This window comes from Klebsiella sp. GG_Kp175, from assembly GCF_040062325.1.
Classification (GTDB): Bacteria; Pseudomonadota; Gammaproteobacteria; order Enterobacterales; family Enterobacteriaceae; genus Klebsiella; species Klebsiella quasipneumoniae.
The window spans coordinates 1-57141 of the sequence record NZ_JBEAFX010000015.1 but is presented as its reverse complement, the minus strand read 5'-3'; the positions used below and the strand labels follow the sequence as shown (position 1 = coordinate 57141).

The 57141-nt window shown below is 60.5% G+C and carries 53 protein-coding genes and 1 pseudogene (1 of these 54 only partly in view); 34 read left to right on the top strand and 20 right to left on the bottom strand.

The features are described 5' to 3' along the window. On the top strand, positions 1 to 174 hold the 3' portion of the coding sequence (locus ABLU73_RS20105; protein ID WP_002889292.1) for a DUF3461 family protein. 213 nt of this gene lie to the left of the window's left edge; only the last 174 of its 387 coding nucleotides appear in the window; its start codon lies beyond the left edge, outside the window; the stop codon is at positions 172 to 174. Between the two features lie 120 nt (positions 175 to 294). Here ABLU73_RS20105 and cdaR read toward each other — a convergent pair whose 3' ends face one another. The 3 genes from cdaR to dgt form a co-directional block, all read right to left on the bottom strand. After that, a complete protein-coding gene (gene cdaR, locus ABLU73_RS20100) occupies positions 295 to 1452 on the bottom strand; it encodes a DNA-binding transcriptional regulator CdaR (RefSeq protein WP_348850406.1) in 1158 nt (385 codons plus the stop codon). 167 nt (positions 1453 to 1619) lie between these two features. After that, complete coding sequence (degP, locus tag ABLU73_RS20095) at positions 1620 to 3053, bottom strand: serine endoprotease DegP (RefSeq protein WP_004145870.1); 1434 nt, start codon at positions 3051 to 3053, stop codon at positions 1620 to 1622. 134 nt (positions 3054 to 3187) lie between these two features. After that, entirely contained in the window at positions 3188 to 4702 is a 1515-nt protein-coding gene (gene dgt, locus ABLU73_RS20090; RefSeq protein ID WP_004204441.1) for a dGTPase, read from the bottom strand. 83 nt (positions 4703 to 4785) lie between these two features. On the opposite strand from dgt, the gene mtnN reads away from it, so the two are divergent. The 3 genes from mtnN to ABLU73_RS20075 are packed head-to-tail and all read left to right on the top strand — an operon-like array spanning position 4786 to position 6940. After that, positions 4786 to 5484, top strand: a complete 699-nt coding sequence (mtnN, locus tag ABLU73_RS20085) for a 5'-methylthioadenosine/S-adenosylhomocysteine nucleosidase (RefSeq protein WP_211773601.1) — start codon at positions 4786 to 4788, stop codon at positions 5482 to 5484. Beyond that, on the top strand, positions 5477 to 6277 hold the full coding sequence (gene btuF / locus ABLU73_RS20080) for a vitamin B12 ABC transporter substrate-binding protein BtuF (protein ID WP_130943009.1): 801 nt from the start codon (positions 5477 to 5479) through the stop codon (positions 6275 to 6277). Before mtnN ends, btuF begins: the two co-directional genes overlap by 8 nt. 36 nt (positions 6278 to 6313) lie before the next feature. Then, on the top strand, positions 6314 to 6940 hold the full coding sequence (locus ABLU73_RS20075) for a TRIC cation channel family protein (protein ID WP_004204437.1): 627 nt from the start codon (positions 6314 to 6316) through the stop codon (positions 6938 to 6940). A gap of 58 nt (positions 6941 to 6998) precedes the next feature. Here ABLU73_RS20075 and erpA read toward each other — a convergent pair whose 3' ends face one another. After that, the gene (gene erpA, locus ABLU73_RS20070; protein WP_002889275.1) at positions 6999 to 7343 is read right to left on the bottom strand and encodes an iron-sulfur cluster insertion protein ErpA; all 345 of its coding nucleotides are present in this window, start codon (positions 7341 to 7343) and stop codon (positions 6999 to 7001) included. Positions 7344 to 7424: 81 nt separating this feature from the next. Further along, positions 7425 to 8843: a H(+)/Cl(-) exchange transporter ClcA gene (gene clcA, locus ABLU73_RS20065; protein WP_077268680.1), complete on the bottom strand. Its 1419-nt coding sequence runs from the start codon at positions 8841 to 8843 to the stop codon at positions 7425 to 7427. Between the two features lie 180 nt (positions 8844 to 9023). Between clcA and hemL the strand changes: the two genes are divergently transcribed. Then, a complete protein-coding gene (gene hemL / locus ABLU73_RS20060) occupies positions 9024 to 10304 on the top strand; it encodes a glutamate-1-semialdehyde 2,1-aminomutase (protein WP_004204435.1) in 1281 nt (426 codons plus the stop codon). Positions 10305 to 10440: 136 nt separating this feature from the next. Here hemL and fhuB read toward each other — a convergent pair whose 3' ends face one another. The 5 genes from fhuB to mrcB all read right to left on the bottom strand — a co-directional run bounded on the left by fhuB (position 10441) and on the right by mrcB (position 19150). Next, a complete protein-coding gene (gene fhuB, locus ABLU73_RS20055; RefSeq protein WP_049003563.1) occupies positions 10441 to 12423 on the bottom strand; it encodes a Fe(3+)-hydroxamate ABC transporter permease FhuB in 1983 nt (660 codons plus the stop codon). Further along, positions 12420 to 13310 (bottom strand): Fe(3+)-hydroxamate ABC transporter substrate-binding protein FhuD, encoded by an 891-nt coding sequence (fhuD, locus tag ABLU73_RS20050; RefSeq protein ID WP_200927564.1) that lies wholly within the window; start codon positions 13308 to 13310, stop codon positions 12420 to 12422. The genes fhuB and fhuD overlap by 4 nt, the downstream gene beginning before the upstream one ends. After that, a complete protein-coding gene (fhuC, locus tag ABLU73_RS20045; protein WP_057213484.1) occupies positions 13310 to 14107 on the bottom strand; it encodes a Fe3+-hydroxamate ABC transporter ATP-binding protein FhuC in 798 nt (265 codons plus the stop codon). The genes fhuD and fhuC overlap by 1 nt, the downstream gene beginning before the upstream one ends. A gap of 45 nt (positions 14108 to 14152) precedes the next feature. Continuing rightward, positions 14153 to 16360 (bottom strand): ferrichrome porin FhuA, encoded by a 2208-nt coding sequence (fhuA, locus tag ABLU73_RS20040; protein ID WP_032455575.1) that lies wholly within the window; start codon positions 16358 to 16360, stop codon positions 14153 to 14155. 234 nt (positions 16361 to 16594) lie between these two features. After that, positions 16595 to 19150 carry a bifunctional glycosyl transferase/transpeptidase gene (gene mrcB, locus ABLU73_RS20035; protein ID WP_200927565.1) on the bottom strand — a complete coding sequence of 852 codons (2556 nt, stop codon included), beginning with the start codon at positions 19148 to 19150 and terminating at the stop codon, positions 16595 to 16597. 587 nt (positions 19151 to 19737) lie between these two features. Here mrcB and gspS point away from each other — a divergent pair. Next, entirely contained in the window at positions 19738 to 20112 is a 375-nt protein-coding gene (gene gspS / locus ABLU73_RS20030) for a type II secretion system pilot lipoprotein GspS (RefSeq protein WP_200927566.1), read from the top strand. Between the two features lie 39 nt (positions 20113 to 20151). Here the strand turns inward: gspS and gspB are convergent, their stop codons facing one another. Continuing rightward, positions 20152 to 20709 carry a type II secretion system assembly factor GspB gene (gspB, locus tag ABLU73_RS20025; RefSeq protein WP_264923611.1) on the bottom strand — a complete coding sequence of 186 codons (558 nt, stop codon included), beginning with the start codon at positions 20707 to 20709 and terminating at the stop codon, positions 20152 to 20154. Positions 20710 to 20769: 60 nt separating this feature from the next. Next, positions 20770 to 24060 (bottom strand): pullulanase-type alpha-1,6-glucosidase, encoded by a 3291-nt coding sequence (gene pulA, locus ABLU73_RS20020; RefSeq protein ID WP_049093663.1) that lies wholly within the window; start codon positions 24058 to 24060, stop codon positions 20770 to 20772. A 184-nt stretch (positions 24061 to 24244) separates the two neighbouring features. Here pulA and ABLU73_RS20015 point away from each other — a divergent pair, with 184 nt between their 5' ends. From ABLU73_RS20015 to ABLU73_RS19950, 14 genes are read left to right on the top strand one after another with little or no spacing between them, the layout of a single operon-like run. Continuing rightward, a complete protein-coding gene (locus ABLU73_RS20015) occupies positions 24245 to 24382 on the top strand; it encodes a hypothetical protein (RefSeq protein ID WP_032426032.1) in 138 nt (45 codons plus the stop codon). Beyond that, positions 24367 to 25209 (top strand): type II secretion system protein GspC, encoded by an 843-nt coding sequence (gspC, locus tag ABLU73_RS20010; protein WP_264923612.1) that lies wholly within the window; start codon positions 24367 to 24369, stop codon positions 25207 to 25209. Before ABLU73_RS20015 ends, gspC begins: the two co-directional genes overlap by 16 nt. Before the next feature lie 9 nt (positions 25210 to 25218). Then, positions 25219 to 27192, top strand: a complete 1974-nt coding sequence (pulD, locus tag ABLU73_RS20005; protein ID WP_264923645.1) for a GspD family T2SS secretin variant PulD — start codon at positions 25219 to 25221, stop codon at positions 27190 to 27192. Then, complete coding sequence (gene gspE / locus ABLU73_RS20000; protein ID WP_264923613.1) at positions 27189 to 28682, top strand: type II secretion system ATPase GspE; 1494 nt, start codon at positions 27189 to 27191, stop codon at positions 28680 to 28682. The genes pulD and gspE overlap by 4 nt, the downstream gene beginning before the upstream one ends. Before the next feature lies 1 nt (position 28683). Further along, on the top strand, positions 28684 to 29898 hold the full coding sequence (gene gspF, locus ABLU73_RS19995) for a type II secretion system inner membrane protein GspF (protein WP_053810750.1): 1215 nt from the start codon (positions 28684 to 28686) through the stop codon (positions 29896 to 29898). Positions 29899 to 29918: 20 nt separating this feature from the next. Next, positions 29919 to 30341 carry a type II secretion system major pseudopilin GspG gene (gene gspG / locus ABLU73_RS19990; RefSeq protein ID WP_004204417.1) on the top strand — a complete coding sequence of 141 codons (423 nt, stop codon included), beginning with the start codon at positions 29919 to 29921 and terminating at the stop codon, positions 30339 to 30341. After that, positions 30341 to 30856 (top strand): type II secretion system minor pseudopilin GspH, encoded by a 516-nt coding sequence (gene gspH, locus ABLU73_RS19985; RefSeq protein WP_004204416.1) that lies wholly within the window; start codon positions 30341 to 30343, stop codon positions 30854 to 30856. The genes gspG and gspH overlap by 1 nt, the downstream gene beginning before the upstream one ends. Further along, positions 30853 to 31218, top strand: a complete 366-nt coding sequence (gene gspI, locus ABLU73_RS19980; protein ID WP_004204415.1) for a type II secretion system minor pseudopilin GspI — start codon at positions 30853 to 30855, stop codon at positions 31216 to 31218. The genes gspH and gspI overlap by 4 nt, the downstream gene beginning before the upstream one ends. Further along, the gene (gene gspJ / locus ABLU73_RS19975) at positions 31215 to 31811 is read left to right on the top strand and encodes a type II secretion system minor pseudopilin GspJ (RefSeq protein WP_114506277.1); all 597 of its coding nucleotides are present in this window, start codon (positions 31215 to 31217) and stop codon (positions 31809 to 31811) included. Before gspI ends, gspJ begins: the two co-directional genes overlap by 4 nt. Next, positions 31808 to 32788 carry a type II secretion system minor pseudopilin GspK gene (gene gspK, locus ABLU73_RS19970; protein ID WP_077259420.1) on the top strand — a complete coding sequence of 327 codons (981 nt, stop codon included), beginning with the start codon at positions 31808 to 31810 and terminating at the stop codon, positions 32786 to 32788. The genes gspJ and gspK overlap by 4 nt, the downstream gene beginning before the upstream one ends. After that, positions 32781 to 33977, top strand: a complete 1197-nt coding sequence (gene gspL, locus ABLU73_RS19965) for a type II secretion system protein GspL (RefSeq protein WP_264923614.1) — start codon at positions 32781 to 32783, stop codon at positions 33975 to 33977. The genes gspK and gspL overlap by 8 nt, the downstream gene beginning before the upstream one ends. Next, positions 33970 to 34455 (top strand): type II secretion system protein M, encoded by a 486-nt coding sequence (locus ABLU73_RS19960; RefSeq protein WP_004204409.1) that lies wholly within the window; start codon positions 33970 to 33972, stop codon positions 34453 to 34455. Before gspL ends, ABLU73_RS19960 begins: the two co-directional genes overlap by 8 nt. Next, positions 34445 to 35173 carry a type II secretion system protein N gene (locus ABLU73_RS19955; protein WP_048323012.1) on the top strand — a complete coding sequence of 243 codons (729 nt, stop codon included), beginning with the start codon at positions 34445 to 34447 and terminating at the stop codon, positions 35171 to 35173. The genes ABLU73_RS19960 and ABLU73_RS19955 overlap by 11 nt, the downstream gene beginning before the upstream one ends. A 14-nt stretch (positions 35174 to 35187) precedes the next feature. Next, on the top strand, positions 35188 to 35988 hold the full coding sequence (locus ABLU73_RS19950; protein ID WP_023319753.1) for an A24 family peptidase: 801 nt from the start codon (positions 35188 to 35190) through the stop codon (positions 35986 to 35988). Between the two features lie 47 nt (positions 35989 to 36035). On the opposite strand, the gene hrpB is transcribed toward ABLU73_RS19950, so the two are convergent. Then, positions 36036 to 38465, bottom strand: a complete 2430-nt coding sequence (hrpB, locus tag ABLU73_RS19945; RefSeq protein ID WP_348850399.1) for an ATP-dependent helicase HrpB — start codon at positions 38463 to 38465, stop codon at positions 36036 to 36038. 72 nt (positions 38466 to 38537) lie between these two features. Here hrpB and thpR point away from each other — a divergent pair, with 72 nt between their 5' ends. From thpR to panD, 9 genes are all read left to right on the top strand, one after another. Then, on the top strand, positions 38538 to 39074 hold the full coding sequence (thpR, locus tag ABLU73_RS19940) for an RNA 2',3'-cyclic phosphodiesterase (protein WP_004204405.1): 537 nt from the start codon (positions 38538 to 38540) through the stop codon (positions 39072 to 39074). After that, positions 39074 to 39790, top strand: coding sequence for a DNA/RNA nuclease SfsA (gene sfsA, locus ABLU73_RS19935; protein ID WP_004204404.1), 717 nt, complete (start codon positions 39074 to 39076; stop codon positions 39788 to 39790). Before thpR ends, sfsA begins: the two co-directional genes overlap by 1 nt. A gap of 162 nt (positions 39791 to 39952) precedes the next feature. After that, positions 39953 to 40408 (top strand): RNA polymerase-binding protein DksA, encoded by a 456-nt coding sequence (dksA, locus tag ABLU73_RS19930; RefSeq protein WP_002888845.1) that lies wholly within the window; start codon positions 39953 to 39955, stop codon positions 40406 to 40408. A gap of 59 nt (positions 40409 to 40467) precedes the next feature. Then, a complete protein-coding gene (gluQRS, locus tag ABLU73_RS19925; RefSeq protein WP_043521996.1) occupies positions 40468 to 41349 on the top strand; it encodes a tRNA glutamyl-Q(34) synthetase GluQRS in 882 nt (293 codons plus the stop codon). A 62-nt stretch (positions 41350 to 41411) separates the two neighbouring features. After that, on the top strand, positions 41412 to 42806 hold the full coding sequence (gene pcnB / locus ABLU73_RS19920; RefSeq protein WP_071592560.1) for a polynucleotide adenylyltransferase PcnB: 1395 nt from the start codon (positions 41412 to 41414) through the stop codon (positions 42804 to 42806). After that, positions 42803 to 43282, top strand: coding sequence for a 2-amino-4-hydroxy-6-hydroxymethyldihydropteridine diphosphokinase (folK, locus tag ABLU73_RS19915; RefSeq protein ID WP_023319748.1), 480 nt, complete (start codon positions 42803 to 42805; stop codon positions 43280 to 43282). Before pcnB ends, folK begins: the two co-directional genes overlap by 4 nt. Positions 43283 to 43401: 119 nt before the next feature. Further along, a complete protein-coding gene (gene panB / locus ABLU73_RS19910; RefSeq protein ID WP_004204400.1) occupies positions 43402 to 44193 on the top strand; it encodes a 3-methyl-2-oxobutanoate hydroxymethyltransferase in 792 nt (263 codons plus the stop codon). A gap of 11 nt (positions 44194 to 44204) precedes the next feature. Next, positions 44205 to 45059 (top strand): pantoate--beta-alanine ligase, encoded by an 855-nt coding sequence (panC, locus tag ABLU73_RS19905; RefSeq protein ID WP_004204399.1) that lies wholly within the window; start codon positions 44205 to 44207, stop codon positions 45057 to 45059. A gap of 93 nt (positions 45060 to 45152) precedes the next feature. Further along, entirely contained in the window at positions 45153 to 45533 is a 381-nt protein-coding gene (panD, locus tag ABLU73_RS19900) for an aspartate 1-decarboxylase (protein ID WP_004204397.1), read from the top strand. 36 nt (positions 45534 to 45569) lie between these two features. On the opposite strand, the gene ABLU73_RS19895 is transcribed toward panD, so the two are convergent. The 4 genes from ABLU73_RS19895 to ABLU73_RS19880 form a co-directional block, all read right to left on the bottom strand. Beyond that, entirely contained in the window at positions 45570 to 46823 is a 1254-nt protein-coding gene (locus ABLU73_RS19895; RefSeq protein WP_017901163.1) for a polysaccharide deacetylase family protein, read from the bottom strand. Between the two features lie 58 nt (positions 46824 to 46881). Beyond that, the gene (locus tag ABLU73_RS19890; protein ID WP_004204391.1) at positions 46882 to 47322 is read right to left on the bottom strand and encodes a PTS sugar transporter subunit IIA; all 441 of its coding nucleotides are present in this window, start codon (positions 47320 to 47322) and stop codon (positions 46882 to 46884) included. A gap of 122 nt (positions 47323 to 47444) precedes the next feature. Then, positions 47445 to 48215 (bottom strand): ABC transporter permease, encoded by a 771-nt coding sequence (locus ABLU73_RS19885; protein WP_004204389.1) that lies wholly within the window; start codon positions 48213 to 48215, stop codon positions 47445 to 47447. Continuing rightward, positions 48212 to 49138: an ABC transporter ATP-binding protein gene (locus ABLU73_RS19880; RefSeq protein WP_004204387.1), complete on the bottom strand. Its 927-nt coding sequence runs from the start codon at positions 49136 to 49138 to the stop codon at positions 48212 to 48214. Before ABLU73_RS19880 ends, ABLU73_RS19885 begins: the two co-directional genes overlap by 4 nt. A 178-nt stretch (positions 49139 to 49316) precedes the next feature. Between ABLU73_RS19880 and can the strand changes: the two genes are divergently transcribed. Further along, positions 49317 to 49979: a carbonate dehydratase gene (gene can, locus ABLU73_RS19875; RefSeq protein WP_004204385.1), complete on the top strand. Its 663-nt coding sequence runs from the start codon at positions 49317 to 49319 to the stop codon at positions 49977 to 49979. Positions 49980 to 50034: 55 nt separating this feature from the next. Here can and hpt read toward each other — a convergent pair whose 3' ends face one another. Then, the gene (hpt, locus tag ABLU73_RS19870; protein WP_004204384.1) at positions 50035 to 50571 is read right to left on the bottom strand and encodes a hypoxanthine phosphoribosyltransferase; all 537 of its coding nucleotides are present in this window, start codon (positions 50569 to 50571) and stop codon (positions 50035 to 50037) included. A gap of 4 nt (positions 50572 to 50575) precedes the next feature. Further along, positions 50576 to 50695, bottom strand: a complete 120-nt coding sequence (locus ABLU73_RS19865) for a hypothetical protein (protein ID WP_032426021.1) — start codon at positions 50693 to 50695, stop codon at positions 50576 to 50578. Between the two features lie 79 nt (positions 50696 to 50774). On the opposite strand from ABLU73_RS19865, the gene ABLU73_RS19860 reads away from it, so the two are divergent. After that, the gene (locus ABLU73_RS19860) at positions 50775 to 53165 is read left to right on the top strand and encodes a glucose/quinate/shikimate family membrane-bound PQQ-dependent dehydrogenase (RefSeq protein WP_023319745.1); all 2391 of its coding nucleotides are present in this window, start codon (positions 50775 to 50777) and stop codon (positions 53163 to 53165) included. A 75-nt stretch (positions 53166 to 53240) separates the two neighbouring features. Here ABLU73_RS19860 and cueO read toward each other — a convergent pair whose 3' ends face one another. Beyond that, entirely contained in the window at positions 53241 to 54842 is a 1602-nt protein-coding gene (cueO, locus tag ABLU73_RS19855; protein WP_064189484.1) for a multicopper oxidase CueO, read from the bottom strand. 145 nt (positions 54843 to 54987) lie between these two features. Here cueO and ABLU73_RS19850 point away from each other — a divergent pair, with 145 nt between their 5' ends. From ABLU73_RS19850 to ABLU73_RS19840, 3 genes and pseudogenes are all read left to right on the top strand, one after another. Further along, a complete protein-coding gene (locus ABLU73_RS19850) occupies positions 54988 to 55335 on the top strand; it encodes a YacC family pilotin-like protein (RefSeq protein ID WP_004204381.1) in 348 nt (115 codons plus the stop codon). 245 nt (positions 55336 to 55580) lie between these two features. Continuing rightward, positions 55581 to 55991, top strand: coding sequence for a hypothetical protein (locus tag ABLU73_RS19845; protein WP_023292003.1), 411 nt, complete (start codon positions 55581 to 55583; stop codon positions 55989 to 55991). 674 nt (positions 55992 to 56665) lie between these two features. After that, positions 56666 to 56887 (top strand): annotated as a pseudogene (locus tag ABLU73_RS19840) (peptidylprolyl isomerase); the annotation flags it as partial. Between the last annotated feature and the right edge of the window lie 254 nt (positions 56888 to 57141).

Here is a 57141-nt window from a genome sequence, read left to right as displayed (position 1 = left end):
ATCAGCCCGAACCTGCGCTACGTTATCGATGAGCTGGATCAGATCTGCCAGCGCGATCGCACTGAAATCGATCTCAAGCGTAAAATCCTCGACGATTTACGCCATCTGGAAAGTGTGGTCACCAATAAGATCAGCGAAATCGAAGCCGATCTGGAAAAGCTCACCCGTAAGTAAGCGCATCCCCGGCGGCGCGTCGCCTGACCGGGCTGGCGGTATCAAGCCGCTAAGGACAGCATGCATCGTCCAAGGCCGGGTATGGCAAGTCGCTACCCGGCATTTTTTTACCTCCACGCCTTAGCGTTGTTCATCCAGCTGCAGCGCAATATACAGCAGCAGCCGGTCGTCAAAGCTGCCAAGATCCAGCCCCGTCAGCTCCGAGATACGATTCAACCGGTACTCCAGGGTATTGCGATGAATAAACAGCGCCTTTGACGTCGCCAGGGGCTGCACGTTATGGCGAAACCACGCCTGCAGCGTTCGCCGCAGCAGCCCGTTGTTGTCCATCGCCTTGAGACGCGCCAGCGGACGGGCCAGCTCATTGGCCTGCCAGCCGCCGCGCAGGCTGTCAAGCAGCACCGGCAGCATCAGATCCTGATAGAAGTAGCAGCGGCTCTCCGGCATCCGCTGCTTGCCCACCATCATCGTCATGCGTGCGGTACGGTAAGAGCGGGCGATACTCCCGGGACCGGTGAAGAAGTTGCCCAGCGCCACGCGGAAGCGGAGCTGCCCATTCTCTTTCATCCTGGCGATAAGCTGCTCGACGCGGCGGACGTGATCGTCTGCGTCCCAGCGGCCAAAGCTGTTCAGCGCCGGTTTCAACACCACCATTTCCGTGAGCGAGACAATGGCCACCAGATTATTGCGATCGGGGGTGGTCAGCGCGTTCTGCAACTGCTGTAGCTCCGCCATCGCGCTGTCCACGCCGAGCTGGCCGCTGTCCACCTCAATCATCGCCACCACGCGCGGCTGATTCAGATCAATTCCTAAACGCTGCGCCCATTCGTTCAGCGCCGGGGTATGCTCTTCCGCCTGAATCAGGTTCATCACCAGCTCTTCGCGCAGACGGCTGTCCTGCGCCAGGAGATGCATCAGTCGCGACTGCTCCAGCATCATCTCAGCCGTCATGCACACCAGCTCGCCATATTTTCGCAGCGACTCCGGCTCGCCGGTCAGGCCGATCACCCCGACAATCTCCCCCTCCAGGCGCAGCGGCAGGTTAATGCCCTGGCGCACCCCGTGGAGATGGCGAGCCACCGCATCGTCGATATCCACCACCCGCCCCTGGGAAAGCACCAGCAGCGCGCCTTCGTGCAATTCACCAATCCTTTCCCGATCGCCGCTGCCGATAATCCGCCCGCGGGCATCCATCACGTTGATGTTGGTATCGATGATGCGCATCGTCCGCGCCACAATATCCTGCGCCATTTTGGTATCAAGATGCCAGCCAGCCATGTAATCCTCCCCTTTGCAGGGCACCAGCATAAAAGAGTCGTTGCTCTGCTGCATTGTGCATATGCCCGAAGCCCGGGTGAGATATGTGGAGTTGTGGAAGCGGTCACAGAACGAAAAAAAGCCCCTGCCCTCGGCGAGGGAAGGGGCTGGAGAGCGAGCGCTGACTGTTACTGCAACAGCAGATAGATAGAGGCGTCGCCGCGCTGAATGTTCAGCGCCAGCACGGACGGTTTGGCGTCGAAGATTTTCCGCAGATCGGCGATGTTTTTCACCGGCTGCTGGTTCGCTCCGACGATGACGTCGCCTTTCTTGAGGCCAATCTGCGCCGCCGGGGTACCGGCTTTCACATTATTGACCACCACACCTTTGTCCTGACCCTTGTTGCTCATTTCCGCCCCTTCAATCCCGTTGAAGATGGTGCTGGAGTCAACCTGGGTCTGGTTGCTCTGCTGCAGTTCGACGGTCACGGTAACCGGTTTGCCGTCGCGCAGCAGACCAAGCTCAACTTTGCTGCCGATAGGCATGGTGCCGACCTGGGCACGCAGCGCGGCGAAGCTGCTGATCGCCTTCCCGTTGAGAGAGGTGATCACGTCGCCGGCTTTAATGCCCGCTTTCGCGGCCGCCGACCCCGGCATCACCTGGCTGACAAAGGCGCCGCGCTGAGCGTCGACTTTCATCGCTTTCGCCAGCTCAGAGTTCAGTTCGGTCCCCATGATGCCGAGCTCGCCGCGTTTCACCTGGCCATATTTCACCATCTGCTCGGTCAGGTTTTTCACCATGTTGCTTGGGATAGCAAAACCGATACCGATGTTGCCGCCGTCCGGCGCCAGAATGGCGGTGTTGATGCCGATCAGCTCGCCGTTGAGGTTCACCAGGGCGCCGCCGGAGTTCCCGCGGTTAATCGCCGCATCGGTCTGGATAAAGTTTTCGTAGTTTTCCACGTTCAGGCCGCTACGACCCAGCGCGGAAACAATCCCGGAGGTCACGGTTTCGCCCAGACCGAACGGGTTACCGATAGCCACGGTGTAGTCGCCAACGCGCAGCGCGTCAGAGTCGGCGAGCTTAATCGCCGTCAGGTTTTTCGGATCCTGAATCTGAATCAGCGCGATATCAGAGCGCGGATCTTTGCCAACCACTTTGGCATCAAACTTACGGCCATCGCTCAGTTGAACCTTAATTGTGGTGGCGTTGTCCACGACGTGGTTGTTGGTCACCACATACCCCTTGGCCGCATCAATGATCACGCCGGAGCCCAGCGCCATAAATTTCTGCTGCTGGCCGCCGTCAGGCTGACCGCCCTGTCCGCCGCCCTGGCAAAACGGCGAACTCTGGAAAGGAGAACCGTCCTGGCAGAACGGCGAGTTATCGCCAAAGAACTGCTGGAAGTTACGTGGCATCCGTGGGGTATTAACGGTGGTGCTACCTTCAACGTTAATGCTCACCACCGACGGCATCACCTTCTCCAGCATCGGGGCCAGGCTTGGCATCTGCTGTGCATTAGTGGCCGAAGATGCCGTTTCTGCCGCGCTCGCAGAGAGCGGGGACAACGCCAGACCTAAACTCAGAGCCAGTGCACTCATTGCTAACGTGGTTTTTTTCATCAGTTTCAATCTCAATATCAGAAAACGAAAGTTGCTGTGTACGTGACTATCAGAGTCATTTTATAGCGCTAAGTTCCGGAATTAAGTTTCTGGAAAAAGTAAAAATTTATTGTCCATCTTTACAAAACTCCAGCTTATTCCACCGCCATTAGCCGCCGATATTCATCCCACGCATACAAATCCGTCATCCCGCTGATATAATCCTGAATCAGACGGCAGCGATAATAGTATTCCATCAGCGCAAATTCAGGCGCCGTGCGCGCCAGCTTATTTACCGCTTCCACATAGGCCAGCCGGTGGCGGGTTGATAGTTTCTGATACAGCCGGGAGGCAATGGGTAAACGCCGTACCCGCTCCTGCGCCACTAATTCGCTGAAATCCTCGAGCGATAATTTCAGCAGCGGCTGATAGATATCCAGCAGGCCACTGATCACCCGGTAGCCCTGCAATTCCAGCTGCTCGACATCCGGATGGCTAAACACCTGTTTCATCGCCACATTTTTATAAAGCTCCAGCAGCTGACTGCAATCGCTGTCGTCCTCGAGCAGCGCATGATTAAAGTCGCCCGTAAAGATGGCCGGCAGGTTGTCAATAAATCGGCGCGCCGCGTAGGGCACCAGCTTATTCAGCGTGTTCACCCGCAAATACATAAAAAACTGATCTTCCGCGCTCTGTTTCAGGGAATTGGCTCGTGATTTCTCCCAGGCATTTTCCACTACCTGTGAGAATAACGATCCTTTTTCATGGCAGCCCCAGGCGTCGTAAAGATGCTGATAAAGCTGCTCAGCGCTGAAAATACGTTTTTCCACCGCGTCCTCAAGATCCGCGACGCAATATGAGATGTCATCCGCGGCTTCCATAATCCAGGTTAATGGGAACCGATTGTAAGGCGCCAGATCCAGTTCTTTACGCAGGCGCGCCACATACTCCTCTTCGGCTAAATAGTAGCCAGGCTTTTTCATTAAATAGCTGTGGCTGGCTGGCGTCGCCTCAGACCACCACGCCGGCCGAGTATATTTCAGAATACAGCCGACCTGCGCCCAGGTCAGATTCATGCGCATCAGCGTATGGACCAGACGAATGCCCTGGGCGTTGCCCTCAAAGCTGCAGAGATCCTGGCGCACTTTGCGGCGCAGCGCGTTAAGCGACGTTTCCCCTTCATGCAAGCGTAATGCCTGCACTTCACAGCGATCGTCGGTCAGCGGCTGCCCGAGCGCATCGCCGGGCGCCAGACGCTGGCGGAACCAGTCGTTAATCGCCGCCTCGCCAAAATGGCCAAACGGGGGATTGCCGATATCGTGCATCAGGCAGGCCATCTCCACCACGCTCTCGAATGGCCCGGTCAGCTCTTCCAGGCCATACTCTTCCAGCAGCCTCAGCTCTTTCAGCCGGCTCAGCACCTCTTTGGCGATATAGCGTCCCACCTGCTGCACCTCCAGCGAGTGGGTCAGGCGGGTACGCACCGCCGCGTTGCGCTCCAGCGGGAAGACCTGAGTTTTTTGCTGTAAGCGACGGATTGCCGGCGAGTTGACGATCCGTCCCCGATCGCTTTCGAAGATCCGCAGGATGTCGCGCTCCGTCTCGACACGCGGCGGCGAACGGAAGCGTCGACGCCAGTTTATCTTGTTGCGAAAATCAATCTTTGCCATAGCCTCTCCCGCGCGAGCAATACGCTTCCCCTTAAGCGCATGATAGACTATGCAACTAAACCTGACACATCGCGAGTAAATCTATGAAAATTGGCATTATTGGCGCTATGGAAGAGGAAGTTACCCTTCTGCGCGACAAAATCGAAAACCGCCAGACTATCACTATTGGCGGGAGCGAAATCTATACCGGCCAACTTCACGGCGTTGACGTCGCGCTGCTGAAGTCTGGTATCGGGAAAGTGGCCGCGGCGATGGGCGCGACCCTGCTGCTGGAGCGCTGCCAGCCTGACGTGATCATTAATACCGGCTCTGCCGGCGGCCTGGCGCCGACGCTGAAGGTCGGCGATATCGTCGTCTCCGATGAAGCGCGCTACCACGACGCCGACGTCACCGCCTTCGGCTATGAGTACGGCCAGTTGCCTGGCTGTCCGGCCGGCTTTAAAGCGGACGAAAAACTGGTGGCCGCGGCGGAGAGCTGCATTAACGCGTTAGATCTCAATGCCGTTCGCGGCCTGATCGTCAGCGGTGATGCCTTCATTAACGGCTCTGTCGGTCTGGCGAAGATCCGCCATAATTTCCCGCAGGCGATCGCTGTGGAAATGGAAGCGACCGCCATCGCTCACGTCTGCCATAACTTTAAGATTCCTTTCGTGGTGGTTCGCGCCATCTCCGATGTGGCCGACCAGCAGTCTCACCTCAGCTTTGAGGAGTTCCTTGCGGTCGCCGCCAGACAGTCCACCCTGATGGTGGAGAATCTGGTACAGAACCTGGCACGTGGCTAAGTCGCTCTCCTTCGCGCTTGCCGCGCTGCTGTTACTCGCCCCGGCGTGGCTGCTGGCCGCGCCGCGGGTGATCACCCTCTCCCCCGCCAATACCGAACTGGCCTTTGCCGCCGGGATCACGCCGGTCGGCGTCAGCAGCTATTCCGATTATCCGCCGCAGGCCAAAACGATTGAGCAGGTTGCCAGCTGGCAGGGAATGAACCTGGAGCGCATCGTAGCGCTCAAGCCAGACCTGGTGCTGGCCTGGCGCGGGGGCAATGCCGAACGTCAGGTTAACCAGCTGCAGTCGCTGGGGCTCCACGTCCTCTGGGTGCAGACTTCGACCATCGAAGAGATCATCGCCACCCTGCGTCAGCTGGCGCAGTGGAGTCCACAGCCGGAAAAAGCACAGCAGGCAGCGCAGGCGATGCAGCAGGAATACGATGCGCTGAAAGCGCGCTATGCCAGCGCGCCGAAGAAACGCGTCTTCCTGCAGTTCGGTTCCGCACCGCTATTCACCAGCGGCCCCGGCTCAATTCAGGATCAGGTGCTGAGGCTGTGCGGCGGCGAGAATATCTTTGCCGCCAGCCGCGTTCCCTGGCCGCAGGTGAGCCGCGAACAGGTGCTGGCCCGTCAGCCGCAGGCGATTGTGGTGACCGGCGACGCCAGCCGCATCGCCGAAGCGCAGCGCTTTTGGCAACATCAGCTCACCATTTCGTTGATTGCGTTACACAGCGACTGGTTTGAACGCGCAAGCCCACGTATTATCCTCGCCGCCAAACAACTTTGTGCGGCGCTCGACCAGGTAAAATAACCATCCGGCATACCGGATGTTCAGTGGGAATCAACGATGCTTGTCTATTGGCTGGATATTATTGGCACAGCTGTCTTCGCGATCTCCGGCGTTCTGCTGGCGGGGAAATTGCGTATGGACCCATTCGGCGTGCTGGTGTTAGGCGTGGTGACGGCCGTGGGCGGCGGTACCATCCGCGATATGGCGCTGGCGAATGGCCCGGTATTCTGGGTCAAAGATCCCACCGATCTGGTGGTGGCGATGGTCACCAGCATGCTGACCATCCTGCTGGTCCGCCAGCCGCGCCGGCTGCCGAAATGGATCCTGCCCGTTCTTGATGCCGTCGGTCTGGCGGTGTTTGTCGGCATCGGGGTGAATAAAGCGTTTCTCGCCGGCAGCGGCCCGCTGGTCGCGGTGTGCATGGGCGTGGTGACCGGCGTTGGCGGCGGGATAATCCGCGACGTGCTGGCGCGCGAAATTCCTATGATTCTGCGCACCGAGATCTACGCCACCGCCTGTATTGTGGGCGGCATTGTCCACGCCACCGCGCACGACACCTTTCATCTCCCGCTGGAGAATTCGGCGATGATGGGGATGGTGGTGACCCTGGTGATTCGTCTGGCGGCGATCCGCTGGCACCTGAAGCTGCCGACGTTTGCGCTGGACGATAACGGACGGTCATAAAAGCAAAACGGTAACCTGAGGTTACCGTTTTTAACGTTGGCGCCCGGTCGCACTCGCTTTACACGCTGAACGAGGATCCGCAGCCGCAGGTGCTTTTCGCGTTCGGGTTGGTCACGATAAAGCGCGAACCTTCCAGCCCTTCGGTATAGTCGACAGAGCCGCCGACCAGATACTGCAGGCTCATCGGGTCAACCACCAGGCCGACACCCTGTTTCTCAATGGTCATATCCCCTTCGTTCACCTGATCGTCGAAGGTGAAGCCATACTGGAAACCGCTGCAACCGCCGCCGGTAATATACACGCGCAGTTTCAGGTTCGGATTATCTTCATCCGCAATCAGGTGTTTTACTTTATTGGCTGCGGCTTCGGTAAACTCCAGCGGCAACGCTACGTCATCACTCATTTTTTGCTCCCATTGATACTTCCGGCCGGTTAAAGAATAACCGGGCCTTTTGAGCCATTATCTAATACCCTGGTAAATCGTTCAAGTATTCTCCCGGGGCGCCTGCTGCGCTTTTGCCGCCTGCTCGGCCTCCTGCTTCGCCAGAGTACGTTGCAGAATGGTCGAATACAAAGGCTTACCGCCGAGGAATTGCGCCAGTAGTGTTGCGCCAAGGCAGGTAATAATCATTGGCAAAATGAGCTGATAGTTATCGGTCATCTCCAGCACCAGCACAATACCGGTCAGCGGCGCGCGCACCGAGGCGGCGAGCAGCGCGCCCATGCCGGCGATAGCGAAGGTGCCGGCATCGAGATGGTAGGACGGAAACAGCGGAATAGCCGCCATGCCGAACGCCGTGCCCAGCAGCGTGCCGAGCGCCAGCATCGGGGCGAAGATGCCCCCCGGCGCGCCGGAGGAGAAGCAGATCAGCGTGGTCACCACGCGGGCAATAAAGATAAACAGCAGCAAACCGACGGAGAAGTTACCGGCGGCGGCGATGGGGATCAGGTTAAAGCCACCGCCCACCGCGGAGGGCTGCATCAGCCCCAGCAGACCGCAAAGCCCGCCGATGATCCCGCCCATTAACACCCATTTTTTGATGTTGCCGCCGTGAATGTGCTGGAACAGATCCTGGGTGCGCAGCACCAGAAAATTAAACAGCGGGCCGAAGCAGCCAAACAGCATCCCCAGCACCAGGTACAGCCACAGGGTATTCACCGGGGCATTGCTCAGCTTGCCCACCTCTATAATTGCCGCCTCGCCGTTAAAAATGCGAAACACAATGCTCGACATGATCACGCCGGTAAATACCGCTTTAATGGAGATCAGGTTGTAGCGGAACTGCGGGCGCATCTCTTCGATGATAAACAGGATACCAGCCAGCGGCGCGTTAAAAGCCGCTGAGAGACCCGATGCTGCGCCGGTCGCCAGCAGCGTGTGCCGCGCTTCCGGACTGCGCATGCGGAAAATATCCAGCACCATGCGCCCAATGTTGCCGCCAAGCTGCACCATCGGCCCTTCGCGTCCCAGCACCATTCCGGCGCCCAGGGTCCCCATGCCGCCGATGAATTTTACCGGCAGCACGCGCCACCAGCGCACCGGCCGCAGCTCCTCCAGCGCCCCTTCGATCTCAGGGATCCCCGATCCGCCAGCCTCCGGCGCAAAGCGGCGCACGAGGAAATAGCCGACCATCGCCAGCAGCGCCGACAAGATAAACGCCAGCGGCCAGACCAGATACCAGTGGTCCGCTACCTGCGCCAGCGCGCCGATCCGCTGGTTCTGCACCCAGTTCACGCTCTTTTCAAACGCCACGCCCACCAGCCCGGCCAGCGTGCCGACCACCGCCGCCATAAACAGCACCGCCAGCGGCGTTTTATCGCGCTGAATTAAGCGGCGCACCGCATCGCCGCGACGCACCCGCACGAACTGATGTGCTTCAAAAGAGGGAGTTTCTGCTTTCATGCCGTTATCAATTATTGGTAATACAAATGAAGAGAGAGGCATTTTAGCCGCCCCGGCGCGCTGCGTCGTCAAAAAAATGCCCTTGCGGCACATTGTTTCAATTGGGCAAAACTTTCATAACCATCCTGGAATAACTTAGAATAGCCGATAAAACATTTTTCACGAACCAGGACCCTGGCCATGAGCAAATCTGAAAATCTGTACCATACTGCGCGCGAACTGATCCCCGGCGGCGTTAACTCGCCGGTGCGCGCCTTTACCGGCGTCGGCGGCACCCCGCTGTTTATCGAACGCGCGGATGGCGCTTACCTCTATGACGTGGATGGAAAGGCCTATATCGATTATGTCGGCTCCTGGGGTCCGATGGTGCTGGGCCACAACCATCCGGCGATCCGCAACGCGGTGATCGAGGCGGCGTCACGCGGCCTGAGCTTTGGCGCGCCGACCGAAATGGAAGTGAAAATGGCGGCGCTAGTGACCGAGCTGGTACCGACCATGGATATGGTGCGGATGGTGAACTCCGGTACCGAAGCCACCATGAGCGCGATTCGCCTGGCGCGCGGCTTCACCGGCCGCGACAAGATCATCAAGTTCGAAGGTTGCTACCACGGCCATGCCGACTGCCTGCTGGTGAAAGCCGGTTCCGGCGCGCTGACCCTCGGCCAGCCGAACTCGCCGGGCGTGCCGGCTGATTTCGCCAAACACACCCTGACCTGCACCTATAACGACCTCGCCTCGGTGCGCGCGGCGTTCGAGCAATATCCACAGGATATCGCCTGCATCATCGTCGAGCCGGTCGCCGGGAATATGAACTGCATTCCGCCGCAGCCGGAGTTCCTGCCGGGCCTGCGCGCGCTGTGCGACGAATTTGGCGCCCTGCTGATCATCGACGAAGTGATGACCGGCTTCCGCGTGGCGCTGGCGGGCGCGCAGGCTTATTACGGCGTGGAGCCGGATCTGACCTGTCTCGGGAAAATCATCGGCGGCGGGATGCCGGTAGGCGCTTTCGGCGGCCGTCGCGAGGTGATGGACGCTCTGGCCCCCACCGGCCCGGTTTATCAGGCCGGTACCCTCTCCGGTAACCCGATCGCCATGGCCGCCGGCTTCGCCTGCTTAAGCGAAGTGGCGCAGCCGGGCGTACATGAAACCCTCACCGAGCTGACCAACCAGCTGGCGCAAGGTCTGCTTGATGCGGCGCGTGACGCCGGGATCCCGCTGGTGGTCAATAACGTCGGCGGCATGTTCGGCATCTTCTTTACCGATGCCGAAACCGTCACCTGCTATCAGGACGTGGTGAAGTGCGATGTCGAACGCTTCAAGCGCTTCTTCCATCTGATGCTGGAGGAAGGCGTGTACCTGGCGCCGTCAGCGTTTGAGGCTGGCTTTATGTCCGTCGCCCACAGCGAAGAAGATATCGACAATACCATCGACGCCGCGCGTCGGGTATTTGCCAAACTGTAAGGTGCTTGAATGCCTGGTGACGCAGGGATTTTCCCGGATGCGGCGCATTGCGCCTTATCCGGGCTACCAAATCGCACAGCGCTGTAGCCCCGGTAAGCGATAGCGCCACCGGGGATGTTGAGGCCATCCGGGATCGTTAGCGGCTCTGCTTCCTCAGCAAATAGATAAAGTACGGCGCGCCGATAAAGGTCGACAGCAGCCCCGCCGGGATCTGGTACGGGAACATGATCATTCGTCCACACCAGTCGGCGAAGACCAGCAGCAGCCCGCCAGTCAGCCCGGAGATCACCATATGCGGCAGCGTGCGCCGGAAGCCCATCATCCGTGCGATATGCGGCGCCATCAGCCCGACGAAGCTCAGCGGGCCGATGGTCAGCGTCGCCGCCGCCGTCAGGCAGGCCGCCAGCAGCAGCAGAACAATCCGCGATGAGGTCAGCGCCATGCCCACCGCTCGCGCCGCCTCCCCGCCCAGCGGCAGGATGGTCAGCCAGCGGCGACAGAGCGGCGCCAGCGCCAGCAGGAGCAGCATCACCGCGCCGCTGCGGACCACCCTCTCCGGCGTCGCGCTGTAGGTCGACCCTGAGATCCACGTCAGGATCTGCGCCATGCGCGGATCGCCGCTGGCCTGCAGCATCATCAGCAGCATGGTGAAGGCGGTACTGAGCGCCATCCCCGCCAGCAGCATCCGATGCGGCGAAAAGCCGCCGCGCCCGGCGGCCAGCATAATGATCAGCAAGGTGCCGGCCGCGCCAAGGCTCCCGGCCGGCAGCAGCCAGCCAAAGGCGTCGCCAGGGACGAAGAACAGCATCAGCACCACGCCAAAGGCGGCGCCGGAGCTGATGCCCAGCACTTCCGGACTGGCCATCGGGTTGCCGGTCAGGCGCTGGATAATACAGCCGGCGACCGCCAGCATCACCCCGGCGAACAGCGCCGACAGCACTCGCGGCCAGCGCCAGGGCAGCAGTTGCTCCAGCAGATCGCCGTGAGCCCACAGCCAACCGTGGGCATCGCGACCAAAGGCCAGCGCCACGCTCACCGCCAGCAGCAGCAACGCGACGCCCCCGAGAACAAACCCTTGCACGTGATAGCGCTCAGGCTGCACGTTATCGCCGCCGTTCATCACCGGGGCGCTGATGCTGCGAAGCCGCGGCAGCAGCCACAGCAGCAGCGGCGCGCCAATCAGGGCGGTGACCGAGCCGGTGGAGACTTCCCGCCATACCCTGCTCAGCCAGAGGATCACCTGATCTGAAAGCCACAGGAGCAGCGCGCCGATCAGCGCCGCCAGCAGCAGCCGGGCCAGCAGTCGACGGGCGCCGAGCATTTTCGCCAGCAGCGGCGCGAACAGGCCGATAAAGCCGATAATCCCGACCGCGTTGACCAGCAGCGCGCTCATCACGATCGCCAGCGTCAGGGCGCCGAGGCGCGCCAGAGACAACGCCAGCCCAAGGTTGCGCGCCACTCCGTCATCGAGCCCCATCAGAGTCAGCGGACGCAGCAGCAGCAGCGTAAGTACTGCGCCGCCCAGCAGCTGCGGCCACAGGCGCTGCGCCACGCTCCAGTCGGTTTGCGTCAGCGTCCCAGTGCTCCACAGGAACATACTCTGCAGCTGGTCGTGATGGAAAATCACCATCAGCTGGTTAAGCGCCCCGCAGTAGAGGCTGACCACCAGGCCCGCCAGGATCAGCGTTACCGGCGACAGGCGCTTGCCCCAGGAGACGCCAAACACCAGCGCTCCCACCAGACAGGCTCCGGCCAGCGCGGCAAACTGCGACGCCAGCACGCCGGGGATGGCCCACAGCGTAGTGACCGTGATCCCCAGCTGCGCGCCGGTGGCGACGCCAAGGGTGGTTGGCTCCGCCAGCGGATTGCGCAGCACCTGCTGGAACAGTACGCCGACCAGTCCCAGCCCGGCCCCCACCAGCAGTGAAACGGTCACCCGCGGCAGCAGGCTGTAATGAAACAGCATCTGGGCAATCCGATCGCTATCCGGCTGCCACAGCGCCTGCCGCCATTGCGCATAGGGCAAGGCGACGTTGAGATTGACGATGCTCAACGCGAAGGCGGCAACCAGCAGCCCGGCCAGCAGGATAATGGCTAACGGTGAAATACGCCTATTCATGCCGGATTCCCCTGGGCCTCGGCCAGCACGCGGGCAAAATGCATCGCCGACAGCGTCGCGCCATAGAACCACACCGCCGGAACGCGCTGGAAGCGCCCCGCGCGCACGAACGGCATCGCCTGCCACAGCGGGGTCGCCAGCAGTTGGGTCATCTCCCGCTCGTTACCATGATCGAAACAGATCACATCGGCCTCGTTAAATTCCGCCAGCCGGTCGATGCCAACGCTGACGCTGCCCCAGAACGCCGCTTCGCCGCGCCAGGCGTTTTTGATGCCAAAGCGATCGAGCACTTCCTGGAACAGGCAGTTTTCGCCAAAAACCAGTACATGGCGCGGATCGAGCAGGGAGATCATCAACAGCGGACGGTCGCCGCGCCCGGCAAAACGCGGCTTCAGGCTCGCCATCAGCGCCTCAAACTCCGCCAGGTGGTGCTGAGCCTGTTGTGTTTTGCCCAGCAGGTCAGCCATCTCCAGCAGCGAGCGCTGAGCCATCGCCAGCGGACGTTTGCCATCGCTGAAGGTAAATCCGCGGCCGGGGGCGATACGCGCCAGCTTCTCCGGCGACGGGCCGTAGCCTGCCGACCAGACGATAAATGACGGTTTCATCTGCGTCAGCAGTTCAAGATTGGGTTCGGTACGCAAACCGACATCGATCACCGAGTCGGGCAGCGCGGGTTCGTTCACCCACAGGCGATAGTTGGGGATATCGGCCACGCCGTAAGGCGTGACGCCCAGCGCCAGCAGCAGCTCCGCCGGCAGCCACTCCAGGGCGACCACGCGCTGCGGGTCAATGTTCGCCGCCTGCGCGCCGCGCATCTGCCACAGCAGCGGCGAGAGCGCCATCGCGGTCAGCAGGCGGCGTCGGGTTATCTGAGTCGGGGTCATCATCAATAGACAAAGCTTACCGGCGCCGCGCCGGCCGGGTGCGGCAGGATCCCCATCGGGATGCCGTAGATTTGTTCCAGGGTGTCGCTGCGCATCAGTTCCGCCGGCGTCCCCTGGGCGATCATTTCTCCACCGCGCAGGGCCACCAGATAGTCGCAGTAGCGGGCCGCCATATTAATGTCGTGCAGGACGGCGATCACCGTCAGGCCGCGGTGCTGGCTGAGACGATGCACCAGCGCGAGGACATCAACCTGATGGGCGATATCCAGCGCCGAGGTGGGTTCATCGAGCAGCAGACAGCGGCTATCCTGCGCCACCAGCATGGCGATCCACGCCCGCTGGCGTTCGCCGCCGGAGAGGCTGTCCACCAGGCGATGGGCGAGCGGCTTCAGCCCCACCAGCGCAATCGCCTCTTCCACTTTCTCGCGGTCCGCCGCGCCAAAGCGACCCAGCGCGCCGTGCCACGGGTAGCGGCCGATGGCCACCAGCTCACGCACCGTCATACCTTCGGCCGGCGGCAGCTGCTGCGGCAGATAGGCCACTTTGCGGGCAAAGGCTTTGCTGCCCCAGCTCTCCAGCGGCTGCCCGTCCAGCAGCACATCGCCTGCGGAAGGCGGCTGATGACGGCCAAGCATTTTCAGTAACGTCGACTTGCCGGAGCCATTATGACCGATCAGGCCTGTGACTTTTCCAGCCGGGAAGGTGAGCGAGAGCGGATGGAGCAACGTGCGGCCAGGCACACGGAAAGTGACGCGATCCAACGCGAAGGTGGTTTCTGCGTGCGGAGTCTGTTCCTGCATAGCGATAACCTGATAAAGGGCGCGGCGAACCGCGCCCGTAGGTGGTTAGAAACGGAAGGTGGCGGTGGCGACGACCTGACGTCCGGCCCCCCAGTAGCAAGCGTATTCGCTGTAGCAACTGGAGACATATTCGCGGTCGAACAGGTTGTTGACGTTGACGCCAACCGACGATCCCGGCAGGCCAAAGCGCGCCAGATCGTATTTCACCGTCGCATCCATCAGCGCATAACCGGCCACACTAAAGGAATCATTTTTCTTACCGGTGCTGGTGTCATTTTTGTAGTAGCTGACCGTTGAACCGATATAGCGCGCCCCGGCCCCAATCGTCAGACCGCTGAGCGCGGTTTCGTGGAAGGTATAATCCGCCCACAGGGAGGCCATATTACGCGGCACTTCCGCCGGACGTTTGCCGTTGAACACCGTATCGTGAGTGTATTCCGCATCGGTATAGCTGTAGGCTGCGGTCAGGTTGATATTGGCGTTAACTGCCGCTTTCGCCTCCAGCTCAAGGCCGCGGGAGCGGATCTCGCCGGTCTGGATGCTGAACGCCTGGTTAGCCGGATCCGCCGTCAGGTTCTTGTCTTTGGTCAGCTGATAGACCGCCGCGGTGACCACCACCGGCATATCTTTCGGCACATATTTCACGCCGGCTTCATACTGCTTACCGCGCGACGGATCGAACGGCTTGCCGCTGCTGCTGGAGCCCGATACCGGTTCAAACGATTCGCTGTAGCTGAAGTACGGAGAGATACCGTTATCGAACAGGTAGTTGATGCCGCCGCGCCAGCTGAACTGCTGGTCGTGGTTCTCCGCCAGGCTGTTGGTGGCACGGGTTAACGTTGAGGTCGTGGCGTAATCGTAACGCCCGCCCAGGGTCATCACCCATTTATCCCACTCCATCTGATCCTGCGCGTACAGGCCAGTCTGCTCCATCCGGTTGAGCACCGCGTACGGGAAGGTGACCTGAATATTCGGGTTGCCGTACTGGGGATTGTTCATGCTGATGGGATCCGCCGTCCCGTAGTCGGCATCCACATCGTTACGCATCCGCGAGTAGTCCACGCCGGTCAGCAGGGTATGGCTAACCGCGCCGGTGGCGAAATCAGACTGCAGCTGAGTATCGACGGTGAAGGTGTTCAGGTGCTCGTCGGAGCGCACATAGGCGCGATTCATGTAGCCCGGCGCGACATAGCCGTTGCCGTACACCGAACGATAGAGCGTATGCACATCGGCATAGCGCAGGTTCTGCCGCACGGTAAAGGTGTCATCGAACTGATGGGAGAAGCTGTAGCCCACCATCTTCTGGCGGCGGGAGATTTTATTATCCGCCTCGCCTTCGTTGAAATCGGTCGGCAGCTTGTGCGCCTTACCGTTGGCGTCGTAATACGGCACCACGGTGCCTTCGCGCGGCAGCCAGCCGTAGTAGCCCGCATCCGGATCATTCTGGAAGTTGCTCAGGAAGGTGAAGTCGGTTTTATCGTCAGGACGCCAGCTAAAGGAGGGCGCCACCGCGTAGCGGGTCGATTTCGCCATCTGCTGCTGGGCATCCTGGCTGCGGCCCAGACCGGTCAGGCGGTAGGACCAGACGCCGGCATCATCAATGGCGTCGCTGAAGTCAAACCCGGTCTGCCACAGATTGTCGGTGCCCATCTTAAACTGTACTTCTTTCAGCGGCTCGGTGGTCGGGCGTTTGCTGACCATGCTGACGATACCGCCCGGGTTGCTGTTGCCGTACAGCACCGAAGTTGGCCCGCGCATCACTTCCACGCGCTCCAGGAAGTAAGGATCCATGGAGACTTCAGAGTAGTTATTCCCCTGCAGCTTCATGCCGTCCAGATACTGGTTGGTGTTGACGGTCGTCGAGGTGGTGAAGCCGCGAATGGTGACCACGTCATAAGTGGTCGAACTGCCGCGGGTGGAGAAGACGCTTGGCGTATAGGAGAGCGCCTCTTTTACCGTCGTCGGCTGGCGCATCTCCATCTCCTGGCGCGTCACCACCGACACAGACTGCGGCGTTTTTTCAATCGGGGTATCGGTTTTCGTCGCCGTGGCGGAGCGTTTCGCCGCGATGGTCGGCGCCGGTCCCCAGGCGCTTTCCTGGGCGGCCGGGGCGGCAACGACGGTGATGGTTTCTTCTTGCTTCGGTTGTTCTGCTGCCTGTGCGTAGACAGACATGCCGCTAACCGCCGTGGCTACTACAGCTGCGACTTTACGCAGCGAGTGGTTTGGCTGAGCAGTTTTTGGACGCGCCATGGGTATATCTCTGATGAAAGTGAATGATAACGTAAACGAGAATTATTATTATGACGGGCGATATAATAGGCGAAACGTTGAAGGCAAGGCAAGCGATATGCCTGTCGCTGCGGGTTGAAGGCTGAATTAATAACCAGATAGTTATTATGGAGTTAAAGAGCCGTTAACTTTTTTACAGGCATAAAAAAACCCCTTAATACTTTCGTCTTAAGGGGTCTGGTCTTAGGGCTTAAATCAGTTACTGCCGAACATATCCTTGATCCAGCCCGCGACGCCGTCACTCTTCTCCTGCTGCTTCGGCGGCTGCTGTTGCTGCTGCTGTTGCTGCTGAGGCTGCTGCTGCCCGGACTGATTGAACGGGTTGTTCGCTTCCTGCTGCTGCAACTGCTGCTGCTGCATCATCTCGCCCTGGCGGCACAGCGCATCCGGCTGCGTCGTCCACACCGGCAGCGAACGCATCCCGCCGCTGCAGACGAAGTTGCCGTTGCTGTCCACGCCCATGTCGACCACATCTTCCGGCGGCGTCAGCACCAGCGGCGTTGGCGTCTGGTTCGCCAGATAACGCTGATAAATCGACATCGCACCGCTGGCACCGTACAGTTTGGTTGGCTGGTTATTGTCGCGACCCACCCAGGTGATGGTCACCTGGCTACCGTCGATCCCGGCAAACCAGGTATCGACGTTATTGTTGGTGGTCCCGGTTTTCCCCGCCAGATGGAGGCCCGGATACTTCGCCCCCAGCTGACGCCCCGTCCCGCGCTGCACTACCTGCTGCATGGTCCACAGCGTCATATAGGCCGCCTGGGCAGGCACCGCGCGCTCCGCCTGCGGGTAGCTCTGATACAGCACCGTGCCATCTTCCGCAATCACTGACCGCAGGGCGGAGAGTGGTGCACGGTTGCCGCCGCTGGCGATGGTCTGGAAGGCCTGGGCCACTTCAATCGGCGTCAGGTTCAGCGCGCCAAGCAGCATCGCCGGCACGGCGTTGAGCTGATTCTTCGGCGCCCCCAGTTTGGTCCAGGTATCGACCACCGCCGGCAAGCCCAGCGCCATCCCGAGGTTAACCGTCGGCACGTTCATCGAACGAGTCAGGGCATCTACCAGCATCACCTGGCCGCTGAAGCGACGATCGTCGTTCTGCGGCGACCAGGTCTGGCCATTGGACAGGCGAATGGTCACTGGCGCATCGGCGATCCACGTATTCAGGCGATACTGATTCGGCTGGCTCAGCGCGGTCAGATAGGTCGCCGGCTTGGCCAGAGAACCAATCGACCGGCGGGCCTGCATCGCGCGGTTGTAGCCGGCGAACTGCGGCTCCGCGCCGCCGACCATCGCCCGCACTTCACCGGTAAAGCGGTCCACCACCACCATGGCGGTTTCCAGATCTGCCAGCTTGCGCTGTTTCTTCAGTACCGGGATCCCTTCAGTAGCCGCTTTTTCCGCGGCATCCTGCGCCACCGAGTCGAAGGTAGTGAAGATCTTCACGCCGGAGAGATCTTTTACTTTATCGCCCAGCTTCGCCTGCAGCTCCTGACGCACCATCTGCATGAACGCCGGCTGTGGTGAAATGACCCCGCCGCGCGGCTGCACGCCCAGCGGACGCGCGCTCAGCATGTCGTACAGCTCCTGGTCGATGACCTGCTGCTGCTGCAGCAGACGCAGCACCAGATTGCGTCGCTCAAGGGCCAGCTTCGGGTTGCGCCACGGGTTATACACCGAGGCCCCTTTCACCATCCCCACCAGCAGCGCCTGCTGGTCGAGGCTCAGCTCTTCCACCGGACGGCCAAAGTAGTACAGGCTGGCCAGCGGGAAGCCGCGAATTTCGTTATCGCCGCTCTGACCGAGGTACACCTCGTTCATGTACAGCTCAAGGATGCGATCCTTGCTGTAGCGGGCGTCGACGATCAGCGCCATGTACGCTTCGTTGGCTTTACGCCAGTAGGAGCGCTCGCTGGAGAGGAACAGGTTTTTCACCAACTGCTGGGTCAGGGTACTTGCCCCTTGCACCGTCCGGCCTGCCGTCAGGTTCGCCAGCACCGCACGGCCGATGGAATAGAGGCTGATGCCATCGTGCTCGTAGAAGTGGCGGTCTTCGGTCGCCAGCAGTGTATCCACCAGCAGGTCAGGGAAGCCGCTGCGCTTCACGAACAGACGCTGCTCGCCGTTCGGCGACTGCAGCATGGTAATAAGCCGCGGATCGAGGCGGAAGAAACCGAACTGGCGGTTGTTATCCATATTCTCGATGGTTTCCAGATGGTCGCCGTCGAAGGTCAGACGCGCGCGCACCTGCCCTTCTTTACTGTCCGGGAAATCGAACGGACGGCGGATCATCTCGATGCTGTTGGCCTGCACCGTATATTCGCCGGGACGCGTCATCGCGCTAACCTGACGATACTGGGTGGCGTTCAGCAGACGCACCATCTCGTTTTTGCTGATCTGCATGTCCGGCTCAAGGTTCACCATCCGTCCATAGACCGCAGCCGGCAGCTCCCAAACTTTACCGTCGATGCGGCTGCGGATTTTCTGGTCGAGGTAGACGCCATAGGCGGCAATCAGCACCGCGAAGACAATCCCCAGCTTGACCAGCAGCCACAGCCAGCTGCGCTTACGACGAGGCTTGCCACCTTTGCCTTTGGCTTTTCTCGGCACCGGTTTCTCATCCTCATAATCATCGTCATCATACTCGTCGTCGTAGTCCTCTTCCCGGACCCGGCGACGGGTGACTTTCTGTTTTGTCGGACGTGAGGGTCTTCCCTTACGTCCGATAGGCTCGCGGTCATCTCCCGCCATGCTTTTTCTCCGCAACGTTCAGGCGCAAAGGCCTGATTCTCAATACTTCCTCCGTTCAGAGGAAGAAGAAATCTCTCAAATTAACGTTCAGGCTGCTCATCCTCAGGACGACAACCTGCTGGCGGGCAGAACGCGCCGCCCACCTTTCAAAGGGTTGCTTTGCTTCGCTTCACATGATACTAACAATAGAAATTCACCATAAAATCAATGTGTTAAACGCATCACTGGCAGAATAAGTCAGAACATAGCACGTAATGTTCAGGGCATACAGGATAGCACTAAAATGCGACATTCTTAACCAGCATTTTACCTCGTGCTTACGTAACAAGATGGGAAAGAGTATGTTTTTTAATAACATAAAAAATGACGCTCGCCCTGATGCCAAATGCGGCGGCATCGCCTCAGACTGAAAATATATTTCCTGGACGACAGCATTTATTATTGAGAGAAGTAAAGGGGATGAATCGAGTTTCTGCCAATAAAAATGAGAGGCTGTTAACATTTATGTAGAATAATATTTTATGATGACACCAGGGAAATATTTGTTAAACTAGCGGCCAGTGATTCATTATTTTGATTACTCTACTATGCGCATTCCACTTATATTCCCGCTTTGCGTGGTGGCCTTACTCTCTGGCTGCCAACAGAAACCCGCCTCAACGCTCAGTCCGGCCATCAGTAGCCAGGCACAGCTCGAGCAGCTCTCGTCCGTGGCGGCAGGAACGCGCTATCTCAAGAATAAATGTAATCGTAGCGATCTGCCCGCCGATGAAGCTATTTATCGCGCGGCGGTGAATGTCGGCAAAGCGCGCGGCTGGGGAAATATTGATCCGGCAACGTTAAGCCAAAATAGCGACCGGCTTTACCAACAGCTTTTACAGGACAGCACCCCGGAAGCCGCGCAGTGCAGTCAATTTAATCGCCAGCTTGCTCCTTTTATTGCCAGCCTGCGCGGCGACTAAGCAAAATATCTTCAACGCGCATTGAATTGCGCGTGCCCCTTATTCGCCTTTCGGCTCCTCGTCAATTTTCCCGCCGGGCCAGTCCTCCAGCGCCGCGAGGGTAAAGGTCGTGCCGTTGAAGCTAAAGATCGTCACATCCTGCTGGATCTGCTCCACCACCAGATTGGGCAGCGGGGAGTCGCCCTCCGTCCACGCTTTGCCATTTAACACAATGCTGCGCTTTTCCGCTAACGAGGCGTAGACATGCGCGCTATAGCGCAGAGGCGGCAGCGTATCGCTGTCCACCACCGGCGCGGCGGGCGCACTGGGTTTTGTCGCCGGCGGCGGCGTCTTTGGCGCGGCCTCTCCGGCAGCGGTTAACGGCAGAAGCGCCGCATGCGCCACCGGCAAGGGCAGCGTTTGCGGCGGTGCCGGGTGACGCCACTGCTCGCCGCCAAACCAGCCGAGCGCGATAAATAATCCGGCGTACAGCGGGATAATCCAGCCAGGGATCTGCACCATCCGGCCGCGGACCACCGGCGCGTCCGCCAGTGCGGTGGGCGGCTGATGCGCCACCAGCGGGGGGATCCCTCTTTCACTGTCATCACGAACAATCACAACGGTCTCCTGTTCCCTCACGATAACGAGAAGGCGCCCTTACGGGCGCCCCACGTCACCTTATTTACTGCTCACCGGCAGGCCGGCGCCCTGCGATTCGCCCTGCGGCAATTCGAGGACGGCAACCGACCAGGCCGGCAGCGTGACCGAGCCGTCAGCGGCAACCTGCACGCCGCTGGCCAGCGACCGGTCGCCCGCCGCCTGCTGAATAGCGCTCAGCTGGAGCGATGTGCCGGCGAAATCCTGCAGCGTCCGGCTTTCCGGGGCAGCGTTGATCGCTACCACGATGCCGTCGACGCGGCTGTCCAGGCTGGCGCCAGCCTGCATCCCGTCATCGATGGTCATCACCAGCAGACCAGTCTGCTGATCGGCGCCGGTATTGCGGAAGTCCACGCGCTGCATCACCGTCGCGCCGTCGCCGAGGGTAAACAGCGGCGACGATTTACGCAGCGCGGTCAGCTCCTGATAAAACGCGGTCATCTGCTTGAGCTCGGCTTCGCCCGGGGTGGCCACCCAGTCCTTCACGCGGGCGATGATGTCATAGTTGCTGCCATCATCGCTGCTGCGCGGCATACCGACGTTGTAGTTGTTGTCCTGCAGGGAGTAGTCCACGCGGTTAAACCAGTCGCCGGAATCATACGAGTCGCGGGTAAAGGATTTAGAGCGCAGCAGCTCTGAGCCCTGCTGGTCAAAGGCGATCCCCTGGCCGAGCATCACCGTCGCCAGCGACACCGCCTGCATCCGGACGCGGGTATCGAGATCTGCCTCCTGAGCGGCTTTATAGCTGATCATGTCCCACAGCGTCTGGTTATCGTGTTTTGACACATAGTTCACGACTTCCGTCGGATCAGCCGCGTAGCCGCCTGGCGCGCCGTTATAGTCAATCTCGCTGCCTCTCTTCACCGCGCCGTCTTTGTCGATCAGCACGAAGTCCGCAAGGTTACCGGCCATGCCGAGACGGGTCAGATCGGCGAGGTGACGCGCCTGATCGTCGGTCAGGGTGGTCAGCTCATTCGGCAGAACGCCGGCCCCGCTGCCCACGCCCTGGTTCTGGCGCAATGCATCACCGGAGTCGAACGGCCCGCCGCCGCGCACGGCGTCGCGCAGACGATCGGAGAACGTGCCGATCCCGGTGCCTTTGAGATTGATTTGCGAGGCAATTTCAAAGCGATCGCTCTGGTTGGAATCCCAGCCTTCGCCAAAGAAGTAGATATCCGGGTTCAGCGCTTTAATGCGTTCCCAGGCCGAGAGGATCTGCGCTTTCGGGTGGTAGCCCATCAGGTCGAAGCGGAAGCCATCGATCTTATAATCGGTGGTCCATACCGCCAGTGAATCGGCGATAAGCTTGGCGAACATCCGGTGCTCTGGCGCCGAGTCGGAGCAACAGGTAGCCGATTCCACGCTGCCGGTAGTTTCGTTCAGACGCTGATAGTACCAGGGGACGATCTTATCCAGTACCGAAGTGCGGTCGGTCGGGCCGGCGGCGTTGGTGTGGTTGTACACCACGTCCATAATGACGTTCATTCCCAGATCCTGCTTGATCGCCTGAATCATGGTGCGGAACTCTTTAATGCGCGCCGTGCCTTCCGGATCGGTGGCGTAGGATCCTTCCGGTACCGTGTAGTGGAACGGATCGTAGCCCCAGTTATAGGAGTCGGTCTGCGCCACCAGCGTATTCAACGCCTGCACCTGCGGGTTATCCTTGCTGTCGTTCTGCTTCAGCTGAGTCAGCACCTCTTCAACCGTCGAACCGCTGTCGCAATAGCCCGCGAACTCGCTGCTCTTCACCGCGCTGTTGACCTCGCACAGGCGACTGAACGGCTGCTGAATATCGGCGACTTTGTCGCTGAACTCATTGACCGTCGCCAGATCGAAGACCGGCAACAGCTCAATATGGGTCACGCCCGAGGCCGACAGCTGTTTCAGATGCTGGACCATATTGCTCTCCTGGGCGGTGAGCGCCAGATACTTACCGCGCAGCTCCGCAGGAACGGTTTGATCCCAGGCGGAGAGATCGCGAATATGCGATTCGTGGATCGTCATTTTCGCCAGGTCGGCTTTGGTTTTCTGCGCGTGCGGCATCGTCAGCCCGTCCCAGCCTTCCGGCTTCAGCGCGCTGTCGTTCAGATCGACCACCTGGCTGTACTCCGAGTTGGTCGACAAACTGTGGGCGTAGGGATCGGTCACTTCGTACTGCTCGACTTTACGCGACTGCGGGTGGTAGACCGTCATCGCGTAGCGGTAGAACGCGCCTTTCAGGTCGCTCCCGCCCTGCCAGGACCAGGCGCCGGAGGCGCTGTCGCGGGTCATCGGGTGACTGGCTATCACTTTCTTGTCCGCGCTATAGATCACCAGCTCGACCTGCTGCGCCGTGGGCGCCCAGACGCGGAAGGTCACGCCGCTATCGGTTAGCTGGGCGCCATAGCTCAGCGCCTCGGCGGCGGCGGCATAGGTATCGTCCAGTACGCCGGCGGTCTGCACCTGTGTGGCGGAGCTCAGGATCCCGTCGCTTTCGGCGGATATCGCCACCGTCTCGCCCTGCAGCAATTCATCGACGTTGACGTCATCCGGCAGCTTAAAGGCAGGATAACTGGCGAGATGCGGGAAGCGCATGCTCACCTGCTGGCTGACGGTGGTGGGGGTCAGCTTGACATATTTATCGGTAAATTCGCCGTTACTGTCGGCAGCCACCTTACTGCTGTGGCTGTAATAGAGGCGCACAATGGGTTTATTTTCCCCGCCCGGCCACAGCAGAGTGGTCTTATCGACCCAGTGCGCATCGGCCAGCGCCACGCCAAAGGCGGCGCGGAAGGCGTCGGCGCGGGAGTCATAGACCGCGCTGTTGCCGGCGATGACCGATACTGTCCGATCGGTGAAATCGCTGAAAGAGACGCGCAGGTCGCTATCGATAAGCTTATTGGTGCCATCGCGGACGATAACGTTGATACATCCGCTCTCTTTGGTCAACGGGATCACCCAGTAAGGGCCATATTTATCGCTGCCGGTCGGCGTGGTGCTGACATCATTCCAGTCCGCCACCGGCGCGCTCAGCGCATCGCAGGTTTCATTATTCCAAAGATAGAGGTTTTTGCTGGCATAGTCGGCCGGCGTGCTGCTGGTGATGCCGGCGATATCGACGAGATGAATGACAGCCTGGTTGGCAGAGGCCTGTACCGCTTCGCCAGGGACGGCAACGTCCGGTAAACGGACGACGACATCCTGCGGGTCGGGCGTGCCGGGATTACCTGGGTCGCCAGGTGAGCCAGAGGAAGAGGAGGAAGAGCTGTTATCACAGCCACTCAATAATACTAACGATCCAATAAATAGGGCATGACAGGTATATCTGAGCATTCGATAGTCCCTAATATGCTTATTAAATTATAAAAGGTAAGAAAGGATGAATATCTTTACAGCGCGCTAATTAGATATTTTTGCTTTCCCAGGCGCAATCATCCCCCACAAATGAGAGGGGGGCGTAGGAAGCCGGGGGAGTAAATGAATAAAGGGAATGACGACCGCAAACCGCAAACTGATTATGATTCGCCACGCTTATCGCCACTCTCCGGCAATAATTCATTCAAAAGCCAATAATCACCTACCTGTTTCGGTAGGGTATTACGCCAGCGTGCAGAAAAATAAATTAGCAAAGGAATTAAAATGCCAGTTTCTGTGATGGGGTTAACAAATATAAATAAAGGGATAATTAAATTATTACCCCAAATTGTGACGCTCATCATATTAATAACCGCCATTCCGCAGCTGGCGAAATTAACCTGGTGGGTGGTATTCCCTGTGAGTCCTGAGGATATTTCCGCCCTACCGTTAACCATGCCTCCGGCGGCAGATCCGGAATTAAAAAATGTGCGGCCCGCATTTACCCTGTTTGGCCTGGCGGCTAAAAACCCCCCCGCGCCAGCGGTGGCCACCAGCCTCAATCAGGTGCCGGTTTCCAGCCTGAAGCTACGCCTGGCCGGGCTGCTAGCCAGCAGCAACCCGGCCCGATCCATCGCGATTATTGAAAAGGGAAATCAGCAGGTTAGCCTTAGCGTCGGCGATACCACCCCGGGGTACGATGCGCAGATCGCTGCCATCCTGCCAGACCGGATCATCGTCAACTATCAGGGGCGCCAGGAGGCCATTTTATTATTTAACGATACCCGCGCGCCGTCGTCATCGCCCGCCGCCGCGCCCCGTCCGCCCCTGATGAAGCGACTCCGCGAGCAGCCGCAAAATATCCTCACGTATTTAACGATTTCGCCGGTACTCAGCGGCGACAAACTGCAGGGCTATCGACTTAATCCTGGCAAAGACCCCTCGCTGTTTCGCCAGGCCGGCCTACAGGCAAATGATTTGGCGATTGCCTTAAATGGCATCGATTTACGCGATCAGGAACAAGCGCAACAGGCGCTGCAGAATTTGGCCGACATGACCGAAATAACGCTAACCGTTGAGCGGGAAGGCCAACGACACGATATTGCTTTCGCCCTGGGGGATGAATAATTGCCAACCATGAAACGCCTGCGAAAAATGCTACCTGCGCTGCTGATATTAACCCCGCTGCTATTTCCCCCGGCCGCCGCGGAGGAATTTTCCGCCAGTTTTAAAGGCACCGATATCCAGGAATTTATCAATACCGTCAGCAAAAACCTGAATAAAACGGTGATTATCGATCCCAGCGTACGCGGCACTATCACCGTGCGCAGTTACGATATGCTCAATGAAGAGCAATATTATCAATTCTTCCTCAGCGTGCTGGATGTATATGGCTTCGCCGTGATTAATATGAATAACGGCGTGCTGAAGGTGGTCCGCGCTAAAGACGCCAAGACCTCGGCCGTTCCGGTCGCCAGCGAGGCCGCGCCGGGCGAAGGCGATGAGGTCGTCACCCGGGTGGTGCCCCTGACCAACGTCGCCGCCCGCGATCTCGCGCCGCTGCTCCGCCAGCTGAATGATAACGCTGGCGCCGGCAGCGTGGTCCATTATGAACCCTCCAACGTCCTGCTGATGACCGGCCGCGCGGCGGTGATCAAACGCCTGCTGACTATTGTCGAACGCGTCGACAACGCCGGGGATCGCAGCGTGGTGACCGTGCCTCTCTCCTGGGCCTCCGCCGCGGAGGTGGTCAAACTGGTTACCGAACTCAATAAAGACACCAGCAAATCGGCGCTGCCGGGATCGATGGTGGCGAACGTGGTGGCCGATGAGCGTACCAACGCGGTGCTGGTGAGCGGCGAGCCAAACTCGCGCCAACGCATTATCGCCATGATCAAACAGCTCGACCGCCAGCAGGCGGTGCAGGGCAACACCAAAGTGATCTACCTGAAGTACGCCAAAGCCGCCGATCTGGTGGAGGTCCTGACCGGGATCAGCAGCTCGTTGCAGAACGATAAGCAAAGCGCCAAACCGGTGGCCGCGATCGATAAAAATATCATTATCAAAGCCCACGGCCAGACCAACGCCCTGATCGTCACCGCCGCGCCGGACGTGATGAACGATCTGGAGCGAGTGATCGCCCAGCTGGATATCCGCCGCCCGCAGGTGCTGGTGGAGGCGATTATCGCCGAAGTGCAGGATGCCGACGGCCTCAATCTCGGTATCCAGTGGGCCAATAAAAACGCCGGCATGACCCAGTTCACCAACAGCGGTTTGCCGATATCCAGCGTTATCGCCGGCGCCAACCAGTACAACAAAGACGGCACCATCAGCAGCTCGCTGGCCAGCGCCCTCGGCTCGTTTAACGGTATCGCCGCCGGTTTCTATCAGGGGAACTGGGCGATGCTGCTGACCGCCCTCTCCAGCAGTACCAAGAACGATATTCTGGCCACCCCCAGCATCGTCACCCTCGACAATATGCAAGCCACCTTCAACGTCGGCCAGGAAGTCCCGGTGTTAACCGGCTCGCAAACCACCTCCGGCGACAACATCTTTAATACCGTCGAGCGCAAAACCGTGGGCATTAAGCTGAAGGTGAAGCCGCAGATTAACGAAGGCGATGCCGTGCTGCTGGAGATTGAGCAGGAAGTATCGAGCGTCGCCGATTCGGCCTCCAGCACCAGCAGCGATCTCGGAGCGACCTTTAATACCCGGACGGTGAATAACGCCGTGCTGGTCGGCAGCGGCGAAACGGTGGTGGTTGGCGGGCTGCTGGATAAAAGCGTCACCGATACCGCCGACAAAGTGCCGCTGCTCGGCGACATCCCGGTGATCGGCGCGCTGTTCCGCTCCGACAGCAAGAAAGTGTCGAAGCGCAACCTAATGCTGTTTATCCGCCCGACCATTATTCGCGACCGCGATGAGTACCGCCAGGCCTCTTCCGGCCAGTACACCGCCTTCAACGATGCGCAAACCAAACAGCGGGGCAAAGAGAGCAGCGAAGCATCGCTCAGCAACGATCTGTTGCACATCTACCCGCAGCAGGAGACCCAGGCCTTCCGCCAGGTCAGCGCCGCCATTGACGCTTTTAACCTCGGAGGCCGCCTATGACGCCAGCCGCCGAACGCCGTCCGCTGCTGCCCTTCGCCTGGGCCCGCGCGCACCATCTGGTGCTGCTGAGCGACGGCGAACGCTGCGAAGCGCTGTGCCGCGCGGACACCGCCGCCCGGGCGCTGCTGGAAGCGCGCCGCCTGGCGGACGGGCCGATGAGCGTCAGCCGTCTGGCGCCGGACGCGTTCGAGAAAGCGCTGGTGCTCAGCTATCAGCGCGACTCGGCGGAAGCGCACCGGATGATGGCCGACATCGGCAATGAGCTTGACCTCTATACCCTCGCCGAAGAGCTGCCGGATACCGACGATCTGCTCGACAGCGAGGACGATGCACCGATTATCCGTCTGATCAACGCCATGCTCACCGAGGCTATCAAAGAGAAAGCCTCCGATATCCATATCGAAACCTATGAGCGCCATCTGCAGATCCGCTTTCGCGTCGACGGCGTGCTGCGGGAAATTCTCCGCCCGCAGCGGCGGCTGGCCGCGCTGTTAATTTCGCGTATCAAGGTGATGGCGAGCCTGGACATTGCGGAAAAACGGGTTCCCCAGGATGGCCGTATGGCGCTGCGCATCGGCGGGCGGGCGATAGACGTGCGCGTCTCCACCCTGCCCTCCAGCCATGGGGAACGCGTGGTGCTGCGCCTGCTGGATAAAAACAGCGTCAACCTGGATCTGCTGACGCTGGGCATGCCCCCCGCCCTGCTCGACCAGGTCGACGCGCTGATCGCCCGGCCACACGGCATCATTCTGGTCACCGGGCCGACCGGATCCGGGAAAAGCACGACGCTCTACGCCGCTCTCAGCCGCCTCGACGCCCGGGAGCGCAACATCATGACCATTGAAGATCCGGTGGAATATGAGCTGGAGGGCATCGGCCAGACCCAGGTCAACGCCAAAGTCGAGATGACCTTCGCCCGCGGCCTGCGAGCCATCCTGCGCCAGGATCCGGACGTGGTGCTGGTGGGCGAAATCCGCGATGGCGAAACCGCCCAGATCGCCGTTCAGGCCTCGCTGACCGGACACCTGGTGCTGTCGACCCTGCACACCAACAGCGCGCTGGGCGCTATTTCCCGTCTGCAGGATATGGGCGTGGAGCCTTTTTTACTCTCCACGTCGCTGCTGGCGGTGATGTCGCAGCGGCTGGTGCGCCAACTGTGCCCGCACTGCCGTCAGCCCACGCAGGCGGATGCTGACGCCGCCCGGCAGATGGCGGTCCCGACCGGCACGCCGCTGTGGCGGCCAAAAGGCTGCGCCCGGTGTAATTTCACCGGCTATCGCGGACGCACCGGCATTCACGAGCTGCTGCCGATCGACGACCGCGTCCGCGCTGCCATCCACCGCGGCGAAAATGAGATCACCCTGATCCAGCAGCTGGGGCCGGCCTGGCAGACCCTGCGCCATGCCGGGCGCGATAAAGCGCTGGCGGGGATCACCAGCTGGGAGGAGGTGATGCGGGTCACCGAACAGCAAACGGCGGACAGCGTCTGAGATGGCCCTGTTTCGCTATCAGGCGCTGGACGCGCAGGGCAAAACCCGCCGTGGCGTTCAACAGGCCGACTCCGCCCGCCACGCCCGCCAGCTGCTGCGGGACAAAGGCTGGCTGGCGCTGGAAGTGGCCGCCGCCGACCCGGCGAGCCGGCTGTGGCGCGGCGGGCTCCTTACCCGGCGCACCAGCGCCGGTGATTTAGCCCTGCTCACTCGCCAGCTGGCCACCCTGGTCGCCGCCGGCATTCCGCTGGAGAAAGCGCTCGATGCCGTCGCCCAGCAGTGCGAAAAGGCGCCGCTGAGAACGTTAATGGCCGGGGTGCGGAGCAAAGTGCTCGAAGGCCATTCGCTGGCGGAGGCGATGCGCGGCTATCCCGCCTGCTTCGACGGCCTGTTCTGCGCCATGGTGGCGGCTGGCGAAACCTCCGGCCATCTCGACGGCGTGCTGAATCGGCTGGCGGACTATACCGAGCAGCGCCAGCAGCTTCGCGCCCGCCTGCTGCAGGCGATGATCTACCCCATCGTGCTGACGCTGGTCGCCATCAGCGTGATCGCCATTCTGCTCTCCACCGTGGTGCCGAAAGTCGTCGAGCAGTTTGTCCATCTTAAACAGGCCCTGCCCTTCTCTACCCGGCTGCTGATGAGCCTGAGCGACATGGTGCGCAGCGCGGGCCCCTGGCTGGTGCTGCTGTCGTTACTGGCGCTGTTGGGGCTGCGCTATCTGCTGCGCCAGCCTGCCCGGCGGCTCGCCTGGGACCGGGCGCTGCTGCGCCTGCCGGTCATCGGCCGCGTGACGCGCAGCGTCAACAGCGCGCGCTACGCCCGCACCTTAAGCATTCTCAACGCCAGCGCGGTGCCGCTGCTGCTGTCGATGCGCATCAGCGCGGGCGTTCTCAGCAATACCTGGGCGCGCAGCCAGCTGGAGACCGCCAGCGAGTCGGTGCGCGAAGGCGTCAGCCTGCATCGCGCGCTGGAGGCCACGGCGCTGTTTCCGCCGATGATGCGCTACATGATCGCCAGCGGCGAACAGAGCGGTGAGCTGACCGCCATGCTGGAGCGCGCGGCGGAGAACCAGGACCGGGAACTGAGCGCGCAGATCCAGATGTCCCTCAGCCTGTTTGAACCCCTGCTGGTGGTCACCATGGCCGGCATGGTGCTGTTTATCGTGCTGGCCATCCTGCAGCCGATCCTGCAACTGAATACCCTTATGAGTATGTGACTGTATTAATGGAGAAAACTATGCAACGGCAACGCGGCTTCACGTTACTGGAAATTATGGTGGTGATCGTCATTCTCGGTATCCTCGCCAGCCTGGTGGTACCTAACCTGATGGGCAACAAGGAGAAAGCGGACCGCCAGAAGGTGGTCAGCGATCTGGTGGCGCTCGAGGGGGCGCTGGACATGTATAAGCTGGACAACAGCCGCTACCCGAATACCGAACAGGGTCTGCAAGCGCTGGTGACCGCCCCGGCCGTCGAGCCGCATGCCCGCAACTACCCGGAAGGCGGCTATATCCGCCGCCTGCCGCAGGACCCATGGGGAAATGAGTATCAGCTGTTAAGCCCCGGTCAGCATGGCGCCATCGACGTCTTCAGCGTCGGCCCGGACGGGATGCCCGACACCAATGACGACATCGGCAACTGGACCCTCGGGAAGAAATAGTGTCTCAGCGCGGTTTCACCCTCCTGGAAATGATGCTGGTCCTGCTGTTGATCGGCGTCAGCGCCAGCATGGTGCTGCTGGCGTTTCCCTCCGCCCGCACCCAGGAGGCCACGCAGATCCTGGCGCGCTTTCAGGCGCAGCTGGATTTTGTCCGCGAGCGCGGGCAGCAAACCGGCCAGCTCTTCGGGATCGTTATCCACCCTGACCGCTGGCAGTTTATGCGCCTGCAGCCTGCCGACGAAGGCGCCCCGGCGGCGGCTGACGACCGCTGGGGCAACGCGCAGTGGCTGCCGCTGCAGGCCGGGCGCGCCACCACGGCGGAAACCCTCCCGCGGGCCAGGCTGACGCTGCGCTTTCCCAACGGCCAGGCGTGGACGCCGGGCGAGCAGCCCGACGTGATCATCTTTCCCGGCGGCGAAGTCACCCCGTTTCAGCTGCGGATTGACGCCGCGACGGGCATCAACATCGACGCCCAGGGCGACAGTCAGCCGCTGGCGGCGCGGGAGCAGCCATGAAACGCGAGAGCGGAATGACGCTTATCGAAGTGATGGTCGCGCTGGTGATTTTCGCCCTCGCCGGCCTGGCGGTGATGCAATCCACCCTGCAGCAGACGCGGCAGCTCGGGCGTATGGAAGAGAAAATCCTCGCCAGCTGGCTGGCGGATAATCAGCTGGTGCAGCTGCGGCTGGAGAAACGCTGGCCTGCCCTCAGCTGGTCTGAAACCACCGTGGAGGCCGCCGGGACGCGCTGGTTCGTCCGCTGGCAGGGGGTGGAAACCGCGCTGCCGCAGCTGCGGGCGCTGGACGTGGAGGTCCGGCGGCAAAAAAGCGATCCCGCGCCGCTGGCGACTCTGCGCACCTGGGTGACGCCGCCATGATAACGAAAATGCGCGGTTTCACCCTGATTGAAACGCTGCTGGCGCTGGCTATCCTCGCCGTCCTCAGCGCCGCCGCCGTGATGGTGCTGCAGAACGTCATCCGCGCCGATGGCCTCACCCGCGAGAAGAGCCAGCAGATCGCCGCCCTCCAGCGCGCTTTTCGCCAGATAGCCGACGATGTCACGCACATCATTCCCCGTCGCGCCAGAAACAGCGACACGCTTTTCTTTGCCGGACGTTTTCAGTTGCAGAGCGATGACTGGGGGCTGGCCTTCAGCCGCAGCGGCTGGTCGAATCCGCTGGGGATCCTCCCGCGCTCGGAGATCCAGAACGTCAGCTACCGCCTGCGCCAGCAGCAGCTTGAACGGCTGAGCTTCGATCAGCAGGATCCGCTGACCGGCAGCCAGCCGACGGTCCGGGTGCTGCTGCGCGGGGTGACGGCGTTTCGCCTGCGGTTTTATGCCGACGGGCGCTGGCAGGAGACCTGGGACCGCCCTCAGACGCTGCCGCAGGGGCTGGAGATCACCCTGATCCTGGCGAACAGCGGGGAGATAACCCGCCTGTTTTTACTTACCCCGGGGGGCGGCCAGTGAAAAATCGGCAACGCGGCGTCGCGCTCCTGATGGTGCTGTTCATCCTCGCCCTGATGATGATCCTCGCCAGCGCCATGACCGAACGCACCTCGGTCATGTATCAACACACCGCCGTGACCCTCGATAATCTGCAGGCCAGATGGTACGCCCTGGCGGCGGAAAACATGGCCGCCGCGCTGCTGCAACGCGACGCGCTGGACTCGCCCAGTCAAACGAACCTGGCGCAAACCTGGGCGCAGGAGGGACGCCGCTTTACCCTCGACGAGGGCGAAATCCTCGCCACGATCCGCGACGGGCACGCCTGCTTTAACCTCAATGCCATCAACCATCGCGCGGATGAGACCAGCGGCGAAACGCCCTACCCGACCGACGTCTTCGTCCGGCTGCTGGCGCTGCTCGGCGAATCGCCGCTGCGCGCCAGCCAGATCGCCGCCGCCCTCGGCGACTGGACGGACAGCGACGGCCAGCCGCGACTGAACGGGGCGGAGGACGAGGTTTATATGGCACAAACCCCGGGCTATCTCGCCGCCAACCAGCCGATGCAGGATGTCAGCGAGCTGCGCCTGCTGGCCGGTATGGACGCCGCGCTCTATCAGCGCCTGCTCCCCTTCGTCTGCGTCCAGCCGGATGACGCGCTGCAGGTCAATGTCAACACCCTGCGGCCCTCACAGGCCGCCCTGCTGGTGGCCCTCTTTCCCGGCGATCTGACGCTGCAGGAGGCGCAACAGCTGTTGCACAACCGCCCGCGAACCGGATGGAGCAGCGTCGCCGCGTTTCTCGCGCAGCCTACGCTGCAGAAAACCGATACCACGCTCGCCCGCCCCTGGCTGACGGTGCGCAGCACACGCTTTATCGCCGCCTTCACCGTGGTGACCGGCAACCTTCGCTTTCAGCTGCACAGCGTCCTGCAACAGGAGGGGCGCGCCTTTACCGTCGTCCAGCGGCGATACGGACTTTCTATGGTGGTTGATGAATAAGTTTAACGCTTCCCCCCAGGCCATGCTGATCGTGCGCTTCGCCCCCGGGCAGGCGCCGCTGCACTGGCAACTCTTCGCCCCCGGCGATCCGCATCACGAAGCCAGCGGCCGGTGGCCGGCTGACGACGCCAGCCCTTTCCCGGCGCTGGCGGCGCATTACCCGGCCTGGGTGCTGATCCCGGCCAGCGACTGCGCGTTTCACCCCCTCAGCCTGCCGGCGGGCCTGCGTAAACCGCCGCTGCAGGTGGCCCCGTTCCTGTTGGAAGAGCAGCTGGCCGACGATGTGGAAGCCACCCATTTTGCCCTGCTCCACCGCCAGCAGGCCCAGTGCGAGATCGTCGCCGTGCAGCGGCAAAAAATGCGCGACTGGCTGGCGCGCTGCGAGTCGCTCTCCCTACGGCCCCTGGCGTTGACGCCCGATGTGCTGGCCCTGCCCTGGCAACCGCCGGCGTGGAGCGCGGTCCAGGTGGACGAGCAGTGGCTGATCCGCCACCAGCCATGGAGCGGCATGGCGGCGGAAAGTTCCTGGCTGGCGGAGCTGCTGCAGGGCGAGGCGGAAGAGCACGTCATCGACAGCTATTCGCCGCCGCCCGCGGCGCCGGGAGCGTGGCGCGCGCAGCCTGCGCAGACGCTGCTCTCCCTCGCCGCAAATCATCCGGCGGCGCAGAAGCTCAGCCTGCTGCAGGGAGAGTTTGCCATCCGCCGTCGGCAGCCTGCGCAGGGGAGCTGGCGTCCGGCTCGGTATGCCGCGCTGGCCCTGGCGCTGCTGGCGGCGGTGAATAGCGTTCTGGATCATCGCGATCTGGCGCGCCAGGCCGAGGCGGCCCAGCAGGCCAGCCGGGCCTACTATCATCGCTGGTTTCCTACGGAGAAAAAGGTGATTAACCCGCGACTGCAGATGCAGCAGCATCTGCAAACCCTCGCCCGTCAGGCGCAGCATGCCCCCCTCGTCGACCGCCTCAGCGCGTTGCAGAACATCATCAGCGACACGCCGGGGATCCGCCTGCGGGCGCTGAGCTGGGATGCCGCGGCCAACCGTCTGCAGCTGGATATCGCCGCGGCCTCTTCCCGGGCGCTGGAGCAGTTCACCCAGCGGGCGCAGCCGCGGTTTCGCGTCCGGCCAGGCGACATGAGCACGAAACCGGATGGCATTGAAGGACAACTGACGCTGGAGGAAAACGATGGCTAATCTGTTTATCTGGTGGCGGCAGCGCACGCCGTCGGAGCAGCGCCTGCTGCTCGGACTCGCGGGGCTGCTGGTGGTGTGCGCCCTCTGGTACGGGCTGTGGCAGCCCTGGCGAGCCCGCGAGGCGCAGTGGCGGCAAACCCTGGTGAAAGAACAGGCCAGCCTGCGCTGGATGACGCAGCAGGGGCCGCGCCTGCAGCAGCTCAGCCAGCAGCCCGCGCCGGCGGCAAAAGAGGCGCTCACCGCGCTGGTGATGCGCGAGGCGGCGAGCCACGGGCTGGAAGTCGTTCGTCTGCAGCCGCAGGGAAAACGTCTTCAGGTCACCCTTCAGCCCTGCGCCTTTCAGGCGCTGATGGACTGGCTGGACGCCCCGGCGATGCGCGGCGTCAACGCGGTCTCGCTATCCGTAACCGCACAGCCGTCGCGGCCGGGCTGGGTCACGGTCAACCATCTGCTGCTGGAGCGCGACGATGAAAGCTAACGGGTTCGCGGTTGGGCTACTGCTGGCGCTCTATCTGCTGTGGTTGACCGCCACCGCCCCGGCGCGCCTGTTAGTCCCGATGCTGCCGCCCGAGGTACAGGTGGCCAACCTCAGCGGCAGCATCTGGCGCGGCGCGGCGCAGTCGGTCTCCTGGCGCGGCGAACGACTTGAGCGGCTGACGTGGTCGCTTACCCCGGCTGGCTGGCAGATCGCGCTCAGCGATCCCCGCGGCGTGGAGGGTCAGGCCCGGCTGTGGGGCATCCGCGATCTGCGCCTGCAGGAGGGGCGGCTCAGCGCCCCCGCCAGCCTGCTCGGTCGCTGGCTAACGCCGACCATGCCCGTCAGCGCCGAAGGAGAGGTTACTTTCAGCCTGGCCGAAGCGCACTTCAGCGAGGGGCGCTGTCGGCAAATCACCGCCGGACGCGCGCTGTGGCGTCAGGCCAGGCTGCACTCTCCGGTCGGTAGCCTGGAGTTAGCCCAGGTCAGTGGCACCTTAAGCTGTACGGCGACCGGCGCCGTGGCGCTGGCCATCCGCCAGGATTCTCATCAGCTGAGCCTCAGCGGCGAGGGCACCCTGTCGCCCGATGGCCGCTATCTGTTTCACGGTACGCTACAGCCCCGGCAGGGGATACCGCCCCTGCTGGCGCTGCTGGTCACCCGCCCGATGGCCAAAAACGACCCGGGCCCGACGCCGTGGCAGCTGCAGGGAAAATGGTGATTAAAGGAGCAAAAATGACGACATTAGCCGCATTATCGCTGCATTTCCCTCTTATCTGGTATGGCTTTCTGCTGCTGTTCGGCCTGGCGCTGGGCAGCTTTTACAACGTGGTGATCTACCGTCTGCCGCGCATGCTGGCCCAGACCGCGGACGACGAGCCGCTAACCCTCAGCACGCCGGGCTCATCTTGTCCGCAGTGTCGCCAGCCGATAGCCTGGCGGGACAATATCCCGCTGCTCAGCTTCCTCTGGCTAGGCCGTCGCGCCCGCTGCTGTCAGGCGCGCATCTCGTGGAGCTATCCGCTGACCGAGCTGACCACCGGCCTGCTGTTTATCCTCGCCGGGGCGCTGCTCGCACCGGGACTGGCGCTGGCGGGCGGCCTGGTGCTGCTCTCCTTTCTGCTGATACTGGCGCGGATTGATGCCCGGACCCAGCTGCTGCCCGACCGCCTGACCCTGCCCCTGCTGTGGGCCGGACTGCTGTTCAATCTTAACGAGGTGTACATTGCGCTGCCGGACGCGGTCGCCGGGGCGATGGCTGGTTATCTGGCGCTGTGGTCGGTCTATTGGCTGTTCCGCCTGCTGACCGGCAAAGAGGCTCTGGGCTATGGCGATTTTAAGCTGCTGGCGGCGCTGGGCGCCTGGTGCGGCTGGCAGGCTCTGCCGCAGGTGCTGTTGTTCGCCTCGGCCAGCGGGCTGACGTGGACCCTGCTGCAGCGCCTGTGGACCCGGCAGTCGCTGCAGCAGCCGCTGGCCTTCGGCCCCTGGCTGGCGCTGGCGGGAGGGGGCGTTTTTCTCTGGCAGCAGATGGTCTAGCGTGAGTGGTTCGACTGGCCGGGCAGAATGCCGCCCGGCGCCTGGGGCTACGAATATTTTTTGCTGCGCCGGGTCGGGGCGGCGTTGGCCGGATCGTCCGGCCAGACGTGTTTCGGATAGCGTCCCTTCATCTCTTTCTGTACCTCACGGTAGCTCCCCTGCCAGAAGGCGCTGAGATCGCGCGTGATCTGCAGCGGACGCTGAGCGGGCGACAGCAGCTCCAGCACCAGTGGCACTCGCCCCTCGGCGATAACCGGCGTCGTGGCCTCGCCGAACATCTCCTGCATACGCACCGCCAGCGCCGGCGGGTTCTCCGCATGGTAACGGATCGCCAGACGGCTGCCGGTCGGCACGGTATAGTGCGTCGGCAGCTCGCGATCCAGCTTCTGGCGCAGCGGCCACGGCAGCCAGTCCTGGAGCGCCTGCCGCAGATCCAGCGCCTTCAGCGCCCGCAGCGAGTGAACGCCGTTCATCTGCGGCAGCAGCCATGCCTCCAGCGAGGCCAGCAGCGAAGCGTCATCCACCGCGGGCCACGCCTCTTCCGGCAGCCATTGCGCCGCACACTGCAGCCGCAGCCGCAGCTGCTCGGCCTCTGGCGTCCAGTTGAGCACACCGAGGCCTTTCTCACGAATCCCGTTGAGCATCGCCTGATGCAGCTCCGCCTCAGAGGGCTTCGCCAGCGGCTGGGTCTTAATCACCAGCTGGCCCGTCACCGTCCGCCGCCAGGCTTTCAGCGTCCCCTGCGCTTCATCCCACTCCACCGTGTCGGAACGCTGCGCCAGCTCGGGACGGGCGGCGATCAGCTCGCCGATATCCACCGGCAGAGCCAGCAGCATGCGGGCATCCGGTGAGGCGCTGCCCTGCAGCAGCAGCGGAGCGATCAGCCACTCATGGCGGCCCAGCGCGTCGTCGGCGTCCAGCATCGCGCCCATACCGTTCGCCAGCTGATAGCGTCCCTCCTGACCGCGGCGGCGGGCGATGCGGTCGGCGAAGGCCGACGCCAGGAGCACAGCCATTCGTCCCGCGTCGGGCTGGCCGCTGCGGCAGGCCAGACGCTTCATCAGCTGCTGCGCGCGCTGCTGCCAGTTGGCCTGCTGACGGGAAAAGACGGCGCCCAAATCCACCAGCCCGCCGCGCGGCGGCTCCTCAAGGATCGCCGCCAGCCTGGCCGCCGTCGCCACCTCGTCATCGGTCTGCGCAGCGGCCAGCATCGCCGCCAGCCGGGGCTCGTTGCCGAGGGTGGCCATTTTGCGGCCAAACGCCGACAGCCGCTCGCCGTCCAGCGCCGAGAGCGCCTCCAGCAGGCGGCGCGCGGCAGCCAGGTTCACCGCCGGCGGCTGATCCAGCCAGGCCAGCGAGGCCGGATCGTGGCACCCCCACTGCAGCAGCTCCAGCAACAGCGCCGACAGATCGCTGTGCAGGATCTCCGGTTCGCTCTGCGCCGCCGCTCGTTCGGCCTGTTCTTTGCCGAGCAAATGCAGGCAGATCCCCGGGGAGAGACGACCGGCGCGTCCGGCGCGCTGGGTCATCGATGCCTGGCTGATGCGCTGCGTCACCAGCCGGGTCAGGCCGGTGCGCGGGTCAAAGCGGGCAACACGCTCCTGGGCGGTGTCGACCACCAGGCGGATGCCCTCGATGGTTAAACTGGTCTCAGCAATGTTGGTGGCCAGCACCACTTTGCGCTTCCCGGCCGGCGCCGGGAGGATCGCTTTGCGCTGCTCGCTTAGGGGCAAAGCGCCATACAGCGGGCAGAGGATGACATCCTCCGCCACGCGCTCCGTCAGCTGTTCCTGAACGCGCTGGATCTCGCCGACGCCGGGCAGAAACAGCAGCATCGATCCCTGTTCATGCCGCAGGAGCTCCGCCGCCGCTATCGCCACCGCCTCATCAAAACGCTGGTGCGCGGAGAGCGGGCTGAAGCGACGCTCCACCGGATAAGCGCGCCCCTCCGAGACCACCACCGGCGCCTCAGGCAGCAGACGCTGCAGGCGATCGTTATCAAGGGTCGCCGACATGATGAGCAGTTTGAGATCGTCACGTAACCCCTGCTGGACATCAAGCAGCAGGGCCAGCGCCAGATCCGCCTGCAGGCTGCGCTCGTGAAACTCATCGAGGATCACCAGCCCCACGCCCGTCAGCTCGGGATCGCGCTGGATCATGCGCGTCAGGATCCCCTCCGTGACCACCTCCAGGCGGGTCTGTGGCCCGACGCAGGTTTCGGCACGCATGCGGTAACCCACGGTCTCCCCTGGCTTTTCGCCGAGCAGTTCAGCCAGCCGCTGCGCGACATTGCGCGCCGCCAGACGCCTAGGCTCCAGCAGGATAATGCGTCCCGCGATGTTACCCTCAGCGAGGATCTGCAGCGGCAGCCAGGTCGACTTCCCGGCGCCGGTCGGCGCGTTGAGCAAAACCTGCGGCGCATGCTGCAGGGCGGATAACAGTTCTGGGAGGACGGCGGCAACCGGCAATGAGGACACAAAAGGCTCCGGGGGTTAACATTCAGGGGCTCGCATTGTAGCATCCCCCTAATTCATTACCGAGTCTCTATCATGTCTGAGCCGAAAAGGCTGTTTTTTGCGATTGAACTGCCGCCTGCCGTCCGCAAACAGATTGTCCAGTGGCGGGCAACGCACTTCCCTGAGGATGCCGGCAGGCCCGTCGCGGCGGATAACCTTCATCTGACGCTGGCGTTTCTCGGCGAGGTGAGCGCGGAAAAACAGCGGGCGCTGTCTGCCCTCGCCGGCCGCCTCCAGCAGCCGGGCTTTACCCTGACGCTGGACGATGCCGGACAGTGGCTGCGTTCGCGGGTGGTCTGGCTCGGGACCCGTCAGCCACCGCGCGGCCTGCTGCAGCTTGCCAGTATGCTGCGCGCTCAGGCGGCGCGCAGCGGCTGCTATCAGAGTCCGCAGCCGTTTCATCCGCACATTACCCTGTGGCGCGATGCCCGTCAGGCGGTGCCGATCCCGCCGCCCGGCTTTCGCTGGACGTTTCCGGTGAACGAGTTCGTGCTCTATGAATCCAGCTTTAGCCGCGGGCGCACGCGCTACACGGCGCTGGAACATTATCCGTTTGATAAGGAAAATTGATGCAGTTTGATCCGCCGTTGCAACCCGCCATTTTGCTTAAACGTTACAAACGTTTTCTTGCCGACGTGGTGACCCCCGATGGCCGCGAATTGACGCTCCACTGCCCAAATACCGGTGCCATGACCGGCTGCGCCGTCCCGGGCGACACCGTCTGGTATTCCACTTCTGACAATGCGAAGCGCAAATATGCCCATACCTGGGAATTAACTGAAACGCAGCAGGGCGCCGTTATTTGCGTCAACACGCTGCGCGCGAATACGCTGGCGAAAGAAGCAATTTCCGCCGGAATAATCCCTGAACTTTCAGGCTATAACCAGCTGAAAAGCGAAGTGAAATATGGCGCTGAGAATAGCCGTATCGATATTATGTTACAGGCAGATGATCGCCAAAACTGCTATATTGAAGTGAAATCGGTTACGTTGGCGGAGAAAGAATACGGTTATTTTCCTGATGCGGTGACTATGCGCGGACAGAAGCACCTGCGGGAGCTGATGGCCGTCGCGGCAAATGGCGACCGCGCGGTGATTTTATTTGCCGTCCTGCATTCGGCAATTGACCGTTTCTCTCCCGCGCATCATATTGATGCCAGATACGCACAGCTGTTAACAGAAGCCCGCGACAAGGGGGTGGAAATTCTCGCCTGGAAAGCGGAACTTTCTACGACGAGGATGACTCTGAATAAGCCGATCGCCGTGGTGTTAAACCCCGGTAAATAAGTGGCTAAATAGTGTTCGGGTCGCAAGCGCGAATACGCTTTTCTTCACAGGGTTGTCAAGTGTAACGTTTAGATAATTGCTATCCGGAAAAGCATCTGCTATTTATAGCGGCCTGATTTTCCCCCACATGGGGATCGATAGTGCGTGTTAAGGAGAAGCAACATGCAAGAAGGGCAAAACCGTAAAACATCGTCCCTGAGTATTCTCGCCATCGCTGGGGTGGAGCCGTACCAAGAGAAACCGGGCGAAGAGTATATGAACGAAGCCCAGCTGGCGCACTTCAAGCGTATTCTTGAAGCATGGCGTAATCAACTCAGGGATGAAGTGGATCGCACCGTATCGCACATGCAGGATGAAGCTGCTAACTTCCCGGACCCGGTAGACCGTGCCGCCCAGGAAGAAGAGTTCAGCCTGGAGCTGCGTAACCGCGACCGCGAACGTAAACTGATCAAAAAGATCGAGAAAACGCTGAAAAAAGTTGAAGACGAAGACTTCGGCTACTGCGAATCCTGCGGCGTGGAGATCGGCATTCGCCGTCTGGAAGCGCGTCCGACAGCGGATCTGTGCATTGACTGCAAAACCCTGGCGGAAATTCGCGAAAAACAGATGGCGGGCTAATCCCCTGCTGCCTCACTCTCTGGCGGGAGTCTCTCCCGCCTGGTTCTGTTGTCCGTACCATGACTGACTCACGCTATATAGGGCGCTTTGCTCCCTCCCCCTCCGGCGAACTCCACTTCGGCTCTCTGATCGCCGCGCTCGGCAGCTACCTGCAGGCCCGCGCGAACCAGGGTATCTGGCGCGTTCGTATTGAAGATATCGACCCGCCGCGCGAAGTCCCCGGGGCCGCCGACACCATCCTGCGCCAGCTCGACCACTACGGTCTGCACTGGGACGGCGAGGTGATCTGGCAGTCGCAACGGCACGAAGCCTACCGCGAGGCGCTGGCCTGGCTGAGCGAGCAAGGGCTGAGCTACTACTGCACCTGCACCCGCGCGCGTATCCACGCCGTAGGCGGGATCTATGATGGTCACTGCCGCGACCTTGGGCTGGGGGCGGAAAACGCCGCGCTGCGTCTGCGCCAGACCCGTCCGGTTCTGCAGTTCACCGACCGCCTGCGCGGCACGCTGGTCGCCAACGAGCCGCTGGCGCGAGAAGATTTTATTATCCACCGTCGCGATGGACTGTTTGCCTACAACCTGGCGGTGGTGGTCGATGACCACTTTCAGGGGATCACCGAGATCGTCCGCGGCGCCGATCTGATTGAGCCGACGGTGCGGCAGATTTCGCTGTATCAGCATTTTGGCTGGCAGGCACCGGACTACCTCCATCTGCCGCTGGCCCTCAATGCCGACGGCAATAAGCTCTCTAAACAAAACCACGCGCCGGCGCTGCCGGAAGGCGATCCGCGCCCCGAAATCGTCCGGGCGCTCCGCTTTCTGAATCAGGAGATCGCCGGGGAGTGGCAGGCCCTGAGCATCGATGATTTACTCGCCCAGGCCGTCGCCAACTGGCAGCCGGCGAAAATCGAGCATTCTCAAATGGCTCCCGCTGAGCTATGATTAGCCGCTATTTTTACACTGTACAGTTGATCTGAAGTCCGTCTGACACTACGAGGTGCACCATTTTTACCCGAGTCGCTAATTTTTGCCGTAAGGTGCTAAGCCGTGAGGAGCGCGAGGCAGAAGCCGCCGTCGAACCAACGCCTATGACGGTGATCCCGCGTGAGCAGCATGCTATTTCCCGCAAAGATATCAGTGAAAACGCCCTCAAGGTCATGTACCGCCTCAACAAGGCGGGCTACGAGTCCTGGCTGGTCGGCGGCGGCGTCCGCGACCTGCTGCTTGGCAAAAAGCCAAAAGATTTTGACGTCACGACCAACGCCACGCCGGATCAGGTGCGCAAGCTGTTCCGCAACTGCCGTCTGGTCGGGCGCCGTTTCCGCCTCGCGCACGTCATGTTCGGGCCGGAAATTATTGAGGTCGCTACCTTCCGTGGCCATCACGAAGGGCACACTACCGATCGCGTCACCTCCCAGCGGGGCCAGAACGGCATGCTGCTGCGTGATAATATCTTCGGCTCGATCGAAGAGGACGCCCAGCGTCGCGACTTCACCATCAACAGCCTCTATTACAGCGTGGCGGACTTTACCGTTCGCGACTACGTCGGCGGCATGAAGGATCTGCAGGACGGCGTGATCCGCCTGATCGGCAATCCGGAAACCCGCTATCGCGAGGATCCGGTACGCATGCTGCGCGCGGTGCGCTTCGCCGCCAAGCTGGATATGACCATCAGTCCGGAAACGGCCGAACCGCTGCCGCGGCTGGCCGCCCTGCTCCACGACGTGCCGCCGGCGCGCCTGTTCGAAGAAGTGCTCAAGCTGCTGCAGGCCGGGCATGGCTATCAGACCTACCTGCTGCTGCGGGAATACAACCTGTTCCAGCCGCTGTTCCCGACCATCACCCGCTACTTTACCGAGCGCGGCGATAGCCCGATGGAGCGGATCATCAACCAGGTGCTGAAGAACACCGATACCCGCATTCGTAACGACATGCGCGTCAATCCGGCCTTCCTGTTCGCAGTGATGTTCTGGTATCCGCTGCTGGAGACGGCGCAGAAAATCGCCCAGGAGAGCGGACTGGCATACTATGACGCCTTCGCCCTGGCGATGAACGACGTACTGGACGAAGCCTGCCGTACGCTGGCGATCCCTAAGCGCATCACCACCCTGATCCGCGATATCTGGCAGCTGCAGCTGCGCATGTCCCGTCGCCAGGGCAAACGCGCCTGGAAGCTGATGGAGCATCCGAAATTCCGCGCCGCCTACGATCTGCTGGAGCTACGCGCTGGCGCTGAAAACAACGGCGAACTGCAGCGTCTGACCAAATGGTGGGGCGAATTCCAGGTCGCCGCGCCGCCGGCGCAAAAAGATATGCTCAACGACCTCGGGGACGATCCGGCGCCGCGCCGTCGCCACCGCCGTCCGCGCAAGCGCGCGCCACGCCAGGGTAACGCATGACCCTGGCCTATATCGCCCTCGGCAGTAACCTCGCTTCGCCACTGGCGCAGGTGCAGGCGGCTATCCACGCCCTGGGCGAAATACCGCACAGCCGCGTGGTGAACGTCTCTTCGTTCTACCGCACGCCGCCGCTGGGCCCGCAGGATCAGCCAGACTATCTCAACGCCGCCGTCGCGCTGGAAACCACGCTGTCCCCTGAGGCGCTGCTCGATCACACCCAGCGCATTGAGCTGCAGCAGGGTCGGGTGCGCAAAGCCGAACGCTGGGGGCCGCGCACCCTCGATCTCGACATTATGCTGTTTGGCGATGCGGTCATTAACAGCGAGCGCCTGACCGTTCCGCACTACGATATGAGAAACCGCGGCTTTATGCTCTGGCCGCTGTTCGAGATCGCCCCGGACCTCCACTTTCCTGACGGCATGGCGCTGCGCGCCGTGCTGGATGATCTCGGCGCGGCAAAGCCCGCTATCTGGTAATTCCCTCTCCTTTTTTAGCATTTGCGGCGATCGTCGTAATCGGTTGCCCAAAATCATTGCCCCTCTGAATGCTGCTGTTAGAATGCCGGTTAATATGACTTTCATCATCAGGAAATGTTATGAAACCGACCACCATTGCCCTGCTGCAGAAATGCAAACAGGAAAAGAAGCGCTTTGCCACCATTACCGCCTACGACCATAGCTTCGCGAAGCTGTTCGCCGATGAAGGCATTAATGTGCTGCTGGTGGGCGACTCGCTGGGAATGACGGTGCAGGGTCACGACTCCACCCTGCCGGTCACCGTAGAAGATATCGCCTATCACACCCGCGCCGTCCGCCGCGGCGCGCCGAACAGCCTGCTGCTCGCCGACCTGCCGTTTATGGCCTACGCCACGCCGGAGCAGGCCTTCGAAAATGCCGCCGTCGTGATGCGCGCTGGCGCCAATATGGTCAAACTCGAAGGCGGCGCCTGGCTGGCCGAGACCGTGAAGATGCTGGCGGAACGCGCGGTGCCGGTTTGCGGCCATCTCGGCCTGACGCCGCAGTCGGTGAACGTCTTCGGTGGCTATAAAGTGCAGGGACGCGGCGATGCGGCGCAGACCCTGTTTGAAGACGCGTTAGCGCTGGAAGCGGCAGGCGCGCAACTGCTGGTGCTGGAGTGCGTCCCGGTCGCCCTGGCGAAACGCATCACCGAAGCCCTGACCATTCCGGTGATCGGCATCGGCGCGGGCAACGTCACCGATGGGCAGATCCTGGTGATGCATGACGCTTTCGGCATTACCGGCGGCCACATTCCGAAATTTGCCAAGAATTTCCTTGCCGAGGCGGGCGACATCCGCGCCGCGGTGCGGCAGTATATTGCCGAAGTTGAATCCGGGGTCTATCCGGGCGAAGAACACAGTTTCCATTAAGGAGTCTTGTTGTGCTGATTATAGAATCCGTGCTGCTGCTGCGTCAGCATATCCGCCGTCTGCGTCAGGAAGGCAAGCGTATCGCGCTGGTCCCGACGATGGGCAACCTGCATGATGGTCATATGAAGCTGGTTGATGAAGCCAAAGCCAGCGCGGACGTGGTGGTGGTCAGTATTTTCGTCAATCCGATGCAGTTTGACCGCGCCGATGACCTGGCGCGCTACCCGCGCACCCTACAGGATGATTGTGAAAAGCTGAACAAGCGTCATGTCGATTTTGTCTTCGCGCCGACGCCGGCGGAAGTCTACCCGCAGGGCACCGAAGGCCAGACCTACGTCGACGTCCCCGGCCTGTCCACCATGCTGGAAGGCGCCAGCCGCCCGGGCCATTTCCGCGGCGTATCGACCATCGTCAGTAAGCTGTTTAACCTGGTTCAGCCTGACGTCGCTTGCTTTGGCGAGAAAGACTTCCAGCAGCTGGCGCTGATCCGCAAGATGGTTGCCGACATGGGCTACGATATCGATATTATCGGCGTGCCGATCGTCCGCGCGAAGGATGGCCTGGCGCTAAGCTCGCGTAACGGCTACCTGACAGCCGACCAGCGCAAAATCGCTCCCGGCCTGTATAAAGTGCTGAGCGCGGTGGCGGAAAAACTGGCCGCCGGCGACCGTCAGCTCGACGAGATCATCGCTATCGCCGAACAGGAGCTGAACGAGAAAGGTTTCCGCGCCGACGACATTCAGATCCGCGATGCCGACACCCTGCTTGAACTGACCGACGCCAGCCAGCGCGCGGTCATCCTGATGGCCGCCTGGCTCGGTCAGGCCCGCCTGATCGACAACCAGATCGTCACGCTCGGTCAGTAGACAGCGGGTAAAAATCGGGCAATACTTGCCCGGGCTTTTCTCAGGGCGGACGTCGTGTCCGCTCTGCTACATTAAGGTTGAAGGGTAGAAGTTATGATGCGTAATATGCTGCAGGGCAAGCTCCACCGCGTAAAAGTGACGCAGGCTGACCTGCACTATGAAGGTTCCTGCGCCATTGACCAGGACTTCCTGGATGCGGCCGGTATTCTGGAGAATGAAACCATTCACCTCTGGAACGTCACCAACGGCAACCGTTTCTCCACCTACGCCATTGCCGCCGAGCGAGGCTCCAGAATCATCTCCGTTAACGGCGCCGCCGCGCACTGCGCCAGCGTCGGCGATATCCTGATCATCGCCAGCTTCGTCACCATGTCTGACGAAGAGGCGCGCCGCTGGCAGCCCAACATCGCCTACTTCGAAGGCGACAACGAAATGAAGCGCCAGGCAAAAGCGATTCCGGTGCAGGTCGCCTGATGACCACGGCGCCGCACTCAGGTGCAGCGCCGAAGTTTACCCCTGCGGCTGGTTACTGATCAGCCGCGACATCGTCTCCAGCGAATCCGTGCGTAAGATATATAACCGCTTTAGCAGAAACGGATTGTCCCCCGGCTTCACCTTCCCACGCACCGTCGTCACCGCCATATGAAACCCGGCGTCATTCGCCGCCTGCACCGCCGTGGCGTTATAGCCGCCGAAGGGATAGGAAAGGTAGAGCACATGTGGATTAAACTGGCTCAGCGCCCGACGCGAGCGGGCAAAATCAAACAGAATATTATGGTAGTTGCGGCTGAATAAGATCGGCCGCCGGCTGGCGTCCACCCGGTGGAGAAAGTGGGTATGCGACTGAATGTCAAAGACGTCCTGGATCTGCCGGAGCTCAGAAATGCTCATGAACTGCAGCGATTTCGGATCCCATTGCTGCGGATGACGCTTAATACGCGATGAAATAATAAAGGCGGTGGCGTGGAAGCCATACTGTTTCAGCACCGGATAGGCGTAGCGATTTACCGATTTCAAGCCGTCATCGAAGGTGATGGCGACTGCCCGCGCCGGAAGGTTGATTTTATTGCGCACGTAGCCTTCCAGCTGATAGAGGGTCAGCGTGGTATAACCCTGATCCCGCAGCCAGGTCATCTGGTTATTAAAGGCGCGTACCGAGGTGGTGGTCGAGGTATGGCGGAAACGGGTGTTCTCTTCGTCACGCAGAATATGGTGATAGGTCAGCACGGGGATCCCGTTATCCTCCTGCGCATCCAGACTGCTGACCCACGCCAGCCGGTCGCCAATGCGGATCTGAAACCAGGTCTGATTGAGCCGGTCCTTCAGCTTGCTGAGGATCGGATAGCGCAGATTATTGGCCAGCGTGCCGAACGGCGCGCTGCTCACTGAGGGAGCGTCATAGAGCGGCGTATCTTTCCAGGTGAGTAAATTCTGATTACTCAGCGGCTTATTGAGATCCCCAAGACGGTCCTCCACCCGCTGCTTACCCTGCACTGGCTCCAGATGGCCCTTGTCAATAAACCCGGTGCCGAAGCCGAAGCGAAACTCATAGTAATCAGCCGCCGTCGGGACAACCGCGAGGATTTGCCCGGCACGCACATTGCCGACGCTGACCACATGGTTCCCCACCTGCGCCCAGATAACCGCGTCTTCGGTGGTTTGCATATAGCGCACAGGCTTGCCCTGCTGGCTAAGCAGACTGGCGGAGGCGCTGAGTGAGGTCAGTAAAAGAAGCAGAGTAAAAAATCGGGCAAGCATGCGCATCGAACCGGTAAACCATCAACGGCGGTTATTGTAACAAAAGCGGCATCTGTCCCGCTGCTTAATTTCCAAAGGTATCATGACGCAACCGGAACGGGGGGTTCTTCTGCTGCTGATGCCACAGGCTGCTCACCATCGGACCGCCCGCGCTGACGATAGCCTGGCGAAACGCCTCGCTGCTTAACGTATTCCGCAGCAGATACATTCGCTCAAGTAATGAATAGCTGACGCCGGAGATCACTTCGCAGTGGGTATGTTTGTGGCTCATCAGCGCCGCGGCCCGATAAGGCGCCGCGCCGGTTCTGTCGGTAAGGAAAATGACCCCGTCCCCGGAGTCGGTGGCATGCAGCGCATCGCACATCATCCGGCTCAACATATTGCTGCTGAGATTGCGCCAGTAATTGACCGCCCGGCACTGGGCCAGTGGACCAAATTTTTGTTCAAGACGATCCAGCATCTCCTGCGCCAGCTCATCGTGGCAGGTAATGACCCAACCAAGCATGCTTCCCTCCTTAGCCAGCCAACAATGTAGCAAGGGGAAGATGGCGTATCGGTGATGGCGGTCAAAGATAAGCGGTTAGCGCTTCGCGTATTGGCGTCCGGAAGCGCTAACCGTGATGAGTATCAGCTACGCAGGCCGCGGCCGCGCTGGATTAACGACCAGCAGAGGAGATAGAAGGCGACGATGAAGACCACCAGCACCGCAAAGGTGGTCACCAGCGGCACATCGTTGATACCGAGGAAGCCGAAGCGGAAACCGCTGATCATGTAGACGATGGGGTTCAGATGCGACAGCCCCTGCCAGAACGGCGGCAGCAGGGTCAGCGAGTAGAACACCCCGCCGAGATAGGTCAGCGGCGTCAGCACAAAGGTCGGGATCAGGCTGATGTCATCGAAGGTCTTGGCAAACACCGCGTTCAGCAGCCCGGCCAGCGAGAACAGCACCGCGGTAAGGAGCAGCGTCAGGGCGACAAACAGCCAGGAGTGAACCTGGAACGGCACAAAGAACAGCGACACCGCGGTCACCAGGATGCCCACGCACAGCCCGCGCGCCACCCCGCCGCCCACATAGCCGGCGATAATCACGTGCGTCGGCACCGGCGCCACCAGCAGCTCCTCAATGTTGCGCTGAAACTTGGCGCTGAAGAACGACGAGGCGACGTTGGCGTAAGCGTTGGTGATCACCGCCATCATGATCAGGCCCGGCACGATAAACTGCATATAGGTAAAGCCATGCATCTCGCCGATGCGCGAGCCGATCAGGTTGCCGAAAATCACGAAGTACAGGGTCATGGTGATCACCGGCGGCACCAGCGTCTGCACCCAGATGCGCATAAAACGGTGGATCTCTTTGGTCCAGATGCTTTTCAGCGCGACCCAATAAAGCTGCATCATGCTGACTCTCCTTTTCGCTCATGCACCAGGGTGACAAACAGCTCTTCCAGACGGTTGGCTTTGTTACGCATACTCAGTACCTGCACCCCCTGGGCGCTCAGCTGCGCGAAGACGCTGTTAATCCCCTGCTCGCGCAGGACCTCCACTTCCAGCGTCGAGGTATCGACCAGCTGATACTGGTAGCCCTCGAGCTTCGGCACCGGGCTTTTTGGCGCGAGGTCGAGAATAAAGGTCTCTGACTTCAGCTTCGACAGCAGCGCTTTCATCGAGGTATTTTCCACCAGGGTACCGTGCTGGATGATGCCGATGTTGCGGCACAGCATTTCGGCCTCTTCGAGATAGTGGGTGGTCAGAATAATGGTGGTTCCGCGATCGTTGAGATCCTTGAGGAAGCCCCACATCGAGCGGCGGAGTTCGATATCGACGCCGGCGGTCGGCTCGTCGAGGATCAGCAGCTTCGGCTCATGCATCAACGCGCGAGCGATCATCAGGCGGCGCTTCATCCCGCCGGAGAGCATCCGCGCGCGTTCACTGCGTTTTTCCCATAGATCGAGCTGTTTTAAGTACTTTTCGCTGCGGGCGATGGCTTCTTTACGCTCAACGCCGTAGTAGCCCGCCTGGTTAACGACGATCTGCTGCACGGTCTCGAACGGGTTAAAGTTAAACTCCTGCGGCACCAGGCCAAGCTGGCGCTTGGCGTTGACGACATCTTTCTCCAGATCGTAGCCAAAGACATTGACCTGACCGGAGGTTTTGTTCACCAGCGAGCTGATGATGCCGATCGTCGTGGATTTTCCCGCCCCGTTCGGGCCCAGCAGGGCATAGAAATCCCCCGCTTCAACCTGCAGGTCGATTCCCCGCAGTGCCTGAACCCCGCCGGGGTAGGTTTTTTTGAGCTGTTTTAATTCCAGAGCAATGGTCATTAAATATCTCTTCTCGTGTCATGACACGTCATTAACCCGCCTGACTGACGTTTGCGCTGTACTCGCGCGGCCAGCGCATCTGCAGCCTGAAGTATCACGGGTTAAGATGGTTTTAAAAAAGGTGAGCTTACCCTATATTAGCGCAACGCACTTACTTGGTTACAGGCCGATAACGTCCATGAATGATATAGATACACTCATCAGCAACAATGCACTATGGTCAAAAATGCTGGTGGAAGAGGACCCCGGCTTTTTTGAGAAACTGTCGCAAACGCAGAAACCGCGCTTCCTGTGGATTGGCTGTTCTGACAGCCGCGTTCCCGCTGAGCGACTCACCGGCCTGGAGCCAGGCGAACTGTTTGTGCATCGTAACGTGGCGAATCTGGTGATCCACACCGACCTCAACTGCCTGTCGGTGGTACAGTATGCCGTCGATGTCCTTGAAGTTGAGCACATCATTATCTGCGGCCACTACGGCTGCGGCGGCGTGCAGGCGGCGGTGGAGAACCCGGAGCTGGGGCTCATCGACAACTGGCTGCTGCATATCCGCGATATCTGGTTTAAACACAGCTCGCTGCTGGGGGAAATGCCGGAGGAGCGCCGTCTGGATACCCTTTGTGAACTGAACGTGATGGAGCAGGTATACAACCTGGGACATTCGACGATTATGCAATCGGCGTGGAAGCGCGGACAGAAAGTCACCATCCACGGCTGGGCATACGGGATTCACGACGGACTGCTGCGCGATCTGGATGTGACCGCCGTGAGCAGGGAAACCCTCGAACAGCGCTATCGCCACGGGATCTCCAACCTCAAGATCAAGCACATCAACCACAAATAGCCTTCAGACTTAGCCGCTCAGGCGCGAGCGGCGCGCGCCTGAGTGGAATATTCCCTTACTCGTCCAGCAGGGTGACTTTGCCGATATACGGCAGATGGCGGTAGCGCTGAGCGTAGTCGATACCGTAGCCCACCACGAACTCGTCCGGAATGGCGAAACCGACGAACTCAACCGGGACATTCACTTCACGGCGGCTTGGTTTATCCAGCAGCGTACAAATGGCCAGCGACTTCGGCTCGCGCAGACTGAGGATCTCACGCACTTTAGACAGGGTATTGCCGGAGTCGATGATGTCTTCCACGATCAGTACGTCTTTACCACGGATGTCTTCGTCCAGATCTTTGAGGATTTTCACATCACGGGTGGTGGACATGCCGCTGCCGTAGCTCGAGGCGGTCATAAAATCGACTTCATGCGGCACCTGCACTTCACGGCACAGGTCGGCCATGAACATAAACGAGCCGCGCAGCAGCCCCACCAGCACCATTTCGCTGCCGCTGTCCTGATAATGTTCGTTGATTTGACGACCCAGTTCCGCGATGCGCGCTTTGATCTCGGATTCCGGGATCATCACTTCTACAGTATGTTTCATAAGACTAACCATTTGATTCTAAATATAAATCATCAAAGCCGCTGCTTTCGCCCCGACGATGACCGGCAAGCCATCCAGTATACCAGCAAAAAGAAATCTGCGGTGCAGGGATTAATAAAGCCATATTTGTGATTCCGATCACACTTGTTAAATCCTATAATTAATTGCAGTTAAAAAATTAACAAACACATGAGTAACTTTCTATGGCTGAAACAAAGTCTCAACAATCAAGGCTCCTGGTGACGCTGACTGCGCTATTTGCAGCGTTCTGCGGCCTCTATCTTTTAATCGGCGGAGCATGGCTGGTCGTGCTTGGCGGCTCCTGGTACTACCCCATCGCCGGTCTGGTGATGCTGGGCGTGACCGTGATGCTGCTGCGCGGCAAGCGCGCTGCGCTGTGGCTGTACGCCGCACTGCTGCTGGCGACCATGATCTGGGGCGTCTGGGAAGTCGGCTTCGACTTCTGGGCGCTGACGCCGCGTAGCGACATCCTCGTCTTCTTTGGTATCTGGCTGATCCTGCCTTTTGTCTGGCGTCGTCTGCCGGTGCCTTCCGCTGGCGCCGTAGGCGCGCTGGTCGTCGCCCTGCTGATCAGCGGCGGCATGCTGACCTGGGCTGGTTTTAACGACCCGCAGGAGATCAACGGCACCCTGAGCGCCGACGCCACCCCGGCCGCGCCGATCTCCAACGTTGCCGACGGCGACTGGCCGGCCTATGGCCGCAACCAGGAAGGTCAGCGCTTCTCCCCGCTGAAGCAGATTAACGCCGACAACGTGAAGAACCTGAAGGAAGCCTGGGTGTTCCGCACCGGCGACCTGAAACAGCCGAACGATCCGGGTGAAATCACTAACGAAGTGACACCGATTAAAGTCGGCGACACGCTCTTCCTGTGTACCGCCCATCAGCGCCTGTTCGCGCTTGACGCCGCCACCGGTAAAGAGAAATGGCATTTTGACCCGCAGCTGAACGCCGACCCGTCATTCCAGCACGTCACCTGCCGCGGTGTCTCGTATCACGAAGCGAAAGCGGATAACGCCCCTGCTGACGTCGTGGCCGACTGTCCGCGCCGCATTATCCTGCCGGTGAACGATGGTCGCCTGTTCGCAGTAAACGCCGACAACGGTAAGCTGTGCGAAACTTTTGCCAACAAAGGTATTCTCAACCTGCAGACCAACATGCCAGTGACCACGCCGGGCATGTATGAACCCACTTCCCCGCCGATTATCACCGATAAGACCATCGTAATTGCCGGCGCAGTCACCGATAACTTCTCTACCCGTGAGCCGTCAGGCGTGATCCGCGGTTTTGATGTGAATACCGGGAAACTGCTGTGGGCCTTCGATCCAGGCGCGAAAGATCCGAACGCCATCCCAAGCGATGAGCATCACTTCACGCTCAACTCACCGAACTCCTGGGCGCCTGCCGCCTACGACGCCAAACTGGATCTTGTCTATCTGCCGATGGGCGTGACCACTCCGGATATCTGGGGCGGCAACCGCACGCCGGAGCAAGAGCGCTATGCCAGCTCGATTGTCGCGCTGAACGCCACCACCGGTAAACTGGCCTGGAGCTACCAGACCGTCCACCACGACCTGTGGGATATGGACATGCCTTCTCAGCCGACGCTGGCTGACATTGAAGTCAATGGCAAAACCGTGCCGGTCATCTATGCTCCGGCGAAAACCGGCAACATCTTCGTGCTGGATCGTCGTAACGGCGAGCTGGTGGTCCCGGCCCCGGAAAAACCGGTCCCGCAGGGCGCCGCCAAAGGCGATTATGTGGCCAAAACCCAGCCCTTCTCCGATCTGAGCTTCCGTCCGAAGAAAGATCTGACCGGCGCGGACATGTGGGGCGCCACCATGTTCGACCAGCTGGTGTGCCGCGTGATTTTCCACCAGATGCGCTATGAAGGTATCTTTACCCCGCCGTCTGAGCAGGGCACCCTCGTCTTCCCGGGTAACCTGGGGATGTTTGAATGGGGCGGTATCTCCGTCGATCCGAACCGTCAGGTGGCTATCGCCAACCCAATGGCGCTGCCGTTCGTCTCTAAACTGATCCCACGCGGCCCGGGCAACCCAATGGAACCGCCGAAAGATGCGAAAGGCTCAGGCACCGAGTCCGGCGTGCAGCCGCAGTACGGTGTCCCTTACGGCGTCACCCTGAACCCGTTCCTGTCGCCGTTCGGCCTGCCGTGCAAACAGCCGGCATGGGGCTATATCTCCGCGCTGGATCTAAAAACCAACGAAGTGGTATGGAAAAAACGTATCGGTACTCCGCAGGATAGCCTGCCGTTCCCGATGCCGGTTAAACTGCCGTTCACCATGGGTATGCCGATGCTGGGTGGGCCGATCTCCACGGCGGGTAACGTCCTGTTCATCGGCGCGACCGCGGATAACTACCTGCGCGCGTACAATATGAGCAATGGTGAGAAACTGTGGGAAGCCCGTCTGCCAGCCGGCGGCCAGGCGACTCCGATGACTTACGAAGTGAATGGCAAACAGTATGTTGTCATCTCTGCCGGCGGTCACGGCTCGTTCGGTACCAAAATGGGCGATTATATTGTCGCCTATGCGCTCCCGGATGAGGCGAAATAAAACGCAAAACGGCAACGAAAGTTGCCGTTTTTTTTGTCTTGATCCCCTATTTCCACGCGCCAGGGCTATACCGCCCTAAACCGTGAACCCCAACATCATCCCGGTGTCTTCATGTTCCAGCAGGTGGCAGTGGGCCATATAGGCAAACTCCTTCGGCGCCGGATGATCAAACTTCACTAATACTTCACTCACGTCCCCTTCCACACGAACGGTGTCTTTCCAGCCGCTACGATGCGCCGCTGGCGGCTTGCCGTTTTCGCTAAGGATGCGGAACTGGGTGCCGTGAATGTGGAACGGATGCAGCATCATGTCGCCCTTGCCGGAGATGACCCAGCGTTCATACTCTCCTCTGGCGGCGGCAAACATCGGCACATTCATGTCGAAGGCTTTGCCGTTGATGCGGTTGGCGTTATGGAAATCAAACCCCTTAGCCGACGACATACCATGATTCATGCCGGACCCGTGGTTCATGTTGCTCATGTCGCCGTGGTGCATACTCCCCATGTCGCCCATCCCGCCGTGCCCCATCATGCCGTGATCCATTCCGGCCATCGCCTGATCGCCATATTTCTCCATCAGCGCCTGCATGCCCATCCTGTCAAGCATCGGATCCATCGACAGCTGGAGCTGACGCTGCGTCAGCCCCGTCAGGGACGGTAGCGCCGGCAGAGCGGCCAGGGTATCCAGCAGCTTACCGGAGGCAGGAATAACCAGCGGCTGGACGCGCAGTACCGGCTGTGGTTTATCGAAAGGCGCAATGGCCATGCCCATCTGGCTCACCGGCAGGGTCACCAGATCAAAAGGTTTACCGTCGCTGGTGTCCACCAGCACCTCAAAACGCTCCCCCATCAAGACCGGCAGTTCATTGACCTTCACCGGCTCCGCCAGCAGACCGCCGTCGCTGGCCACCACGTACAGCGGGCGCTTATCACTGGTCGCAAAATTGAGGGAACGGGCATTACAGCCGTTCAGCAAGCGCAGACGTAGCCAGCCGCGCGGGGCGGCATGTTCAGGATAGAGAGCGCCATTGGTCAACAGCGTATCGCCAAACCAGCCGACGGCGGCGCTCATGACATCCAGCTGATAATCAATTTCGCCAGCGGCGGTAAACTTCTTGTCCTGTACGATAACCGGTACATCATCGATTCCCCACTGCTTCGGCAACAGCAGGCGTCCGCTCTCTTCATCTTCGATCAGCACCAGCCCCGCCAGCCCCATCGCCACCTGCCGACCGGTGGTCCCGTGCTGATGGGGGTGAAACCAGCAGGTGGCCGCCCGTTGCGTTGGCGTGAAGCTCACCGTCCGAGTGGAGCCCGGGGCGATAACCCCCTGCGGTCCCCCGTCGACCTCGCCCGGGACCTCCAAACCATGCCAGTGCAGCGTGGTCTCTTCTGCCAGCTGGTTAGTAATGTCCACCGTGATGGTCTTCCCCTGCGTCAGCTGCAGCGCGGGCCCCAGCAGCGAGCCGTTATACCCCCATGTGGTGGCGTTCATCCCGCCAAATTGCGTTTTGCCCGCCTGGATGGTCAGCTCGATACGGTTGCGCGCATCGGCCGTCAACAGCGACGGTACCGGCAGGGCCGGGCGACTGGCTGCAAAGACCGCACGGCTCCAAAGCGGTAACGCGCTGGCCATGCTGACCGCGGCGGTCAGTTTGAGGAAGTCTCGACGTTGCATATTCACATCCTTTTATTCTGCGGGCGAATATTTGAGCTTAAACCCTACCGTAACGGGAAGGTCAAGCAGAAGAGTGAGAATAAAGATCGGCGCTGTGTAAAGAAGTATGCTAATTTGAAGCGTCGGTGATCTAACGGTAGAAAAAATGAAGACGCTTTTCAGAACAATGGTACTCGGCAGCCTGCTTACTCTCTCCGCCAACAGCTACGCGCTCAGCGAATCCGAAGCGGAAGACATGGCTGATTTAACCGCGGTTTTTGTGTTTCTGAAAAACGACTGTGGCTACCAGAACCTGCCCAACACGCAGATCCGTCGCGCCCTGGTGTTCTTTGCCCAGCAGAACCAATGGGACCTGAGCAACTACGACAGCTACAACATGAAAGCGCTTGGCGAAGACAGCTATCGCGATCTCAGCGGCATTAACCTTCCGACGGCGAAAAAATGTAAAGCGCTGGCCCGCGATTCACTTAGCCTGCTGGCTTACGTCAAATAATTTCCCGCGCGGGCGGCAACGCGCCGCGCTTTTCCCCGACTCACCCGCCTTTAGTATTTACCATTATTATTTTATACAAAATAAATTTTATCTACCTCGCAATATATCAAGCCAATAAATAAATTAAACCCGTACTAACAGCCCTGCCAGATAAAAACAATAAAATATCCCAGATGATATATTGCAAAATAAAAAGCAGCCTTTTAGAATCCGTTGAAAATATATCTACTTCATGGACTGAAATTGTGAATATCTCGCTGACTCTTCGTATTATTCCACTTGCCGCTATGTTATTAGCCGGCTGTAGCAATACCGCCCCTCGCCAGCAGGTAAAACCGCTCACCACCCCGCTAACGTCGCAGCAGCAGGCAGAGCAGGAGCGCGCGGCCAGCGAACAAGCGCGCATTGAATCCTGCCGACAGGCGCTGGACTCGCTAAAAGAGGTTAACCCACAGCAGGCAACCAAACTCAGCAATGACTTCAATGCCTTAGTGCGTGCGGCGTCACAATATAACAGCGTGCGCGAGAAAGTGGCGGATCCCACCCGGCTTGGCATTGACTCCATGTATCAGTTTAAATCCATCAAATTGTGCGCCGATATTCAGAAAACGCTGATCGATAGCCTGGTACAGCGGGGTGAAAGCAAACAGCCATGAACAGAGCCGCCACGCTGACCCTCAACGCGCCCCTGCTGATGCTCGTCGCGGCGCTGGCGCTTTCAACACCGTTCTTCGCCGGCGCCGCGCCGGCGTTTCTTGACTACGCCCAGCAGCAAACCCAGGCGCATGAAAAAAGCGATACTGCAACCGCAAAGCAAACGTCAGGCGGTCGTCAAAATGCGGATAATAAAAAAAAGACGCCTGATACCGCACAATTGCAAAAAAGAATCGCCAGCCAGCAGGCGACCATTGAGCAAAAAGATAAAACTATTCAGCAATTAAAAAAACAGCTTGCTAACACTCCGGCCACCGAAACCTCCATCGCGAATGAGCAAGCGGCATTAAATAACAAAATAAAAGAATTACAGGTCGCCTTAACCGCCGCCACCGCGAAAAATGAGGCGTTAATTAAAAAAGAAAGTACAGCCCAGAATACTATTCTGCAGCAAAATCAGGCCGCCGCGCTGCAGCAGATCCAACAATTAACGTCACAGCTTCAGAAAGCCGAAGCTGAAAATAAACGGCTCAGCGCCAGCCTCACCGCTCTGAATACGGATAAACAGACGCTCGCTACCCGGTTGGCCGCGATGGAAAAAGTGCAGCAGGCCGCTCCTGACCACGCAAAAGCCCTCGCCGCCGACAAGCAGTCGTTAACCACCCGGCTGGCCGTGATGGAAAAAGAGAAGCAGACCGCTCTCGAGCAGCTCAAAGCCCTTAACGCCGATAAGCAGTCGCTGGCTAACCGGCTCGCCGCGGCAGAGAAGACGCAGCAGACCGCCCTCGACCAGGTTAAAGCCCTTAACGCCGATAAGCAGTCGCTGACAAACCGGCTCGCCGCGGCAGAGAAGACGCAGCAGACCGCCTTCGACCAGGTCAAAGCCCTTAACGCCGATAAGCAGTCGCTGACAAACCGGCTCGCCGCGACAGAGAAGACGCAGCAGACCGCCCTCGACCAGGTCAAAGCCCTTAACGCCGATAAGCAGTCGCTGGTTAACCGGCTCGCCGCGGCAGAAAAGACGCAGCAGACCGCCCTTGATCAGGTCAAAGTCCTTAACGCCGATAAGCAGACGCTGGCTAACCGGCTCGCCGCGGCAGAGAAGACGCAGCAGACCGCCCTCGACCAGGTCAAAGCCCTTAACGCCGATAA

Excerpts from the sequence above, each read along its gene's own strand:
- ABLU73_RS19880 (WP_004204387.1), bottom strand. The coding sequence starts at position 49,138 with ATGACCATTGCTCTGGAATTAAAACAGCTCAAAAAAACCTACCCCGGC.
- ABLU73_RS19890 (WP_004204391.1), bottom strand. The coding sequence starts at position 47,322 with ATGCTTGGTTGGGTCATTACCTGCCACGATGAGCTGGCGCAGGAGATG.
- ABLU73_RS19860 (WP_023319745.1), top strand. The coding sequence starts at position 50,775 with ATGGCTGAAACAAAGTCTCAACAATCAAGGCTCCTGGTGACGCTGACT.
- fhuA (WP_032455575.1), bottom strand. The coding sequence starts at position 16,360 with ATGGCGCGTCCAAAAACTGCTCAGCCAAACCACTCGCTGCGTAAAGTC.
- hemL (WP_004204435.1), top strand. The coding sequence starts at position 9,024 with ATGAGCAAATCTGAAAATCTGTACCATACTGCGCGCGAACTGATCCCC.
- fhuC (WP_057213484.1), bottom strand. The coding sequence starts at position 14,107 with ATGCAGGAACAGACTCCGCACGCAGAAACCACCTTCGCGTTGGATCGC.
- mtnN (WP_211773601.1), top strand. The coding sequence starts at position 4,786 with ATGAAAATTGGCATTATTGGCGCTATGGAAGAGGAAGTTACCCTTCTG.
- ABLU73_RS19955 (WP_048323012.1), top strand. The coding sequence starts at position 34,445 with ATGAAAGCTAACGGGTTCGCGGTTGGGCTACTGCTGGCGCTCTATCTG.
- gspG (WP_004204417.1), top strand. The coding sequence starts at position 29,919 with ATGCAACGGCAACGCGGCTTCACGTTACTGGAAATTATGGTGGTGATC.
- folK (WP_023319748.1), top strand. The coding sequence starts at position 42,803 with ATGACCCTGGCCTATATCGCCCTCGGCAGTAACCTCGCTTCGCCACTG.
- erpA (WP_002889275.1), bottom strand. The coding sequence starts at position 7,343 with ATGAGTGATGACGTAGCGTTGCCGCTGGAGTTTACCGAAGCCGCAGCC.
- dksA (WP_002888845.1), top strand. The coding sequence starts at position 39,953 with ATGCAAGAAGGGCAAAACCGTAAAACATCGTCCCTGAGTATTCTCGCC.
- fhuB (WP_049003563.1), bottom strand. The coding sequence starts at position 12,423 with ATGAATAGGCGTATTTCACCGTTAGCCATTATCCTGCTGGCCGGGCTG.
- cueO (WP_064189484.1), bottom strand. The coding sequence starts at position 54,842 with ATGCAACGTCGAGACTTCCTCAAACTGACCGCCGCGGTCAGCATGGCC.
- gluQRS (WP_043521996.1), top strand. The coding sequence starts at position 40,468 with ATGACTGACTCACGCTATATAGGGCGCTTTGCTCCCTCCCCCTCCGGC.
- ABLU73_RS19960 (WP_004204409.1), top strand. The coding sequence starts at position 33,970 with ATGGCTAATCTGTTTATCTGGTGGCGGCAGCGCACGCCGTCGGAGCAG.
- pulD (WP_264923645.1), top strand. The coding sequence starts at position 25,219 with ATGAAACGCCTGCGAAAAATGCTACCTGCGCTGCTGATATTAACCCCG.
- gspJ (WP_114506277.1), top strand. The coding sequence starts at position 31,215 with ATGATAACGAAAATGCGCGGTTTCACCCTGATTGAAACGCTGCTGGCG.
- ABLU73_RS19865 (WP_032426021.1), bottom strand. The coding sequence starts at position 50,695 with ATGGCTTTATTAATCCCTGCACCGCAGATTTCTTTTTGCTGGTATACT.
- ABLU73_RS19885 (WP_004204389.1), bottom strand. The coding sequence starts at position 48,215 with ATGATGCAGCTTTATTGGGTCGCGCTGAAAAGCATCTGGACCAAAGAG.
- gspF (WP_053810750.1), top strand. The coding sequence starts at position 28,684 with ATGGCCCTGTTTCGCTATCAGGCGCTGGACGCGCAGGGCAAAACCCGC.
- panB (WP_004204400.1), top strand. The coding sequence starts at position 43,402 with ATGAAACCGACCACCATTGCCCTGCTGCAGAAATGCAAACAGGAAAAG.
- gspE (WP_264923613.1), top strand. The coding sequence starts at position 27,189 with ATGACGCCAGCCGCCGAACGCCGTCCGCTGCTGCCCTTCGCCTGGGCC.
- clcA (WP_077268680.1), bottom strand. The coding sequence starts at position 8,843 with ATGAAAGCAGAAACTCCCTCTTTTGAAGCACATCAGTTCGTGCGGGTG.
- gspI (WP_004204415.1), top strand. The coding sequence starts at position 30,853 with ATGAAACGCGAGAGCGGAATGACGCTTATCGAAGTGATGGTCGCGCTG.
- ABLU73_RS19950 (WP_023319753.1), top strand. The coding sequence starts at position 35,188 with ATGACGACATTAGCCGCATTATCGCTGCATTTCCCTCTTATCTGGTAT.
- ABLU73_RS20015 (WP_032426032.1), top strand. The coding sequence starts at position 24,245 with ATGATTCGCCACGCTTATCGCCACTCTCCGGCAATAATTCATTCAAAA.
- gspS (WP_200927566.1), top strand. The coding sequence starts at position 19,738 with ATGCGCATTCCACTTATATTCCCGCTTTGCGTGGTGGCCTTACTCTCT.
- sfsA (WP_004204404.1), top strand. The coding sequence starts at position 39,074 with ATGCAGTTTGATCCGCCGTTGCAACCCGCCATTTTGCTTAAACGTTAC.
- thpR (WP_004204405.1), top strand. The coding sequence starts at position 38,538 with ATGTCTGAGCCGAAAAGGCTGTTTTTTGCGATTGAACTGCCGCCTGCC.
- ABLU73_RS20075 (WP_004204437.1), top strand. The coding sequence starts at position 6,314 with ATGCTTGTCTATTGGCTGGATATTATTGGCACAGCTGTCTTCGCGATC.
- can (WP_004204385.1), top strand. The coding sequence starts at position 49,317 with ATGAATGATATAGATACACTCATCAGCAACAATGCACTATGGTCAAAA.
- hpt (WP_004204384.1), bottom strand. The coding sequence starts at position 50,571 with ATGAAACATACTGTAGAAGTGATGATCCCGGAATCCGAGATCAAAGCG.
- gspL (WP_264923614.1), top strand. The coding sequence starts at position 32,781 with ATGAATAAGTTTAACGCTTCCCCCCAGGCCATGCTGATCGTGCGCTTC.
- pulA (WP_049093663.1), bottom strand. The coding sequence starts at position 24,060 with ATGCTCAGATATACCTGTCATGCCCTATTTATTGGATCGTTAGTATTA.
- ABLU73_RS19895 (WP_017901163.1), bottom strand. The coding sequence starts at position 46,823 with ATGCGCATGCTTGCCCGATTTTTTACTCTGCTTCTTTTACTGACCTCA.
- degP (WP_004145870.1), bottom strand. The coding sequence starts at position 3,053 with ATGAAAAAAACCACGTTAGCAATGAGTGCACTGGCTCTGAGTTTAGGT.
- gspC (WP_264923612.1), top strand. The coding sequence starts at position 24,367 with ATGCCAGTTTCTGTGATGGGGTTAACAAATATAAATAAAGGGATAATT.
- fhuD (WP_200927564.1), bottom strand. The coding sequence starts at position 13,310 with ATGATGACCCCGACTCAGATAACCCGACGCCGCCTGCTGACCGCGATG.
- cdaR (WP_348850406.1), bottom strand. The coding sequence starts at position 1,452 with ATGGCTGGCTGGCATCTTGATACCAAAATGGCGCAGGATATTGTGGCG.
- panD (WP_004204397.1), top strand. The coding sequence starts at position 45,153 with ATGATGCGTAATATGCTGCAGGGCAAGCTCCACCGCGTAAAAGTGACG.
- dgt (WP_004204441.1), bottom strand. The coding sequence starts at position 4,702 with ATGGCAAAGATTGATTTTCGCAACAAGATAAACTGGCGTCGACGCTTC.
- mrcB (WP_200927565.1), bottom strand. The coding sequence starts at position 19,150 with ATGGCGGGAGATGACCGCGAGCCTATCGGACGTAAGGGAAGACCCTCA.
- ABLU73_RS19850 (WP_004204381.1), top strand. The coding sequence starts at position 54,988 with ATGAAGACGCTTTTCAGAACAATGGTACTCGGCAGCCTGCTTACTCTC.